We start from the raw sequence: 55,046 nt of genomic DNA, 5'->3' as shown, positions 1-55,046 counted from the left end.
GACCTGTCAGATCAAGACACTGCTCGAGTACGGAACCCTGAGCGCGGGCGAGTCCGCGATGTGGAACATCCCGGAGTGCTCACCCTTCTGGCAGGGATAAGGCACGCACAGAGAAAGGGCCCGGTCGGTGACCGGGCCCTTCTTGTGTGGAGCTAAGGGGAATCGAACCCCTGACCTTCTCGGAGCGCGCGGCACAGACAACCGTGGCCCACTCCGGACAACTATCGACTACCAAATCAGCACGCCTACCTGGGGAAATGCGCTCCGATACGACAACTATCGACAACGCCGGACAACGCTCGACAACGGCGCGTTCAGCCGAATTAGTGGTGACATAGTGGGATCCCCGCCCCCTGCCACCGCGCTGGAGAGCCACTCGCCCTGCGCCGAGATCGACGATCGCGCACCCCAGATCGAGGCCGCCTGAGAGTGTGCCAAGCCATACGAGCGATCGGCACGGCCCCACCCGACCCGATCCACACGTGATGATCACACACCGCCTTCTGGCCGAGCCGTGCATCTCGCCGCATCGCCGCATCGCCGCATCGCCGCATCGCCGACAGATACAAGCACCCAGCGATCGCGCGTCACACCCACGAGCACCGCACTCACGACCTTCTAGAAAGACGCCGTCCGGACAAGCCAGAGAAGTCGAGCCGAGGTGGCATGATCATCGAGCAGATTCCCGAATGGCTCACATGCAGGAGCCATCAATAACGGCATGAACGGCTCTCGACGATCGTCCTCTGCACGGGAGCAGATCGAGAGACGAAAGCTCTTACTCCGGCGAGCGGGGCCAAGATCACGTGAGCCACGATCGCAGACCGATCGACGCTAACGCCGTGGCGCCGACCCCCACGATCCCGCCAGGCCACGCCTGCGCGGCAGGCGCCTTCAGAGCACGCAACGCGAGGTGGCCGACGCCCGCCCGACTCGCGCGCGACGACATCGAGAGCTGGGACAACAGCCATCTCTCGCGCGATCGGATTCACCCGCCCCACCACAGCTGATCCTGCGCTCCCCCGACCAGGGTGCATGTGCAGACTAACCCCCAAGATCGACACTGTGCGCACGCTCGTTCAGCCGTGCGCACAGTGCAACCGACCGTGCGCACAGTGCAACCGACCGTGCGCACCCGCACTCGACCCGTGCGCACGCCGAGAAGTCCGAGAAATCTGCCGTGCGCACACCCTGCAGCGCAATGTTCTCAGGCGCTCTACCCAGCAGATACACAATCTCACACGACAGTGAGGCGCGGGCGAGGCGATCCATCCGCGACCGTCCGCGACCCGTTTCCCTCGTGCTGGGTCATCGTCAGTCCGAACAGGTACTCGGTCACCCCTTGGGGAGTGAGACCGAACTCCTTGGCAATGTCGCGCACCGTCATCCCTTGCCCACGCAGCCCGGCGAGCACTTTACCCAGCACCTGTGACGATTCATGGACAAGCGCCGAGCCTGGCTCCGCAGAGCGGAATCCACGCTTGCTCAACTCCACCAACGCTGCGCGATATGTCCAGTCAGTCATCAAACCCAGCGCATGCAGCCGGTTCGCCAGCGCTGTCGCGGACACGTTCCATCGAGCCTTCGCACGGATGATCTGCGCCACGCTCGGGTTTCGCAGACCCACCGCCAGAACATCATTGCGAGGCATGAGCAGCGCGCTAGCGAACTGATTCGCCGCAGCTTCTGCCTCGCGCCCGTGCGGCACAGCATGAGCGCAGTGAATACACAGGTGCCCGAGCTCGTGAGCCGCGTCGAACCGTAGCCGCTCGGCGGTCTTACTGGTGTCGAGGAAAACGAACGGAGTACTACGGCGGTAGAAGCTGAAGGCATCGACGTCACGGAAGTCACTGGCAATGCTCATGATCCGAACGCCATGCAGCTCCATCGTCGCGAGGAGATGCCTGATCGGGCCTGGGCCCAGACCCCATGCCGCGCGGAGCATCTCGGCAGCGACTTCGGGATCGCGGTCGGTGAGCGGTTGAATATCATTGGCAGGCAGCGTGAATCGCTGCTCGATCCAATCCATGATCGCCACACCCTGCCTCCCGGCGGCACGAGCACGATCACGTTCCCGGGCCGTCATCTTGGTCAGGGCACGGAAACTGACCGCTTCGATCTCGAGCAGGTCCATCTCGGCCATACCGAAGAACTCCGGTAGCACCCTCAACACCCGGGCCAGCTCAGCCCGCCGCTCTCGCGAAGGTTCCTCCGAGCCGTTCTCCCACCTCTGAACGGTCTTGTCGGACACCTCGATCGCTGCGGCCAAGTGTGTGCGTGCCATCCCGACTCGCCGTCGAGCGAAGGCGAGTCGAGAGGGCACGAACTCACGTTCCGGGGTCATTTGGGAATGACCGGAACCTCAGGCCCCCCGTGATCATCACCGTCTGAGTCGATATTGATATCGACACCGCCGAGTTCGAGCGGATCCAAGATGATGCGCTCGAGCCAATCGACGGGATATTCGCGGTCGTTGAGCCGACCAGGCTTGCTGATCTCGACGAACACGCGGTCGGCAGCTCGATGATGCATCAGGTACCACACCTCCCACATCCCTTCGACCGTCGGACTGGAGGGAAAGGACTCGTCGATGCTGTCGAAGCCCTCGGCGACGAACCGCTCCCCCGTCAGCGCGCAGCTACCTTTGGGCCACTTGGTCGTGATGTATTCATCGTTCCCCGGCGTACCCGAGTATTCGTTGCCGACCGCTACGATGATCGCCAGTCCCCGCCCTGGGTGAACCGTTCGAGCCACGTTGCCGCGCTCATCCTTCTTCCAGCCACGCGGGAACAGGAGTTCGCGCAGTACAGCGACACCGGCGCCGTAGGCGTGCTGCCCCGGCATCCCGGGCGGCGCGAGCGGGTGGGTGTTGTCGGCAGCATCGACTGCTGCGCGGATCACGATGTCGAGGATCTCCTGTTCGGTCAGATCGAAACGCACGAGCGGATCGGGACCGGGTTGAGGGAGTTGCTTAGCGTAGAGCAGGGCCACTTCCCCGCCTTTCATCTGGACCACCGGGATGATGTCCAGAAAATCTACCACATATGAGGTTGCGTTTCTGGACACCGGCGCAGGCTTTCGCGGCTCCCCGACGCCGCGTTTGCGATTCAGCCCAAGACTACCCGGTACCACACGTCGGTTCGAACAAGGTTTCGACCGAAGGGAGTCGAGAAGCGCAACTGAGCCCTACGCCTTCATCTCCCGAGAGCCAGCATTGGTCGAGTCCCGCCACCGAGCCGAGAGCCTGTAGCCCTCGACAGGCACCGGTGCCTGTCACGAGTTCGCCGCGAGCTCTAAGGACCTCTGACAGAGCCCCGATGAATCATCAGCTGCTGGGCGTGCTCGACTGCGAACAGCGGGGGGCTCGCGCAAGACCGCACATGCGGTCAGGGTGTACTGCGGATGTTCGGAGTGCTCAGGCGGCCCGAACCCGTGTTCCACCTCCAAGATCGTCAGTGTCAGCCCATCGCCAGGACCGTCGATCTCGATGACGTCGCCCTGCGCGCGGCATTCCTGGTGTGTGGCAGTAGAACTGGATAGCGAGGACATCAGGCCGGTCGTAGTCCGCCGGATCAGGCACGTCGAGATCGACCAGGAACCGCACCCAGCCTGTCGGGACAGTCACGCTCGGCCCCCTGACTGTTCGGTCTCCCCGGTCATGTCGCCCAGGCTATCCCGTCACACTCACTGCGACGCGGGGATCGGATCGGCTACTCGTCGGCCAGGGGTAAGCCGCGGCGTTCGGCCTCTGCCCGGTATTCCTCTGCCATGGCACGAATCTCGGCAGCGGCCTCGTGCTCACCCTGCTGGTCGTACACCCGCGCCTTGGCCTTGTAGTAGTTGATGTGGCTTAGAACGTCGTCGTCCGCTTTGGTCTCCGGCTTCCCGAAAGACGGTGTCCACGATGGCATGCCCGAAATTCTGCGCCGCGCTCAGCTGCCGCCGCTGTTCGCCACGCGGTAGGCGTTGATCGACGGCTACCGCTCAGGAGGGACACTAGTTCTAGGGCGCAGCACGACGACTGGAACCCCTTTCCCAGGAGCTGCTGCGCCTGGAAGGAGGAAATGGTCGTGCACACAGCTGCAATCCCGGCCCGTGTGAGCAGTTAAGCACTGGGACAAGGTTGTCTCGAAAGCCGCAATGGCGGGCGGGGCAACGGCCACCGTCTTGGCGAGCGACTCACACGAAGCGATGATCCTCGTCGGCCTGCCGGGACTCTTGGCAATCCTGGTGATGACAGGCGTCATCCTCCCCGCAGTGTGGTCGAGTAAGAGAAGCCGTCGACGCGCGGCGCTGGTAGTACTCGACACCCTGATGCGTTGGACCGGAAGCGACCACAGGAAGAGGTCGCGAGGATGATGGCCCGCAGACGCGCGAGGGGCCCGCCCCATCGCGCCGCCAGAGAGGGCGGTGTGGGAATCGATCGGTTCTCGACAGAGCGAATCCTCGGTCGCCCGAGGCTGTCAACGCCGTCGAACAAACATGTCGGAAAGCCAGGCAGCGAGTACTTCATGCCGGGCCCTGCTACCCGGTGCGGTTGGAGAAGGGCCGCTGCCTGTACATCGCGACGAAGTCGGCGATCATGGCCTTCTCCGCGGCACGCGCATCGGCGACTACCTGCCAGCCCACCAACAGCTCGGCGCTGTCGGCCAGCTGCCAGATCATCCGGCCGCCCCAGTGGCCCACAGGGTGACCGGCACCGTGTCGGCGGTACTCGTCGAGCCGCTTGCGCAGCCCACGTGTCCTGGACTGCCCGGCAGCGGCCTTGCCGATGTAGAGCACAGGCTCGCCTGGCACCCACGCCGCCTGGAGTTCTGCCAGCGGCAACGTGGGGTCCTTGCCTTTGAACCACCCCGCCGGGCTGGCCGACAGAAATACCGGAGTGGTCGTTGCGGTCCGGACGACCACATACACCCCAGGCTCGGCAGGCACGCCCGCGGCGGGCAATCCCGAGAACGACACGAATCTGCCGAACCCATCCAGCGCGAAGTTCATGCTGGCGATAATGGTCTATGAGGGCGAGGGATAGCCGATCATCCGCTTGCGACGATCGAATATCACGCAAACTGGAACCTGGTTCCGGTCTCCTGAAACTCGTTTCTGTGGTGGATCTCCGTAGCGGAGGGTCGGGTTCGGTACGGGAACACCGAACCCGACCCTTATGCCTGTGCGTGCTCGTCCGGACCAACAGACTGCGCGCAGACCTCCGGCGACAAAACCTAGTTGGGTGTCGTGGGCAAGGTCGAGTTCGTCGGCACGGCTTCTACTTTCGCCAGGGAAGACACAACACGCCGAGAACTCCAATCGAATCCAACCAGGTCGGACAGGTGATGAAACGCCGCCGGACACAAGGGGCGAAGGTTGCAACACGCAGCACGTTGCCGTGGGCGGGGTTGTGCGACAACGATGGCAGGCAGCTTCGCATGGGCCGGGTACGACGGGAATCGCGCTCGGCTGCAGCCATTCGAGGTGTTGTCAGTCTCGTCCGGACCACTGTGCAAAGGAATTTCGTCATGCGTCGTCGAAATGTGCCGCGTCTCACGTTGGGGCTGCCGCCCTCGGTACAACCTCTAAGTCCCCGTCAGCGCGTGCTGGTGTTGGTGCTGGTGTTCGTGTTCTACATCGCGCTGATGGCGTCGGGGCTGTCCCCTGAGCTGGCGATCGGAGCGGTAGCGGCCGTGGGCATGGTGAGTGCCAGGATCGTGGCGATGCTCAATCGTGGCGACAATGTCACGAGCCTGGCCACCTGATACACAGGACACCCGGCTCGCCGCGTTCATAGCGGAGTTGCAGACGCTTCGCGGCGATCTCTCGTATAGGGAGATCGCCGCAGGTGCGTACTACTCCTCCACTACGTATTGGCGCGTGACGAACACGGCTGTCCTGCCCGACTGGAAGGTCACCGAGGCCTTCATCCAGTCCAGTCTGAACGCCCGCGACAGACGCGACGGCGTGCAACGCGACGAGGTGGGTCGCAGGGCGGAACTGCAGCGGTTAAAGCGACAGTATGACGAGGTGGCCCCTCGTATTCCGGCCGAAGGTGTAGCAGCTGTATCCGGTCCCGCACCGTTGCCGGACAACGGTGAAACGCCGGACTCGGCACTGCGAGGACTACGCAGCTGGTCAGGTCTATGCATCCGGGATCTGGCCCGACAATGCCGGATTGCCCGAAGCACGCTCGCGGACAAGCTGAGTGGTAAGTCTGTGCTGACCTCACGGGAGGTGTACAGCATCGCGTTCGCGTGCGTTCAAGCCCATCAGCCCGATACGGCAGATGCAGTGGCCAATCACTACGCCGAGCACCATCGTTCCTCTGGCGCAGAAGCACCGCGAAGACACCAGCCGCCGGCACCGGAGGCTAGCGACGAGGCGCGGCAGCGGCATAGCCGAGTGTTGACAACACCACCGCCCGAGGTAGTGACGCAGCAGACCTCGGCATCAGATCAGGCACCGAGGAATCGGGCCTCGCTGTCGGCTCCAGTGCCGCCAGGTTTTGGGTCTGCTGCCGCTCGCGTGCCGCACAGGACTCTATCCGCAGTCACCAACGGGGCCAGTAGTCGCCCTGCAGGGGGATTCAATTTCACCCAGGCGACGGATCGGGCCGACAGCGTGGTCACTCCCGCAACGCTGGTCACACGTGAAAAGTTCGCGCAAGCCTTGGTCCAGCTGAAGCGCGCTGGCGGTATGTCGAACAGAGCGCTCGCTGCCCGCGCGGGTGCCGCAGCGGGAACGATCCCAGGGTGGTTTGCCGGGGCGTCTCTGCCCGGGCCGGACAGTGATGACTTCAAACGAGTTCTAGCCGTGCTCGGCGAAGCCGAGCGCTATGGCGAATGGTGTAAGGCGGCGACACGGCTCAGAAACGAGTACAGGCAAGACGGCGTGCCATCACAGTTCGGCCAGCCGTCACCGCACTCTGACAGTCTCGAGCATGACGACTGGTCGACCGATCCATCGAGCGATTTCGGCAACACCCTCGTGCCAGGTATTCACCTCGAATGCCTCGGCGCCGCAAGGCTTTTACGCAACGGTAGGCCGATACCACTGCCGCCGCGCCAACTCGAGATCCTGGTGCTGCTCGCGCTCGAGCCCGACGGCTACACCCCCGAACAGCTACACGCCGCGGTCTACGGTGAGCGGGCGGTGTCGCTGAACACGCTCAAAGCCGATGTGTCGCACCTGCGCCGCACCACCCGCGGTGAGATCGCGAACCGGCGCTACATGCTCACCGGCGAGGTGTCCTGCGACGCGGTGGACCTGCTGGCCGCCATCGAGGGCGGCGACCTCACCTCGGCGCTGTGGCTGTATCGCGGTCCGCTGCTGCCGGGTTCGGATGTGCCCGGCGTCGAACGGTGGCGCGCCCACCTCGACGTCGGTATCCGCAATGCCGTGCTGGGCAGCGACCGTCCCGAACACGCGGTCGCGTTCGGGCGGCGCTGCCCCGGCGATGCCGCTGTGCACGAACACGCCCTGCTGCTACTACCTCGCGACGATGTCCGCCGCGCCGTGGTTACGGCCCGACTTTTCACCGCACGCCAGGGCTGAACTGCACCAAACCTCGCCGGTGCATGGCCACAATTTTCTCTGCACTCCGAACGTGAACTGTCAGCCAAAAACTGACAGTTCACCCAAGCGCCTTGATATTCCAAGAGATCTGACCGAAGACCGGGTGTCGAGAACCGATCGGTTTCCGACAGCTCCGCCACCAAGGCCGAGCAGGTATATGCGCGACGTCGACGAACGTGTCGAGATCCGGCAGCCGCCGACCGGCGCTCAACGGCAGCCTTTGTTGGCACCGTGGTCCCTGCGGTTCCGCACCGCTGGGCGGTGGGTTCCGGTGTAGCGAAGTACCTTCAGCGCGTCAGAACGCCGGTCCGGGTCTGAATGCATGACCGCAACGACACCCGCAGTCAACCGCAGTAGGCCGTCGTGCCGCAGCCACCAGGCTAGCCCGCCGACACCGCCGAACACCGCTGCGCTGCCGGTGAGCACCTCAAACATGTCCACCGACGTTACGGCCGCCGTGAGCCGTGAAGTACCAAGAAATTTGGTACTTCACAGGGTCGTCGAACCGGCCCCTGGCGATCTTCCTGGATCTGTTCATGCGCGGAAGGTAGCGCCGAAAACAGCTGCCGAGGGGGTACGGGATGTACCCCTATTCAATAGGTACGGCGGCCGCAACCAGGTGTCACGTGCACGCGCCGGATACGCAGCCCGGACGCGTTGAATACCAACGACACCCGGTCCTGACCTTCGGTAAGCGGGCGAAACCGGTGGCTGAGCCTGCCGAGTTGCTGCCGCGCGTGACCGAAATCCCGGCGCTGCGGTCGCCTAAGGTGTACCGATGCAGATCACTCTTCCTCTGACCCTGACGGATTCGGTCACCCTCGGCGAGATCGAACAGTTCGTCAAGACCGCCCGTGAACTCGGCGCCACCGATGAGACTCTGATCGAGGTGAGGGGGCTGGAGCGCGACGAGGACATCCTCGACGGACTCTTCCTCGACAGCACGACGATCAAGCCGTCGTCCGAGACTGCCGCATAGTCACGCGTTCCCTGCGCGGCACTGCTTTCGGCGGCCTTCACCTCGCCGTGTACGACGGCGAGGTTGACGCCGACGCCGCGGGAGATCTCGCGTAGGGATTGACCTTCGGCGCGGCAAGCTAGGATCACGCGGCGTTTGTCGTCGTCGATGACCGTGGGCCGCCCACCTTTGCGGCCGCGCCGGGCCGCGGCATCCAGGCTGTCTCGGGTCTTGCGAACAATCCAGGTCCAGGATCAGGCTGCGTTCGGTATATTCGCTGGCCGCAATCCCATGCAGTACCTTGACCGAGATGCCCTGCTGGAACAGATCGTTGAGCACGCCAGCCCTCAAGGAGACTTCGGCCGAGCCGGTCAGTCTCCTGCACGGTCAGCAGATCGCCGGCCACAAGTAGGCCAGGGCGGTTTGGAGGCCTGGCCAGTCAGCGACCTGGAGGCGCCAACAGGGCCCCACGCGTGAGTGTTCGAAGTCGTTTCAGTAGCGCTCGAAGTGTTGTCCAGTGTCACGCCTAGGTCTGGTCAGTGCTAACTCTCCGGTGCGTCGCGACGATGTCATGGCTATGTTGACCAGCCCAGATGATCTCGACAAGGTTGTGGCCTACGTCAAGTCGCTCGGCCTCGAACCGCGCGAGGCTGAGCGCCGATGGGACCACATCGGCGGTGTGATCGTCGATGCGTCGCTGCAGCCGCGGACGAAGTACAAGACCGTGGTCCTCCCACGGGTTCGCAAGGTGATCTCGCAGTGGCCGGACGCGGCTGTGCTGTCGGGCTTTCGGCGCCGACTGGAATCCGATGACCTGTCGGAATTTCTCAGCTGGCGCCCGACCTCGCGCAAGCTCACCGTCATCACCGGCCTCACCGCGGCGATGCACGCGTTAGGGATCGAGACGGTGCGCGAGCTGGCCGCCTGCTACGACGGGGGTGACCGTGAACAGTCGACGCGGCGCGCTCTGCGCCAGGTCAACGGTGTCGGGCCTAAGACCGTCGACTACATCGCGATCTTGACCGGCTCGACCGGGTATATCGCTGTCGACACCCACATCGTCGGCTTCGTTCGCGCCGCCGGTGTCCCGGGTGGTGACTACCGTGCGATCAATGCCCTGATCACTCAAGCCGCCAGCGAATTGGGTTGCAGTGCAGGGGCCCTCGATGCGGCAATCTGGAACTACATGAGCGGCAGCGATCGACGAGGGGGCACCGATGCGTGAACTGCCCCAACTTCCACCGCGTGGCCGGCTCTATCTCGCCACCGGCACTTCGTACCGGAAGGCGTTGAAGGACTACTTCAACCAGGAGGGCAACGCGAAGGTCTGGGTCATGGACTACGGCTACCGCGCCGGCGATCTCATCCTGACCACCATCCCGACCGTCCCGCGGATGTTCATCGCGCTCGAAGTCGCGGCGGCCGACGGCACTGCGGGACCCCACATCGCGGTCGACTGGGACCGCAGCGTCGAGTTCCGCAACGGCATCCTGGCTGATGCGGTCGCTCAGCGCGCAGGGATCGAGACGTTCGACTACCAGTCCTACTACACCGGATCGGAAGCTCGACGCATCCGCAAGGCCCTCGACGAGGAATACCGGCTGGACCGGCCTTGGTTCACTCCCGAGCGCTGGACCGACCTGCACGACAAGCGGAATTAACCCGGGATGCGATCCCGGAAGTTCAGACAGCGCGGCAGGCGGTGGCGCTCGCCCAGGACTACGAGAAAGGGCAGCATAAGTGGCTCGCGCACATGCGCGGGAGCCGCCGCATCGCCCAGCTGTTCGATCGAGTCGCTCCGATGTACTGGAACGCCGACTACAGCAGGGAATACAAGGAAACGCTGGTTTTCTCGCTCAGCCCGAACGGCTCTGTCGTCATGAACAAGGCGATGATCATGATCCTGGGCAGCGAGTGCCTCAAGGTCTGGCGGCGGAGCAAGATTGTCTACCGCGTACACCCCGGCCTGGCCGCCGGTCTCGCCGACACCCCCCCGGCGAGGCAGCCGAGGCCGGGCCGCGGGCGGGGTCCGCCGCCTATCTTCGGAGGGCGCATCGGCCGGTCGGGTCTCGTGCTTCAGCCGAGACCCGACTTGGATGTCGGTTGCTAGCCGTAAGCTCGGCGGCCATGTCGAAGAGCAGAGGGCGTGTGAGCAAACCGAAGCGGAAGCCAGAGCAGCCCCGGCGATATCGGCCGCCGCTGGGCATCGAGTACGACGAGTTTGTCGGCGAGCTGGGCCCCGCTCTGGGAGACACCGTCACAGAGTTGTATGTGAGGTATGGCGTTCGCGATGATCTGTACGTCGATTGGTCGATCGAGCTGAACACCAGGCGGGGCAGCCTCATCGACTACATGGCAGAAGGCAAACCGCTCGCCCGGCAGTCGAGGGCGAAGGTATGGGTTGCGAACTCCCAGATACGCCACGTCACTTTCGGCCAGCGGGGCCAAGCAGTCACCGAGAATGTGATTCCACTCGAGGCGGGAGATGAATCTGTCGTTGACGAGCAATACGACCGCCACCTGGCTTCTCTCGAGCGCGCGTGGCTGGCCGATCATGGCCCGGATCTACACACCACAGCGATGTTCGGCTACGCCAACTTGAACCGGAACCCGCACTTCCGCAACAGCGAGTACCCCTGGTTGCACAACACGCTCGTTGCGATCGACTCCGATGTCGTCGAGGAGATCGTGGTCGAACGGGGAGGAGCGTACTTCGGTGAGAAGGATCGAACCGCCGAAGTGTGGATGCCTGCGATCGAGCGGATGAAGTTCTTCAAGGCCGATCCAGGAGAAGTGTCCGAAGGCAATGTGCAGGATACGGACCCGGCAGATCGACATGCAGCCCTGCAGACAACCATGGGAATGGTCGCGGCAATGGTCAACCGCAGCGAGGACTGGCCCGATGACTTCCTCCGAGGTCAGGAGGACAGCTGACGTATTGCCCGATAACTATCTTGGGCTCAAGGGGTGACTGCATCACCACGTGGATGATCATGTCGGCGTGGAGGTTTGGGTGCGGGAACTACGGAATGTCCGCGGCTCGTCAGGACGAGGTGTGGCGTCGATGGCGAGCGGGGGAATCGTTCAGTGCGATAGCGCGATCCCTCGGGATGCCGCTGCAGCATGTCAGGCGATTCTTGGCCCAAACCGGAGGAATCCAGCGCCGACCGACGCGGCGGCGCATCCAACACTTGACGATGGCCGAGCGAGAGGAGATATCGCGCGGCCTGGCCGCGGGCAGCTCGGCCCGCACGATCGCCACCGGGCTGAACCGTTCGCCTTCGACGATCGCGCGCGAGATCGCGCGCAACGGCGGGGCCGGGGCCTGACGACGAGACCGGCCGATAGACGACGCCAGAATTCACCGATAGAACCAACGGATACTACGGCGACCCTGACATCTGCACGCGCCAGCGGCGATGAACGTCGCTTCAGGTGCTCTTGGATGCACCGGCAAGGGCCCGAGCAACGGCTGGCGTCTGCATCATCTCGCGGATTGCGGCGGCGAAATTGGGGGCCTTCGCGGCCTCAAGACGGGAGGCGAGGTTGAACGGTTTGCCTAGTCGGTGGTGGTACTCGATCTGGGCGAGTAGCGCTTCGCGGACCGTGGCGATCGAGTCCCGGTGGACAAGCATCAGAAAGTCGTCCGAGGTGTACACCTCGTAGCCGAGGTGATCGTCGTTGGCGGCGGCGAAGTCGTGATATTTGCGGTCATCGGTGATGACGTACTCGACGCCGGCGTGTTCGGCGGCGGCATGCAGGTGCGCGTCGTACTTGTCGGTATACGCGAGGTCGGGGTCGATCTCATATCCACGAATCCGGCCGTGCTCGGCGACGGAGACGACGCGATCCCGCACTCCTCCGATCTGATGATCGGAGAAGAGCGGGCGGTTCTTGCGCAGGTGATAGACCAGCTCCGCCAGTATGTCCTCGGTCCAGCGCAGGTGGAACAGCGGTGGGCCGGACCTGTTGGCCATCAGGCAGATCCAGTCTCGCAGCGTTCGCGAATACAGCACGTTCGCGTCCGGCAGCACGTGGGGAACTCGTGAACTCACCTGAGTGACAATAGATGTCGGCGCCGACCGACCTTGCGCCACGGCCGGTCTCAGACTGTCAGTAGTCCAGCCCCTCCGCCTCTTCGAAGTCGCGAAGCTCCTGCAATGCCGCGCGTTGCCGCTGGCGCAGCCGGTCCTGGTAGGCAAGAACGTCGGTCGTGTTGAGTCGGGTGTGGGTTCCGACCTTATGCGCGGCGATCTGACCTTCCCGGACTAGTTTCATCAGCGTCGGTCGGGAGATGCCGAGCAGATCCGCCGCCGAGGACGTGGTCAGCTCGTCGGGCATCGACCCGATCGTCACCGTGCCGCCGGCGGCGACGGTTCGCACCACCTTGGCGAGAATCTCGGCCAGTTCCGCTGGTGCCACCGACCGCAGTGCCGTCGGGTCGAATGCCTCGGCCTGCGACATCTGATCGGATGTCACCGTTAGCGTCGTCTTCCCGACGCTGCTATCAACCAACGCGTTCATCGTCTCGGACCTCCTGCTTGTATTACACCAACCGTAACTCGGTTTCACTTATAAGTGCAACCCCATTGAAGGGCGGGTTGGTCACGCAGGACTCAGGCCAAGTCATCCGCTGACCACCGAATACCTGCCCCCTGTACGGCGCGGACCTGACCGACGCGGACCTGACCTGATCGAACTTTTCTGGTGACCATGGGCGCCCCATGACACCGCTACCCCTGAACAGCCGGGCACCGTCACGTGCCGCTGGCAACTCGGCTCCGCAGTGCCACATGCGACGGGCTGCCGGTTGTTCCAGGCAGCCCGTCGCATGTTCGGTGCTACCGGCTACCCGCGCGGGCGGAGCGGCGAGAGCTCGACGACACGGTCAGCGAGAGCGACACTGGGCGCGAGGTCCCGCAGCATCTCGAATACAGGTTCCAGAATGCGGGCCGCCTTCGCCTGAATGGCGGGACTGTTCGCACACTTGGTCGCTTCCTTGGCGACCTGCTGCTGCACTTCGGCAGAGAGCTCGATCTTGAACATGTCGTTCCTTTCGTGGATCCACCGGTGCTGACTGCACGCTCCAGGCGTTTCGGGGCGGAGGATCACAGGTCATGGCCTAGTTCCAGCGTGCAGCCCGGAAGCTATCGGGAGGGGGTGCAGCGCTCTGGTGGCGTAGTCAGTCCACCTGTGAACCCGGCAATATCTCGTCGACGTACTTCCACTAAATTCGTTGCGGCACTGAATATCTCGGCTCTAGCGCTGAAAATTCAGCGGTGTTACGCCGGGTGAGCAGGCAGCCGAAACCGCCTCTGACCTGGGAGGGGAAACACCATGAACACCACGCTGGCCGCCGCGGTGAGCGCGGCTCTCGCTGCCGCTCAGACCGCCACCGACGCCGCGTAGTGGGCCGAGGCCGCCGCGCACGCTCAGCGCGCGGCGGCGCTGGCTACCGACCTCGCCGGCGTGGCGGCCACTCCCGCCCCGGTCCCCGTCCCGGCGCGTACGCCGGTGGCGGCCACCCCCCGCCGCCTCCGTGCCCGCCCCGGCTGCCGGTGCCAGCGCAGCCGACGTGGCCGCGTACCTGCGCACCTGCACCGCCGACACCGGTATGGCCTACCTCGCCGGACTGGGCAAGCCGACCCTGCGCCAGATCGCGACCGCGGTCGGCATCACGCGCGTACCCACCAGCATGAGCGCACCCGCGCTGCGGGACCGGATCGTGCACCACACCATCACCGCCAGCCAAGTTCGCTGGACTGCGTCACTGGTGACGGCCACCTGGCAGCGCGCTCGGAGGGTGAAAGGATGGTCGACGGGACCGAGATGGTTGGAACAACCCGGTCCCGCCTTGTCTCAGACTATGGCTTCTGCGGTGTGCAGCACCTCAGGCAGCCGCTGCCCGATCCAGGCGCCGACCGCTGGAGAGACGGCGTTGCCGCACCCATCGACCTGGTCGCGTGCGGACCCCCAGACCACGAACTCGCCGGGGCGACCGGGGAAGTCGGTGTCGAATCCGCAGCCACGGCCGACTTCATGGGCGGCCTGTATCCACTGATACGTCGCCCGCATCCGCGACGGGAAGGTCAAACGCCAGGTGCGCGACTGAGTCACCCACGGCCTAGATCCCACTAGCCATTTCGAGCTCGGCGATCGCAAGTACCTGAACATGACCACGAAGCGCGACGTGCCATGACGATACCGTTCGATCCGGCCGTGCTCGATGCGTATCAGCGCGCGACCGCACTGATACCAGCGGGATCCAGGGAACAGCAGTGACTGCTCCGCATAGCGTCGGCGCGCCCTCGCCACCGAGGGAGGCGAGGGCACGCTTCGACGTCTCGGTACCGACTATTGCCTGGTGGAGGTGCGGTAGGCGACGAAGAAGCCGAGTACCGCGACCAAGACGGTGACGGCCGCTTCCCACCCGACCAGCACACCAGCAGCCGTCCCGAGTGCGACTGCCAGCCCAAGGGCCAGCAGGGGATGGTTACCGGGCGACTCAGGCGGTCGAGGGTAGGCGTTCTCGCTGGTCGGCGTTAAGCTCATCAGTGCTCCATAGTTCAGAGTTGGACGCTCGGACGGATGGACGAAATAGCTGCCCTCACCTGCTCGAACAGGTGAGGGCAGCACCATGCGTGGGGTAATGCATCGACCCTTGCGCGGCCCGACAGCTACAACATTAAACCCAGGTTCCACAAGAGGCTATGTGCCACGTCAAAATTCATGCGGTTTAGCAACCAACTAGCATCAGCAAAAGTTACCACGTGACGCGGCGAAGGTAGCCTGCGACGGCAGCACACCGCGCCACCGGATTATTCAGAAATCTTGATCAGGCGCACTTCAAGCAACCCCGTCGTGGGCCACTCGGAATAATTTATCGCTCGGCGTCAAACGGTTCAGCATCGAACGGAGGAGCTTCCCGTCGCTCACGGTGCGATGCGTTCACAACCCACGTGATGTCCGGTAATCGCCAGTTCAAAGGCACCTATGGCGCATGCCGTGGTCACCAGCGATCATAAGGATCGTCCTCTACTCAACGATTTCACGGCCCGCAGCGTGCAGGCCAGATGGCGTCAGACGGAATATTTCGAAGTACTGATCGGGATTACGCACGAATGCTTTCTGCGAGTTTATTCACTCCGACGACACCACCGGAAAGGCGCGTAATAGAGCTTCATATCTGCGCCACAATAAACCCTGGTTGAAATTTCCTGAACGACTCATTTCCGAGCAAATAAGGAAATCACTTCGCGGGGCCGAGCTCGCGTCAGATAGTAAAATTTAGGCATGAAACGTGGCCACTGCGGAGTTGGCCGGTTGGTGGCAACCCTGCGGCAACTGACGGGCGTTTGGCGCACGCCGCCGCGATCACGGGGAGAGCGCCTGCCCTGCGTGTAGTCACCGGTATCGAAGATCGACACATCCCTTTCCGCCAATCTGTGACATGTCGTCCGTCGAACAGAGTTAGCGGCCGCCCCGGAACCTCCTGGGTGGCCGCTATTCGTTGTGGGCCACAGATGTCGGGGGCTGCTGCGATCATCCACGCATCAAGTGCGGCACGGGACGGCGGTGGGTGACGGTGAGCGAGAGCGAGTTCGCGGTACCGGTGAGTGAGCAACTGCCGGTGCTTTTGGCTGGTTTCGCCGCCGAACCACTCGTTCTTCGTTGCCCACCACATCGAACTCACTGCGCCATCGTCGTGAACCAGGTCGATCCGGTTGTCGCCCACCGAATAATCGGCATCTTCCGCGACGGCATGCAGTCTCATGACCTGCCTTCAATGGGGCCGGTGGTGGCTTCATTCCGCTCCCCCGGAGAGCACGCATACGCAACGGTGCCGCAGCCCGATCGGGAGTCTTCATCCTCGCTCGCGAGGGGACGGCCGTCGACGCGCACACCGAACAGTTCGCCGACGCGGTGACAGGTCTCGCAGTCGTCGTCGCTCTCGCCGAGATGGACTTACTCCACGAAACCGAATCAGTGCCCGGTGCGCCAGTGAGGGCCAGGTAGACGGTCACGGCGCCTCTCGCGCGACATAGCAATCCTCCACACAGTCGACCGCCGCCGCCACCGTGATGGTCGGAGCAGCCACTAGACCTGCGCATTCAGAGAAGTCTCCTCCCCAGACATAAGTCAAGAGGACCGACGCCGCGTGGTCGACGCGCACCGCGCGAGGTCGAACCCCGAACTCCACCCGCAGACGACGCCGGCTCCCCCACTCACCGAGCGGAAAGGGATTTCGTTGCCACACCACACTAAGACAGCCGCCACCCACAACAACCGACTCCATCGGTGCACCCATGACCCGCGGTAGACCACCCCGACCCCTCGGGGTCCCCGGCAAACCGATGCTCACCGAACTCGCTCCCGGGCACTGGAAAGCCCGTGTACGGGTCCGCGACTCCTCCGGAAAACGACGAGACCTGATCCGTGTCTCCCCGACCAAGCTCGACTCCCGCCACCGCCCGATCCCCGACCGTACCGGCCAACGAGCCCTCGACGCCGTCATGGCCGCCGCTGCCGTCATCTCCGTCGGCCTCGGCGGCGAACTGTCCACATCGATGACCGTGCGCGACCTCTGGGTCCGCTACCGCGCGGGCCTCATCGCACAAGACCGCACCACCAACACCATCGCCCGCTACGACGAAGTCGCCAAAATGTTCACCACCGCCTTCGGTGACCGGCGCCTGTTCGAAGTCACCACCTCAGCCATCGAAACCTTCCTCACCGAGGTCGGAAAAGCCAGGGGCCCTTCGAACATGCGCACCGGGCGCATCGTGCTCTCCGGGATGTTCCGCTACGCCGTCCGCACCAGCCCCCTCGAAGTCAACCCGGTCCGCGAGGTCCAGATGCCGAAAAACATCGAAGCCAAAGGCCGCACCGGCGGGGCCGGCGACCTCACCGCCGACGAACTGCGGTTCATCCTCTCCGCAGTTCGGACCTCCCAGATCCCGTGCCCGCGGCAACTCGCCAAAGCCGAACGAGAACGCGGCACACCGGTCAAGGCCTACACCCCACCTACCGTCGCGGCCTACTGCGAGAGCGCCGACCTCACTGACGTCATCACCCTCTATGCCGCCACCGGCCTGCGCCGCTCGCAGATGCTCGCACTGTTGTGGACCGACATCGATCTCGACGCCTCGACTCTGCGCCCCACCGGAAAACTCGTCCGCGTCGCAGGCAAAGGACTGGTCCGTGTGACCAGGAAAGATGACCCGAAGAACCGGACCGGCACGATCGCAGTGCCCGAGTTCGCGTTGGCAATGCTCAAACGCCGCAGAGCCGCGGTGGCGAACCGGCGACCGCCTTCTCCGCCGGACCCCGGAATCGAGGTCCTGGATCTGGTGTTCCCCTCAGCCGTGGGGACATTGCGTGACCCGCAAAACGTCGGACACGGCTGGCAGCGTGTCCGTGAAGCCCTGGGATTCGCTGAGGACATCACTCCACACAGCTTCCGCCACGCCGTGGCCACCATCCTCGACGACGCCGGCCTGTCGGCCCGGGTCACTGCCGATGTCCTCGGCCACGTCGACCCTGCCATGACTCAACGCCACTACATGGCACGTGGACGCCCGCACAAGGCCGCCGCCGATGTCCTCAACCGAGCGGTGACCGGCCTCTCGAAGGCCGATCCGGATAGCGAGTAGCGGATTCAGACGTTCGTGGAACCGTTCGAAGTACGAACGCCCAACTCGAACCCCGCCGGGTAGTTGCCATTTGAATTAGTGGTGACTTTGTGGTGACAAAATAGTGCGCAGGTCAGACCAAAAACATAGCCTGACCTGCGCATATGTGGAGCTAAGGGGAATCGAACCCCTGACCTTCTCGATGCGAACGAGACGCGCTACCAACTGCGCTATAGCCCCGTGCGGCTCTGGCGAACCGCGCTGTGACACTGTATCAGGGGTTGCGCCCCGATACCGAATCGGTACTCTGACCTGCTGATTTGCGTGGTTGCACCAGTTACTCGCCGACAGCTTGACCGAGGTCTTCGACCCGGTTGCGGAGCGCGCGAGAAGTGGCCGGATCGAAGATCTCGAGGAACTCGAACCTCGGATCCTCGTCGTCGGTGTCGAGCAGGGTGGAGCGGCGGCGCAGGGCGCGTGCGGTGTCGCGGTCCATGGTGCGACGGGTGTTGGCCGCTTCCGGAGTGGCTTCGGCGGCTTCCTGGCGCTTGCCGCGGGTGAGGCGGGCCGCGCGCCTGCGGCGGATCTCCTCCTCCACGTGGACCTGCTTGCGCAGGTAGGCGAGGTAGCCCGTGAGCACCGCCGCCGACAACCCGCACGCCCACCAGAACATCGAGTTGAGCAGCAGCCCGAACGCGGCGAACAGGATCATGCCGATGATCAGGCCCATGACCGCGCGCTGACGGAAGCTGTAGCGGGCGGCACGGGCGATGGCGTCGGCTTCGGGGTCGTAGCCGCCGCGACCGCGACGCGACGGGGTGAAGTCGTCGTCATCGTCGAATTCGGCGTCTGGGGCCACGAGGTCGTCGAGCCGGGCCGGTGGCGCGGGTGGGATGCGCGCGGCGACGGGCGGCTCGTCCTCGACCACCGCCGAGAGTGGTTCGGCCGCAGTGTCTTCTGCGTCGTCGTCGAGATCGGCTGTCGCGGTGGGCTCTCCGACCGCGCCGGCGTCCACCTCTGCTTCGGCTGCTTCGAGTTCGACTGTGGGGGTCAGCTTTTCGTCGTCATCTTCGGTGACGGGCTCTTCGGTCGTCATCCGATCCTCCGAATCAGTTCGGTGGGAGCGCTTGCGTAGCACACGGGGTCGGTAGTCGGGGTCACTCTCGTGACCGCCTGCCGCGCCGATGCGGATCCGTCGTTCGGCCCCGCCACGGTGCAGCACGCGTGTGGCGAGCGCGGCATCGGTGGTGCGGCGGATCCGGGGATGCCGGTCCGCCAGGATCGGGAACAGGACGAAGACCCACAGCACCACCAGTCCGATCCACAGGATCGAATTCGGCATCGCGGTCATCACCTCCCGTCCCCACCTACGTGTTGTCCATCTGTGGACGCACCACTGACGTCCGTAGGTTAATTCGGGCAGACGCGTCAGTGTGGCAGGCGCGCCGTGCACACCTGCCACATGAGTAACAGAAATTTCACGGCTGCGCCGCTCGACCCTCCCTGACCAGGCGATCCACCACAGTGCCCATAACCTCTTCGACGGTCAGCCCGACCAGCAGGTGATCGCGCCACGCACCGTCGACATCGAGGTAGCGGCGCAGCATGCCCTCTTCCCGGAAGCCGACATTGCGCAGAACCGCCTGGCTGGCAAGGTTTTCCGGCCGCACCGTCGCCTCGACGCGGTGCAGGCCGATCGGGCCGAAGCAGTGGTCGAGACCGAGCGCGAGCGCGGCGGTCGCCACCCCCTGACCGCCGAGATCCTTGGCCACCCAGTACCCGATCCAGCCCGACCGCAGCGCGCCGCGCACGATATTGCCGATGGTCAGCTGACCGCTGAACTGCCCGTCGACCTCGATGACCAGCGGGATCATCGCTCCGCGCCGGGCCTCGGCCTTCAAGCTCGTCCACAGCGACGGCCAGTTCGACGCGTGGTTGCGCGCCTCCCAGCTGCCGCGCCCGGTCGGTTCCCAGCGCTCGAGGTGGTCGCGGTCGCGCAGCCGGATCCGGCTCCACGCGGCGGCATCACGGAAACGCACCGGTCGCAGGGTCACCGTGCCGCCCGCGACGCGTACCGGGCCGAGCCGAGCGGGCCATCCGGGGTGCTGGCCTGCCCGGAATACGTTCATGGACTCCACTTTTCAGCCGCGCTGCGCCAGGAACGCGACCTGAACCTCGTCACCGGTGCGGAAATCGGTGTCGTCGGGTTCCACCACGATCAAGCTGTTCGCCTCGGCGAGGGTCACCAGCAGATGCGAGGAGCCCGCGTTGCCGTTGCCGAGCGGCTGCACGAGATAGTCGCCGGTCGCCTCGTCGCGCAGCAATTGCGCGCGCAGGTAACCCTTGCGGCCCGGCATCGAGGTGATGGGAGTGATGGTGCGGGCGCTGACAATTCGGCGCATCGGCTGACGACGGCCAAGCGCGATCCGGATGAGCGGACGCACCATCACCTCGAACACCACCAGCGCGCTCACCGGATTGGCCGGTAGCAGGAAGGTCGGCACCTCGTCGCGGCCGAGCCGACCGAAACCCTGCACCGATCCCGGATGCATCGCCACGCGGTCCACTTCCAGCTCGCCGAGCCCGTCGAGGGCCTCGCGCACCTGATCCGACGCCCAGCCGCCGACCGCACCGGCGATCACCACGACCTCCGAGCGCACCAGCTGTCCTTCGACCACGTCACGCAGCCTGCGCGGATCGGCGCTGACGATGCCGACCCGGTTCACATCGGCGCCCGCGTCGCGCGCGGCCGCCGCCAGGGCGTAGGAGTTCACGTCGTAGACCTGGCCGGGACCGGGCGTGCGGTCGATATCGATCAGCTCGCCACCGATGGAGATCACCGAAAGGCGGGGACGCGGATGCACGAGCACCTTGTCCTGGCCGACCGCCGCGAGCAGGCCCACCTGGGCCGCGCCGATGATCGTGCCCGCCCGCACGGCCACGTCACCGGGCTGCACGTCGTCACCGATGCGGCGGACATAGTCGCCCGAGCGAACCGGCTCGAAAACCTTGATCCTGGCCCGCCCACCGTCGGTGAACTCCACCGGCAGCACCGCATCGGCCAGGGTCGGCATCGGCGCGCCGGTATCGACCCGCACGGTCTGGCGCGGCTGCAAGCGGATGGGCTGGCGCGAACCGGCCACCACCTCGCCGACCACCGGCAGGGTGAGGTCGATCAGCTCGCCCTCCTCGTCGCGCACATCGGTGCCCGCGGCGGTGACGTCGACGCTGCGCACCGCGTACCCGTCGATGGCGGCCTGATCGAAGCCGGGCAGCGGCCGCTCGGTGACGACGTCCTCCGCGCACAGCAAACCCTGGGCTTCGGATATCGCCACCCGGACCGGCCGGGGTGCGACCGCAGCCGCGGTGACCTTGATCAGCTGATCCTCAACCGAGCGCATCGAGCTCCTGAATCTATGGCGGCGGTGAACCTGGCCGCGGTTACGCGACGGGCGACTGTGGATCCCACTCCGGACTGAGCCGGAACTTCAGCCACTCGCGCAGTTGCGGGCCGTATTCCTCCCGCTCGAGGGCGAAATCCACAGCAGCTCGAAGATAACCGCCCGGGTTGCCCAAGTCGTGGCGCGACCCACGGTGGACCACCACGTGCACCGGATGCCCCTCGGCGATCAGCAGGGCGATGGCATCGGTGAGCTGCAGCTCCCCACCCGCGCCCGGCTCGATCCGGCGCAGTGCGTCGAAGATCACCCGGTCGAGCAGGTAGCGACCGGCGGCGGCCAGGGTCGACGGCGCGTCGGCGAGGTCGGGCTTCTCGACCATGCCCTTGACGCGCAGCACGTCGGTCTCGGCGCCGTCGGCGCATTCCTCGACGTCGAAGACGCCGTAGGCACTGACCTGGGATTTCGGTACATCAATGGCGCACAGCACGGAGCCGCCACGCTCGCGCCGGACCCGGCTCATCGTCTCGAGCACGCCACAGGGCAGCACCAGATCGTCGGGCAGCAGCACGGCGATGGCCAGTTCGTCGTCGTCGAGGACGGATTCGGCCTGGGCGACGGCGTGGCCGAGGCCGAGGGGCTCCTCCTGCACGACCGAGGTCACATCGAGCAGCGCCGGGGCCTTGCGAACCTTCTCCAGCAGCGCGAACTTCCCGCGCTCGGCCAGGGTGCTCTCCAGCACGAGGTCCTCGACGAAGTGGGCGACCACGCCGTCCTTGCCGGGCGAGGTGACGATCACCAGCCGGTCGGCACCGGAATCGGCGGCCTCGGCCGCGACCAGCTCGATGCCGGGGGTGTCGACCACCGGCAGCAACTCCTTGGGCACCGTCTTGGTGGCAGGCAGAAACCGCGTCCCGAGTCCGGCCGCGGGTACCACCGCAGTGCGGAAACCGGAAGTCTTGTCTGTCATGCGCATACCCTATCCATTCAGTGCCGTCCGATCGCCTCCGCGCGACGATCCGGCGTCGGCAAGAGCTTATGCGTACCTCCGCCTTCGCTCCGGCCGTGCGCAAAGGACATCGGATCGCCGCGCGCCTGTGCAGACTATGGTGGTCGCTGTGGAGATGCCCGGTGAGCGCACCAAATATGCGTGGCGCGGCGAGATCCTGGCCACTCGCGCGCAGGTGGACTCCGCTGAACACGCCGTCGACGCGGCCGCGCTCGCGGCCTCCGCGGCCCGCCTGGCCGGGGCCGATGACATCGTGTGCGCCTACGTTCCGGTCCGTGGCGAACCCGGCGATCTACGCATGGTCGACGTGCTGCGCGAACGCGGCGCCACCGTGTTGCTGCCGGTGACCGGCGAGCCGGGTCCGCTGAGCTGGGCGCGGTACGAGGGCGCGGATTCGCTGCGCAAGGCCCGCTACGGCCTGCTGGAGCCTGCCACCGAGACGCTGCCACCCGCCGTGGTGGCCGAAGCCACGACGATCCTCGTTCCGGCCCTCGCGGTGGATCGGCGCGGGGTGCGGCTCGGGCGCGGCGCCGGGTATTACGACCGGACGCTCGGCGCGGCACGGGCGGACGTTCGCCTCATCGCCGTGGTACGGGATAATGAACTGGTCGACCGGCTTCCCGAGGAACCGCACGATCGGCGAATGGGTTGGGCACTCACCCCGGGTGGCGGGCTGGAACGGCTGGGCCGCGACCTCCCCGTTTCGCCGGAATGAAACGGCGATTCGCGACGTTGGCAGTGTCGGCGGTAGAGTGCTAGATCGACGAGAGACTTGCGGAGGATCCTGTGCCAACTTATTCGTATGCGTGCACCCAGTGTGACAACCGCTTCGACATCGTTCAGTCCTTCTCCGACGACACGCTGACGGAATGCCCGCAGTGCGCCGGGAAGCTGCGCAAGCTGTTCAACTCGGTCGGCATCGTGTTCAAGGGCAGCGGTTTCTACCGCACCGACAGCCGTGGTGGCGCGTCCACCGCGAGCGAACCGGCGAAGACCTCGTCCGAGAGCGGCAGCACCAGCAGCAGCAACGGATCCAGCGACAGCGGAAATTCGTCGTCGACTGCGAGCACCAGCTCCACTCCGGCCGCCGCCAGCTGACTTTTCGACAGTTATCCACAGCCCCGCGGTTATCCACAGGCGGGGTTTTCGACGGCTTTTCCGCACTGCCACGGTTCTACGCTTTCGCCCATGACTCGCAGTCTCGCCGATCTGGGACGTGGCAGTTCCTGGCGTTTCGCCCTCGGTAACCGTCCTGCCTGGGCCGATGCTCTCCTGGCCCGGCGTATCGCCGCCGCGGCACTGGCCGTGGCCGCCGTCGTGTTGTTCGTGCGTGGTGATCCCGGCGGTGCCAGGGTCGCGGTGGTGGTCGCCGCCCGCGATCTCGCGCCGGGCCGACTGCTCACCGCCGACGACCTGCGCGTCGACCAACACGAATCCCGTTCGCTGCCAACAGGTTCCGTCGGCCAGACCGCTCCCCTGCTCGGCGCGACATTGACCGGCGCCATGTACGCCGGGGAAGCCTTCACCGATCTGCGTGTCGTCGGCCCACGGCTGGCCGCGGCCGCCGCGGGCAGTGCCGACGCGCGGATCGTGCCGATCCGGTTGGCCGATGCCGCGGTGGCCGATGTGTTGCGGGCGGGCGATCGTGTCGATGTCGTGGGTGTCGAGGATGCGGGCGCTCCCGGGGCGACCACGCCCGCGCGCACGTTGGCCACCGATGCCGCGGTTGTTCTCGTCACCGCGACCGGCGATCGACGCGGTGCGGAACGGGTGGTCCTGGTCGCGCTGGACACCGAATACGCCACCGCTGTCGCCGGGGCGTCGCTGCGGACAGCACTGACCGTCGTTCTTCATTGACCGGGTTCATCGCCCGCCCACGTCGAAGTTCGCGAGAAATTTGCCGAAACCCTGATTAGCATCAGTCAGGAACCAAGCACCACCGTTTCGCACATTCGATATGGAGCCCAGCGCCCCGGCCGGCTCCTGTACGAAGGAGGCATCGGCATGCTCAAAGGTTTCAGGGACTTTCTGCTCCGCGGCAACGTCGTCGATCTGGCGGTCGCCGTCGTCATCGGCACGGCATTCGTCGCGATCGTCACCGCGTTCAGCGAGGGGATCATCAATCCGTTGCTCGCGCTGTTCGGCGGATCGAACGAGATGGGGCTCGGCTTCCAGCTCGTCGCGGATAAGCCGGCCACCTTCATCGAGGTCGGGCCGATCATCACCGCGGCGATCAACTTCCTGCTGGTCGCGGCGATCCTCTACTTCATCCTGGTGGTGCCCGCGACCAGGGCGAAGAAGCGGTTCTCCAACGCCGACGAAAGCCTCACCGAAAACGAACTGCTCATTCAGATTCGCGACCTGCTGTCCGAGCAGCGCGGCCGCTCGGACGGTAAGCACAGCTCGTTGTCCCAACCGCAGCCGGACGCCGACGGCGAACGGACACACTGAATCCACGCCCGTGACACGGAGATCGGGGCCTGCTCCCCGGAGCAGGCCCCGATCTTGTTGTCCGGCAGTCTTATTCGATCAGCCGAGGCTGAAGGGCGCGCCCCAGAGGGTCACCCAGCTCATGACGTTGTCGGTTTCCACCTCGACGCTCACGAAGGAACGGGCCTGGGCGTAGCCGCCGCAGCCGGACAGGCCGATGGTTTCGTCGGCCCAGGTCACCGAGCCCGACCCGTTCTTGAAGGCATTGCGGGTCTTGTGGGATTCATTGCCGTAGTCGTCGGGCATTTCGAGATCGAGGACGTAGAAGGACTTCGATTGACCGGGGCCGACGGTGAGCTCGCCGCCGGTGCCGACCCCGACCTTCTGCTCGGTGCCTGCCCAATCGCTCTCCGCACTCGAGTCACCGAGCGCATCGCCACCGGAGATATTGACCTGACAACCCACGGTGTAGCCCGGGAAGATCTTGCCACTGCCACCGCCGGAGACCGACACCTGCGCACTGCCGGAAACCCACGCGTTGCGATGCGCCGGCGTGGACCCCATGGACGGATTGATATTGGCGGACTCGCCGACCAGCGCGATGTCGACGACAGTGCCGTCGGACAGCGTCTTGGTGATGTGGCCGCCCGGCAGCGGAACGAAGGTATCGGCATTAGCCGCACCCGTGGACAACAGACCCAATGCCACGGTCGCCGCCGTCGTGAAACCGGCTACGCGCGCCATGCTCTTACGGTTGATCATCACAGTGACCCCTCGAGGGTGAATTCGTGTGAACGAGAACGAGTTTCGTTTCGGCCGCGCGATCAGCCGATGCTGAACGGCGCTCCGTAGAGCGAGGTCTTGGAGTAGTGGTCACCGATGATCTCGACCACCGAGTAGGACCGGGCCTGGGCGTAGCCCGCGCAACCCTGGATCTCGATCTCCGCGTCCTGGTACTCCACCGAATAGACACCGGGCTTCAGAATGTCCTTGGCATCGATCTGCACGAAAGAGACCTGACCGGGGCCGAGATGGAGACCGATCGCACCACCGGCCGACGCGCCGAGGGTCGACACTCCACCGGAGAACCCAGCGGCGATCGCCTCGTCACCGATGCTCACCTGGCATCCGACGATATAACCCGTATTCAGCTGCGACGCACCATGCGTCGAAGAATTGTTGGAGCCGGGACGGTTCCGCGGTCCGTTGTACGGCCCGACCTCGCCCTCCGGCGTGACCTGCACATCGGCAATGGCATTGCCCGATACCCACACCACCCGACCAGCACCGTTGGCGGACAGCGACGGGGAGATGACGGCATGCTCGCCGGTACGACTCAAAGTGACACCGGGGCCGAGCTTCTGGCCGTCCGGCAACGGTACGAAGGTGTCCGCGTTGGCAGCACCGGCCGACAACAGGCCGATCGTCACGGCCACTGCGGCGCCAGCGCTCCATGCGCCGCGACGCCCTCGGTTGGTGCGGTTCTCGCTCATTCTTCCCCTCGAGGTGTACGCAAATCCGACCTCGACCATCGAGGTCGATATCTGTGTTGCGCCCGGACCCAGCTGGGGTGTGTCACAAGGGACAGGCACCGCTGGCAACAGGACAAATACGCCCTGCCGGGAGGTGGATCGAGAAGCTGGTCGTCACCGGATCGGCGCGAATCTCAGCCGATCGGCGAACGAAAAACGCAAGATGACTTCGACTGCCGGGGCGGTCGATTCGGGTTCAACATAATGAGACGGGCTCGCAATGTCCAGTGCTACAACATGGATCGCACGACAAAACGGGCCGGTCGCAGTAGCGACCGGCCCGTTTCAGTTCGGGATGCGAACAGATCAGCCGAGGCTGAACGGAGCGCCCCACAGGGTCACCCAGGAGATGACGTTGTCGGTCTCGACCTCGACGGAGACGAAGGCACGCGCCTGCGCGTAGCCGCCGCAACCGGTCAGGCCGATGGTCTCGTCGGACCAGGTCACCGAGCCCGAGCCGTTCTTGAACTTGTTCGACTTGCCGTGCGACTCCGAACCGAAGTCGTCGGCCTTCTCGATGTCGAGGACGTAGAACGACTTCGACTGGCCGGGGCCGAGCGAGAGCTCGCCGCCGGTGCCCACCGCGACATCGCCCGTATCGCCGGAGACCGAGCCTTCGACGTCACCGCTCACGCCGCCACCGGCGATGTTGACCTGGCAACCCACGGTGTAGCCCGGGAAGATCTTGCCGGAGCCGCCGTCGGAGACGGTGACCTGGGCGCTGCCCGAGACCCACGCGTTGCGGTGGACCGGGGTGGAACCCATCGACGGGTTGATGTTGGCCGACTCGCCGACCAGCGCGATGTCGACCACGGTGCCGTCGGACAGCGTCTTGGTGATGTGGCCGCCCGGCAGGGGAATGAAGGTGTCGGCATTGGCCGCGCCCGTGGAGAACAGGCCGACGGCCACGGTGGCCGCAGCGCTGACGCCCGCCACCTTCGCCATGAACTTACGGTTGATCATAGGATTTGTCCCTCGAGGAGTGAGTTCGCCGTAGCGAGAAGAAGATTCGTACCGATTCGAAAGACGTCAGCCGATGCTGAACGGCATGCCGTACAGGGTGGTCTTCGAGTAGTGGTCGCCGATGATCTCGACCACGGTGTAAGCCCGGGCCTGCGCGTAGCCGGCGCAGCCCTGGATCTCGATTTCCGCGTCCTGGTAATCGATCGCGTACGTACCGGCCTTCAGGATGTCCTTCGAGCTGATCTGCACGAACTTGACCTCGCCGGGGCCCAGGTTGACGCCGATCGAACCGCCGAGGCTGCCGCCGGTGGTGTTCACGCCGGCTTTGATACCGGCACCGATCGCGTCGTCGGCGATGCTCACCTGGCAACCGACGATGTAGCCGGTGTTCAGCTGAGAGGTGCCATGGGTGGAGGAGTTGTTGGAACCCGGGCGGCCGGTCGGGCCATTCCACGGGCCTGCCTCGCCCTCGGGGGTTTCGGTGACATCGGCGATCGCGGTGCCGGAGACCCAGACGACGCGACCCGCGCCGTTGGCGGCCAGCGACGGCGAGATCAGGGCCGACTCGTGGGTGCGGGTGATGGTCACGCCAGCAGGACTGACCTTCTGACCGTCCGGCAACGGCACGAAGGTATCGGCGTTGGCGGCACCGGTCGACAGCAGGCCCAAGGCCACGGCGGCCGCGGCAGCGCCGACGCCCGCGGCACGGACGCCACGGCGCACACCGGTGGTGCGGTTCTCGCTCATACTTCCCCTCATCAGGTGTCTAACAGCCGACCTCGACTTTCGAAGCCGGACAAATGGACCTCACAGGGCCCAGATCAGTGTGTCGCCCCTTTGTTGCCGTTACGTAACCAACTGTTATTTTGGCGATACGGCCGGGGCCGGTGTGGTGAACCCGAGCCAGGGCTCCACCGGGTGGTTCAACGCACAGAAGTGGGAGTACTGCGGGGACCGATAGTTGGTGGCTCAATGGCGAACATTAAACGCCGTTCCGGGGATACGGCAACGAAAGAGTTCGTAAATTTCACTGTGAAGCACGGCACACATTCGTACATCGCCACATGCCTTGACGTGCATTGATGCAGTCGCGAAGGCACCTGTCACGAGGTCTTGACAGAATCGGACAACAGGTAACGATCTGGGTCACCGAACGACAGAAGACCACGCTTTCGCGTGGTCTCGAGTATTTGTCCGCAGTTCGCGTTCGCGCTGAAAACTGCTTTTCGAAGGTCGCCTATTACGTAGCGGCTACGTAGATAACGGGGCGATCACCCGTGGTGCGGCGGAACCTGGGATCGTAACCATTCGTCCGTGCCGGAGCCGCGCGAGCCCTCGCCGCGCTCGTCACCGGTGGTCTCCGGCAGCACATCGCCGAAGATCCTCGCCAGCCGCGCAGCCTCGGCCGCCTTGCGCCGGAGCTCGTCCGCCGACGTAGGTTCCCGGCCCTGATCATCGGGGCCGGGAACCGCATCGTGGGGATCAGATGTCATTCGTCCAGACCGGACAGTTCGCCGATCACCTTGCTGGCCAGCGGGCCGAGGGTGGCCATGCCGTCGCGGATCGACGCGCGGGTACCCGGCAGGTTCACCACCAGGGTGCTGCCGGAGATGCCTGCCACGCCGCGCGACAGACCGGCGTCGAGCGAGCCCGCAACCCGGCCCGACGCGCGCAGCGCCTCGGTGATGCCGGGCAGTTCACGGTCGAGCACCTGGGTGGTGGCCTCGGGGGTGATATCGCGCGGCGACATGCCGGTGCCGCCGACCGAGATCACCAGGTCGACACCGCCGATCACCGCGGTGTTGAGAGCGTTGCGGATCTCGACCTCCTCGGCCTGCACCGTCACCGAGGCGTCGACGAGGAACCCGGCCTCGTTGAGCAGTTCGGTGACGAGCGGGCCGAAAGAATCCACGCCGCCATGAGCCGTCCGATCGTCGACGACAACAACCAGTGCGCGCCCTGCCACGGGAGCATCGATGTCCATGGTCATCACCGTAGCGCCTACGCACGACAGGTTTGCGTTCGAACGCATCATCGGCCGCCTTCCGCCGCCGCCGCGGTGAGCGTGACCTCGACGGTCTTGGAATTGCCGCCCTGTTCGTCGGTGTAAGTCACCTTCACCTTGTCTCCTGGCTGGTGTGAGCGGACGGCGGCGATCAGCGCGTCGCCCGAGTCGATGGGACGGTCGTCGAGGCGGGTGATGACGGCGCCCGCGGGGATGCCCGCCTTGGCGGCAGGGCCGTCGGGGGTGGCCTCGAGTACGCGCGCGGCGGTGTCCTGCGGGCGCAGTTTGATGCCGATCTGGGCGTAGGTGGCCTGGCCGGTCTTGATCAGCTGGTCGGCGACCCGGCGCGCCTGATCCACCGGGATCGCGAAGCCGAGGCCGATCGAACCGCTCTGGGTGCCGCCCGCCGCCTCGCCGCCGAGGCTGGCGATGGCGGTGTTGATGCCGATCAGCTTGCCCTGCGCGTCGACCAGTGCGCCGCCGGAGTTGCCCGGGTTGATCGCCGCGTCGGTCTGGATCGCGTCGATCACCGGGTTCACCTGGCTCGGCGTTCCCTCACCGCTGGTCGAGACCGGGCGATTGAGGGCGGAGACGATGCCGGTGGTGACCGTCCCTGCCAGGCCCAGCGGCGAACCGATCGCGATCACCGGCTGGCCCACCGCCAGCCCGTCGGAGGTGCCGAGCTCGATCGGCGTGAGCCCGGTCTTGCCGCTGACCTTGATGACGGCCAGGTCGGAGACCGGATCCGCGCCGATCATCGTGGCGGGCGCGGTGCTGCCGTCGCTGAACACCACTTCCATCTTCGCCGAGGCACCCGCGCCGGCGGCGACGTGATTGTTGGTGAGGATCAGCCCGTCGGTGGACAGCACCACCCCGGAGCCCTCACCGGAAGCCCGGCTACCGGCGACCTTGATCATCACGACACTGGGCAACACCCGCTGCGCCACCGCCTGAGTAGACCCGGCGGGCGCGTTGGCGACATTGTTCACCGCGGGCTTGGGAGCCTCGAGCGCGTTGGTCACCGGCCCGGAATCCGAGTCGGTGGCGAGTACTCCGACAACGCCACCGACACCACCGCTGACCAGTGCCAATGCCGCCGCACCTGCGATCAGGCCGAGCCGCAGCGGCTTTCGCTGCGGCGCCGGCGCCGGACCGAAGGCCTGCGGCGCGACCCCGTGCACCTGACCGCCCTGCGGATGCTGACCACCGAACGACGTCGGGCCCCCGAAAGGCCCAGAACCACCGAAGGGAGCCTGGTCGCCGTGGTGCCCACCGAACGGAGGCTGACCGCCGTACCCAGCCGCCGGCCCCTGCGAAGAGCCCGACACAGGCACACCGGGCACCGGCGCCATCCCGGTCTCGGTAGGCCACTCCGGTTGCCCGCCTGAATCTGTAGGCCACTCCGGTTGCCCGCCGGACTCGGCCGGCCGGTCAGCAGGGTGCTGCTGGGGATCGTCGGTCATGGTGTCTGTCTCCTCACGCTTGCAGACCAGCTTCCTGACGGCTACTGAGAGGCGCCTGAGATCGGACTATCAGTTCGCCGAGACTCCGGCGGTCACTCGGCCGCTGACTCGTCGAGAACGGTCGGCGCCTCCCCCGGCAACACGATGCGCACCAGCGCGCCGCCCCGATCGGAGGTGTCCACCGCGATGGTGCCGCCGTGTTTGGTCACCACCTGCTTGACGATGGCAAGCCCGAGCCCGGAACCGGGCATCGACCGCGAGGCGGTCGTGCGGTAGAAGCGTTCGAAGACAAGTTCGCGTTCGCCGGTGGGGATACCGGGGCCCGCGTCGCCGACGGCCAGTTCGAGCAGTCCCGGACCGGCCGGGCGCATGGTGATCCGCACGACCGCGTCGGGCGGACTCCACTTGGCCGCGTTGTCGAGGACGTTGAGGACGGCCCGTTCCAGGCCCGCCTCGTGCCCGTAGACAAACCACGGCCGCAGATCGGCCACAAAGGTGATCCCCACTCGCCTGCGCCTGGCACGCTCGAGCGCACGCTCGGCCACCTCGCCGAGATCCACCCGCTCGTAGACGGTTTCGGGGGCGTCCTCACGGGCCAGATCCACCAGGTCGCCGACCAGGGTCGACAGCTCGCCGATCTGGGCGACCACATCGGCGCGCAATTCGGCCATGTCCTCGTCCGGTAGCCGGGGCGCGCCCGGTCTGCCAGAGGCGATGAGCAGCTCCATATTGGTGCGCAGCGAGGTGAGCGGGGTCCGCAGCTCGTGGCCCGCGTCGGCGACGAGCCTGCGCTGGCGGTCGCGTGATTCGGTCAGTGCCCGCAGCATGGTGTTGAAACTCTCGGTGAGCCTGGCCAATTCGTCGTCGCCGGTCACCGGGATCGGCGTCAGGTCGTCGGTGCGGGCGACGCGCTCGGTCGCGGCGGTGAGCCGGGCGATCGGGCGCAGGCCGGTGCGGCCCACCGCGGTTCCGGCCGCGGCGGCCAGCACCACACCACACGCGCCGACCACGAACAGCAGCCACGCGAGCTGATCGAGCACCTCACGGGTGCGGTAGAGCTTCTGCGAGATGATCAGCGTGGCGCCGCTGTTGGTGCGCGCGGCGAGTACCCGCTGGTCACCGACCGTGCGCAGCGACGAGTTGATCTTGCCGTCGGCCACCGCGAGTTCCTGGGCACCGACCGGCGGAATCGTCTGCTGGGGCGGCATATACGGCTTGTGACCGGCGTAGATCAGGGCGACACCGACATCGTTGGAGAACAACCCGGCCAGCACGATCGACTGGAAACCGGCGGTCTCGAAATTGTTGTTGATCATCGTCGCCGCGCGGGCTTCCAGCTGGGCGTCGACATCGGCGTACAGGGCGCGCGCCACCATCGCGTAGGCGGCGATCGAGGTCACCGCGACCGCGATCAGCACCACCGACGCCGCCAGCAGTGTCACCCGCCAGCGCAGCGAGACCGAGCGGGTCAGCGGGGTCGGCGGACGCATCTCGCTCGCGTCGACGGGCCTGCCGAGAACGGCGACCGCGGGTTCCTTGTGTGCCATGCCGCCCGCCTACGGAGGGGTCTCGCGCAGCACGTAGCCGACGCCACGCACGGTGTGGATCAGTCGCTCCTCGCCATCGGCCTCGGTCTTGCGGCGCAAATAGCCGATATAGACCTCCAGCGCGTTGCCGGAGGTCGGAAAGTCGTAGCCCCAGACCTCTTCGAGGATTCGGCCGCGGGTGAGCACGCGGCGCGGATTTGCCATCAACATCTCGAGCAACGAGAACTCGGTTCGCGTGAGACTGATCGCGCGTTCGCCGCGCGAAACCTCGCGCGTGACCGGATCCAGCGACAAGTCAGCGAACACCATCGCCTCCGACGCTTCACCGGGATCGGGCGTTCGGCGACGCAGCAACGCGCGTAAACGCGCCAGCAATTCCTCCAACGCGAAAGGTTTCGGCAAATAATCGTCGGCACCCGCGTCGAGCCCGGCCACGCGTTCGGACACCGAATCGCGCGCGGTCAAAACGAGAATCGGCAGATCGTCGCCCGTACTGCGCAGCCTTCGGCACACTTCAAGGCCGTCGAGGCGCGGCATCATGACATCGAGGACAAGGGCATCGGGCCTGGCTGCGGTCACTTTTTCCAGTGCGTCGAGACCGTCGACAGCCAGGTCGACGGTGTAGCCGTTGAAGCTCAGTGACCGGCGCAGTGATTCCCGCACCGCGCGATCGTCGTCGACTACCAGAATGCGCATGTGCTGTAGTTTGCCGTGACCGACTGAGAACGTACTGAGAGGGCTCGGCGCGCCGAACGTCGTGTTCGCGGCGACGTGCGTTGTAGGTCTTGACAAACCCGAACGAATCGTCGTTGTGTCAGCGCATATTCGGCGAATTACAGACCGCGTGGCCCGGATTGCCGATGCCCACTCGGCACGGTATCTTTCCTGCGGTAAAAGAAGACCTCCAGTTGGTTCTGCGCTCGCATCGCTCCGCGACCTCCCCGCGCGGGCCGGGGTCACACGTGGAAGCAGAGGCAACGCACGCGGATGGAACCTGCATCGCGCTCCTGGCAATTCAGCCTGTCGAACTGGTCGGTAACGCGCAAGGTCGGTGTGGTGCTGGTGCTGCCGGTGATGCTCGCGACCACCTTCGCCGTGCTCCGGATCAACAACGAACTACAGACGATGACGCAACTCGGCGCGGCCACCGAACAGGCCACCGTCATCCGTCCCGTCGTCAAATTCGCCACCGCGACCGAACAACTCGCCGTCGCGGCGACCGCCAACTGGGGTGCGATCGCCGACCCGCAGACCGACGCCGCGCTCACCACCTACGACCAGGCGCTCGCCGAGGTGCAGAGCGCGCTGCGCACGGCCCGCATCGACCCTGCCGTCGCCAGTGAGCTCACCGCGGCCACCACCACCGGCGCCACCCTGCGCAACACCGTGCGCGGCGGCTCCCCCGCGATGGTCGGCGAGCAGACCGACGAGATCGGCGAGCGGATCGGCAACGCGCTGTCGAAGACCCCCCAGGTCGAGGACTTCGTCGTGCAGCGCTACTTCCTCCAGCTGACCGCCCTGCACCAGGCCCGCCGGGTGCTCACCCGCGAACGCACGCTGGTCGTCTCGCCCGAGTCGGGTCGCAGCCAGAGCGCGCGGTCGAGGATGCTCGTCGAGCTCGGCTCCGAAGCGAACATGATCAAGACCTACGGGATGATCCTGCCCGAGCACGCGGGCAGCCAGGCGGCGCTGCTCGACGCGGTGCAGACCCGGATCAGTGTGTTCAGCCAGAACAACGGCGATCCGGCCACCAACGCGGCGGTGCTCAACACGCTGCAGGTCAGCGCCGACACCTACGCCTCCACCATCTCCGCGCTGCTCGACAACATCGACAACACTCTCGACAGCAATACCGCGACCGCCCAGACCGGTGCCCTGCGCGAAACCACCCTGGTGCTCGGCATGCTGCTGGCGGGCCTCGCGCTCGCGCTGGCCGTGGCCCGCACCCTGGTGGTGCCGGTGCGCAGGCTGCGCCGCGACGCGCTCGAGGTCGCGCACGTGAAGCTGCCCGACGAGCTCGCGGTCGTGCGCAGCGGCGGCGCGACCCCCGAGATCGCGCCGGTCGGCGTGCATTCGACCGACGAGATCGGCCAGCTCGCCCGTGCCGTCGACGAGATCCACGAGCAGGCGCTGAATCTGGCCGCCGACCAAGCGCGTCTGCGCCTGCAGATCGGCAACATGTTCGAGACGCTGTCGCGGCGCAGCCAGTCGCTGGTGGAGCAGCAGCTCACGCTCATCGAGGAACTCGAGCACGACGAGGACAACCCCTCGCGCCTGCAGACCCTGTTCCGCCTCGACCACCTCGCCACCCGCATGCGCCGCAACGGCGACAACCTGCTCGTGCTGGCAGGAACCGTGCTGCGCCGCGGTCATCTGCCGCCGGTGCCGCTGTCGGACATGCTGTGGAGCGCGGTCTCGCAGGTGGAGGACTACCAGCGGGTCGAGATCGGCAATGTGCCCGACGGTGTCGTCGCCGGTGAGTCCGCGGTCGATATCGAGCACCTGCTCGCCGAGCTCATCGACAACGCGCTGCGCTACTCCCCGCCGAGCACGTCGGTGGCGGTCATCGTCGGCCGGGCGGTCGACAGCGGCTATCTGATCGAGATCACCGACCGCGGCCTCGGCATGTCGGCCGACGATCTGCGCACGACCAACGACCGGCTCGCCTCCGGTGGTGAGGTCACCATCGAAACCGCCCGCCGCATGGGTCTTTTCGTGGTCGGCAGGCTCGCCAAGCGGCACACCATCACCGTCAGCCTGCGCCGTACCAACGGTGCGGCGCCGCAGCCCGGCATCACCGCCAGCGTGCATCTGCCCAGCGCGCTCGTCGCACCGTCGCCGCCCGTGCCCTCCGGCCCGTCCACCGGCCCGAATCCGCTGGTGCCCGCCGGTATCGGCCCGTACGCGCTGACTCCGGCCGACATCACCGGCCCGAATCCGATCATGCCGACCGGACCGCGGCCCCTGGTTTCGCTGGACGCCGTCACCGATCTCGGCCTCCCGGCTTCACCGCTACCGGTGCCCGCGATCTTCGCGTCGACGGGCCCGATCCCGCCCGTCCCGGCCAACGGCGCGAACCCGACCAACTCGCTCACCGATGTCGGCCTCCCCCAACGTGTTCCGGCTGCGGTACCGCCGCCCCCACCGGAACCGGTCGCCGTCGAACCCGACGACGAGACACCGGCGGGCATGTGGGCCGAGCACGACCACGACACCGACGATCTCCCGATGGCCGCCGATCCGCCGGCGCCCGCCCCCGACTCACCCTTCGGCCTGCCACAGCGCATCCCCGCGAGCGCGCTGGCCGAGCTCGCCGCTCCCTCCGCACCATCGGAGCCCGAGCCGGCGCCGCGGCCCATCGACGCCGACCCGATGCCGACGACGAGCACCCGCTTGCAGCCGGTCTCCGGCCCGGCACCGACCCCGATCTACCAGCGGATGGTCTCGGAGTGGCTCGTCGAACCCGCCTCCGCCCCTGCCGAATCCGGTAGCGGCAACGGCGCGTCGTGGAGCGCCCCGGGCGACGCGGGCTGGTCGGCCGCCGCCGAGGCGGACCACCCACCCACGTCCTCGCGAACGAGCGGCGGGCTGCCGATTCGCAAGCCGGGCGCTCAGCTCGTCCCCGGTGGGCTCACCCCCGCGGAGGAAGAGGGCGCTCGCGACCCCGAGGAGATCCGCAACAACCTGACCCGACATCTCAGCGGCGTCCGCAGCGGCCGTGCCGAGATCCAGTACAACGACGGAGGCCTCGAATGAGCAACGCGCACCCCACAGACGAGAATCTGAACTGGTTGGTCGCCCGCTTCACCCGTGACGTACCCGGCGTTTCGCACGCGGTGCTCGTCTCGGCCGACGGACTGCTCCAGGCGACCAGTCCCCATCTACCGTCGGACCGCGCCGAGCAATTGGCCGCGGTCACCGCCGGTCTGGCCAGCCTGTCGATGGGTGCGGCGCACCTGTTCGACGGCGGCAAGGTGATGCAGTCGATCGTGGAGATGCAGCGGGGCTATCTGCTGGTGATGAGCGTCGGAAACGGTTCGCACCTGGCGGTTCTGGCCAACAAGAGCCACGACATCGGCCGCATCGGCTACGAGATGGCGTTGCTCGTCGACCGGGTGGGCTCGGCGGTCACCGCCACCGCCCGCTCCGCCGGCTGAGGTGAGATGTCGAGCCCTTACGGATCCGATAACCGGCCGACTACGCGAGTCAGGCCCTATGCCCTGACCTCCGGCCGCACCGAGCCCGCGATCGCCCTGCCCTTGGAGGCGGTAGTCGAAACGGTATCTTATACAGCGCACAACGACTGGTCCGCAGGCGATTTGCGGATCGAAATCGTGCGTCTTGCCACACATCGGCTTTCTGTCGTCGAGATTGCCGCATACCTTGGTCGCCCACTGGGTATGGTCCGGGTGATGATCGGCGATCTCGTAGTGGGCGGGATTCTTCGAGTGCATTCGACGCTGACCGAGCAGGCGAGCTACGACGAACGCCGATCACTGATGGAGAGGACTTTGCGTGGACTCCGTGGCCTCTGATGGCATGCGCCCGCCGGCCCAGGAACAACGGGTCGCATCGACCAAGATCGTCGTAGCCGGCGGATTCGGTGCCGGTAAAACGACTTTCGTCGGTGCGGTGTCGGAGATCGTGCCGCTGCGCACCGAGGCGATGGTGACCCATTTCTCCGACGGCATCGACGACCTCGCCGAAACGCCGGAAAAGGAAACCACCACCGTAGCCATGGACTTCGGGCGCATCGTGCTGCCCGGCAACCTGGTGCTCTACCTGTTCGGTACCCCGGGCCAGAAGCGTTTCTGGTTCATGTGGGACGACCTGATCCGCGGCGCCATCGGCGCGGTGGTGCTGATCGATACCCGCAGGCTGGAAGACAGTTTCGCCGCCGTCGACTTCTTCGAGGCGCGCGGGCTGCCGTTCCTGATCGCGGTGAACCGCTTCCCCAACGCTCCCCGCTTCCCCATCGCCGAACTGCGCGAGGCACTCTCGGTGCGCGAGGGAATCCCGATCGTCGACATCGACGCGCGCAACGCCGTCGAGGTCCGTCAGGCACTGGCGGCGGTGACCGAATACGCCATCGCCCAGCTCGAGCCGCAGCAGTTCGAAGGAGCGGGCAGGCGTGCTTGACGTGCTCGCCGCGACCGGTGCCGAAACGTTCGCGCACGGCACCGGTATCGCATGGCTCGCGTTGGATCTGTCGGCGCTCGGGGCGCTGGTGGCGTTCGCCTGCGTCCGGCACGCGAAGTACTCGATCCGGTTCCGGCTGATCTGGCTGACGATGGCCGCGGTCTCGCTCGGCGGTGTCGGGCTATGGCTGGCGAATTCGGTCGCGCTGCTCGCGATGCGGGTGAACGACAGCGTCATGCGGTACAACGTCGCGCTCGGTGCGGCGGCACTGGCCATCGCGGTGGTCGGCGTCCTGGCCGGATTGCTGATCAGTGGCCGGACCACGCACGTGCCGCGGCTGATCATCGGCGGGCTGACGATGGGTCTGAGCGTCGGGCTGTCGACCTATCTGACCCTGGACGCGCTCGCCGTGCAGGGCACCGTCGACGAGTCGCTCAGCCTTATCGGGGTGTCGGTGCTGGTGTCGATGGCGCTGTGCACCGCGACCCTGTGGGTATCGCAGGTGGTCCGGCGGGTGCCGGTGCGGGTGCTGGTGTCGGTGCTGTTCGCGCTCGGCGTCGCCGCGGTGTACTACACGGCCGTCGCCGCGCTGAAGTTCTCGATCGATCCGGGTATCCGGTCACCGTCCGGGCTGCCGCTGTTCGATCTGGTGTTCCCGATGTTCGTGATCGGTGCGCTCGGTCTGACGGTGCCGATCACCGCGGTGCTGGTGGCGCCGGATCGGCGAGACGTCGCGGCCCCGGTGCGTCAGCCCGTTCCGGCCCGCTGAAGGCAACCAGCTAACGTCCGGTTTGTCGGAATCTTTCCGGTCTTCCGCCCCGCTGATCGGAGCTCTCGAGACCTGCGGCGAACTACCGCGAAAACCGCCCCTGAAGTGGCGATGAGCGGGTTCCCCTAACTCGGGGAACCCGCCCTCCCGCACGAGAGTACATACCTGTGAGGGAGTCCGCATCAGTGGCCGGGGAATTTTCTTGTGGCGAAAAACAAACCAATAGTTGGTAATTCGACCACCAGCAAACACTCCGCAAGCCCTTCGATGCGTCCGCACCAAGTGGCACGCATCACACCGTTAACGGGGCGGTTGCCCCACACCCTCCCCCAAAGCCCTGAACAGGCATGACAGTGTCGAAGTAAGGCCCCTGGACATATGGCCGCGCAGAACGAACCGCCGACGCCGTGGAAGCCCACCACACTGTGCGCTAACCGAGTTATGGTCGCTGCGGGGCGCATTCGTCTCGCCCAGCACATCCAAGGTTCGTTCGAAGGAGTTCGCATGGCCGTAAACGTGGTGCTCGACAAAGTCCTCGACAAGGAATTCGAGAACAAGACGCTCGCGGAAATTCTCGCCGCTCCCCCGTCGGCGCTCGCCGGTCTCACCGAGGCGCACGACAAGCAGCTGCTCGAGGCGCTGAAGATCAAGACCATCGCCGACCTGGGCAACAACAAGTTCTTCCAGCTCGCCGCGGCCTTGGTCGCACTGGCCGAGCGCGAAGGCTGAATCTTTCTCAGATAGCAATGGCCTGCCAGGCACTCCTGGCAGGCCATTGTCGTGTCAGAGCCGGGCCGGGTCGATCATGCCCTTGCGTACGGCGTTGATGATTCGGCGTGGCACCCGGTACTCGACGCCTGCCACCGTCACCGGGACCAGCTGTGGCACTTCCGCTTTCCACTGCGCGCGCCTGCTTCGGGTGTTGGAGCGCGACATTCTGCGCTTGGGAACCGCCATGATTCAGCCCTCCTTGCCCGCGCGCGAGCGCTTTCCGTACTTGCGCTCGAACTTCTCGACCCGGCCCTGGGTGTCGAGGTTGCGGGCGGTGCCCGTCCAGAACGGGTGCGAATCGGAGGTCACGTCGACCACCATGAGCGGGTAGGTATTCCCGTCGGCCCATTCGATCGTGCGGTCGCTGTTCGCGGTCGACCTGGTCAGGAACTGTTTCCCGGTGCTCGCGTCCTCGAACACGACGGGGTGGTAGTCGGGATGGATGCCCGCTTTCATGCTGTTTCTCCTCTCGGATTGGTGCGCTCGCTCGCCGAGGCCGTTGCCTCGGTGGGATCGGCGCAGGGATCTTCGTGCCAGTCGCCGAAGGGGTCCTCCCACAACGCGACTCGTTCCGGTGCCCGCTCGACTAGCAGCAGTTCGTCGTCCTCGACCAGCGCCCAGTGCAGGGCGTGACGGATCTCGGCGGGGTCCGCGTCGTGGGCCAGGATCACCAGCGACACCTCGCGATCGCCGAACCGCTCGTCCCAGCCCAGCGCGGCCATCACCCGCCGATCGGGATCGACGGCGGCCTGCTCCTGCGCGCTCATCGCGTCCAACCAGCGCCCTGCCCCACCGACGCGCAGCCCGCCGCCCGCCGACTCGAGCCACACCACGTGATCGGGCTGGGTCGCCAGCCAGATCCGGCCGCGGGCGGTGACCACGCCGTCGAGCAGGACATCGAGCGCCTCGTGCAACCGCTGGGGATGAAACGGCCTGCGCGCGGCGAATTCGACGATCGAGACACCGCAGTCGGTGCTCAGCGGCGGCTGCCCGCGCAGCAATGGCGCGTGCGCGCCGAAGATCCGGCCCCGGCGCGAATCGGCGGGCACCCGAGTCAGCAAGGCGCCGACCTCGATCGCGTCGAAGCCCCCCAATTCGTCGAGCCAGGCGATCGGTGCCGCGGGTGCCAGCCGGTCCAGGACCGCACCGAGGCGTTCGCGATCGAGCGCGTCGGCCCCAGCGGCGAGGACGACCAGCGCGTCGGCGAAGTCGACCTGACCGACCGCCACCTGCGCGACCGTGCGCTCGTCGTCGGCCGAGGCCAGTCCCCGATCGGCCAGCACTTCGTCGCCGGTGGCGTCGGCCAGCCACTGCTGCCCGTCGAGGCAGGTCAGCACGGCCTCGATCCGCACGGAACGCCCCGCGGGCCCATCGACGCGATCGGCGACCCCGGTCACCATGACATTCTCGATCGCGTGGCACAGCGCCTCGGCCTCGATGCCGGGATCCAGCGCGAGCACGATCCGGTCGATATGTGCCCGGGTGGCGAGCGTGCACAGCATCGGCAGCAGGTCGGCGCGCAGCGTGCACGACACACAGCCGTGCGCGAGCTCGAGCACGGTAGTGCTCACCTTGCCCGCGGTACGCACCGTGCGGCGCACCACGCCTTCACGTAGTTCGGCGAGGTCGTGATGCAGCACCACGGTGCCCGCGTCCGCGCTCAACGTCTCCGCGATGTGTTCGACGCCGCCCATGGCGGGTCCCGAGAAGCCGGCCAGCAGCACCACGGGCGTTCTCCGGTCTGACTGGTCAAGCACCCGATACCCCTTTCGACAATGATTTTCATTTGCTTCAGCGCGACTGTACAGTGCGGAATAATCGTTGTCGAAAATGGTTGTCATAACCATGGAAGGAGGTCGCATGTCGGCCCACTGCCAGGTCACCGGTCGCAAGCCCGGCTTCGGAAAAGCCGTCTCGCATTCGCACCGGCGCACCAACCGACGCTGGAACCCCAACATCCAGCACAAGACCTACTACCTGCCCAGCGAGGGCCGCCGCATCACGCTGACGGTCTCCACCAAGGGCATCAAGACCATCGACCGCGACGGGATCGAGGCTGTGGTGGCCCGCATCCGCGCTCGCGGGGACAAGATCTAGGAGCTGAACATGGCCTCGAAATCGACCGATATCCGGCCGATCGTCAAGCTGAAGTCCACCGCCGACACCGGCTTCACCTACGTCACCCGCAAGAACCGCCGCAACGACCCCGACCGGCTGATCCTGCGCAAATACGACCCCGTCGTGCGCCGCCACGTCGACTTCCGCGAGGAGCGCTGATGGCGAAGAAATCCAAGATCGCCCGCAACGAGCAGCGCCGCGAGATCGTCGAACGGTTCGCGGCCCGGCGTGCCGAGCTCAAGGAGATCATCCGCAAGCCGAGCACCGGCGAGACCGAGCGCTCCGCCGCACAGGCCGAACTGCGCAACCAGCCGCGCAATGCCAGTCCGGTACGATTGCGCAATCGGGACGCTGCTGACGGCCGCCCACGCGGCTATCTCCGCAAGTTCGGCCTCTCCCGTGTTCGTGTGCGCGAGATGGCCCACCGGGGCGAGCTGCCCGGGGTCCACAAATCGAGCTGGTAGAGACTCCCCAAACTGATTCGTGAGAAGGAATATCCCATGGCAGTGAAGCGAGCACCGTCCAAGAAGGCACGTGCCGACCAGGGCCGTAAGCCGAAGAAGAATCCGCTGATCACCGCGGGCATCGAGTACGTCGACTACAAAGACGTCAATCTGCTGCGCACCTTCATCTCCGATCGCGGCAAGATCCGCAGCCGCCGCGTCACCGGCCTGACCCCGCAGCAGCAGCGTCAGGTCGCCGTCGCGGTGAAGAACGCGCGCGAGATGGCGCTGCTGCCGTTCACCACCACCAAGTAGCCCCGTGAACGCGAGAATGGCCCCGAAGCTGTTGCCTCGGGGCCACTTTCGTCCGCGTTCTACGGGATGGTCAGTACCTGACCGGCGTTGATGAGATCCGGGTTGTCGATACCGGAGGCCGCGGCGATCTCGGTGTAGCGGTTGCCGTCACCGTAGAAGCGCTCCGAGATGGCCCACAGGGTGTCGCCCGACTCGACCGTGTAGGTCTGCGCGGCAGGCGGCGGCGCGACCTCTTCGGCGATCGGGGCGGCGGCGACCGGCTCGGGAGCAGGCAGCGGGTTGTCGGTGTTGGTGGCGGTGGCCCACGCGACCGAGCCGTCGGTGCCGTAGAGCACGACGTTGCGGTCGGGCTGCACGACCAGCTTCTCGACGTTGCGGCCACTGGTGTCGGTCGCCCAGATGCGCGCCCCGCCACCGCTGTAGACGACGAAATCGCCGTCGTGCTGCAGGGCCGCGCGCTGCGCGTCCTGCCCGTGTGTCATGGCGGCCCAGACGACGGTGCCGTCGGGCTCACTCAGCACCAGGTTGCCATCCGGCTGCAGAGCCAGGGTGTACGCACCGCCGGTCAGGGACTGACCCAGCCCCAGTTCTTCGCCTACGCGCAGCGTGTCGGCCACGTTGTTCCTTTCGAAGATCGCCAATTGCTTCCGCCCAACAGAAGATGCCGGCCGATTGCCGCAGAGCCGCATCGCAGCCGAATCTAGTCCCCGTGGCGGGGAAATGGAGGGGTTATGCGCAGGGTTCGCGGAAAGTTCACGGTGGGGCCGTGCGGTCTAGGGTTGATGCCATGAGAACGATGTCGCGCTACACCGCCGCCGCGGCGGCCGTGGCCGTGCTGATCGCACCCCTCACCGCCTGCGGATCCTCGGATGATCCTGCGCCCCAACAAGTTACGTCGAAAGACAACAGCCGTCCCGAGGACCCGAAACCCGGTATCGGCCAGCCCTTCATCGCCGATCCCACCCTCGTCAACCCGAACCCGATCCCTTTCACGTCGTGGAATCGGCTGAGCGAGAACAAGATCAGCGTCAACTTCCAGACCGGCAATCCCGAGTGCTACGCCGTGGATGCCACCGTCACCGAAACCGCCGAGGCGGTCTCCGTCGCCCTGCGCTCCGGAACCCGCGCGGACAGCGTGAACAAGATGTGCACCATGAACGCCGTCTTCGGCACCTTGGAAATTCCCTTGAGCTCCCCGCTGGGTACCCGCGAGGTACTCGACGCCGGATAACCGAAAACGGGTGCCGCACCGAGGATTCGGCGCAGCACCCGTTCGGGTTTCGGCTCAGTGAGCGAAGTGGCGGGCACCTGTCAGGTACAGGGTGACGCCCGCTTGCTTGCAGAGTTCGATGGTGTCCTTGTCGCGGATCGAACCGCCCGGCTGCACGATCGCGCGCACGCCCGCGGCCACCAAGATCTCCGGGCCGTCCGAGAACGGGAAGAAGGCGTCGGAGGCGGCGACAGAGCCTTTCGCACGCTCACCCGCGCGCTCGACGGCGAGCTTGCAGGAGTCAACGCGGTTGACCTGGCCCATGCCGACGCCGACCGCGGCGCCGTCCTCGGCGAGCAGGATCGCGTTCGACTTCACCGAACGGCATGCGCGCCAAGCGAATTCGAGGTCGGCGAGGGTGGTGACGTCGGCCGGATCGCCCGCCGCGAGGGTCCAGTTCACCGGATCGTCGCCCGCGGCGTCGAGGACATCGCGGTCCTGCAGCAGCGCACCGCCGCTGATCGGACGCAGCTCAACGCCCTTGCGCTGCGGTGCTTCGGCCACCAGCACGCGCACATTCTTCTTGCGCTGCAACACTTCCACGGCACCGGGCGCGTACCCGGGAGCGATGATCACCTCGGTGAAGATCTCGGCGACCTGCTCGGCCATCTCGACGCTCACCTCACGGTTGGCCGCGATCACACCACCGTAGGCACTGACCGGGTCGGTGGCGTGTGCCTTGCGATGCGCCTCGGCGATATCGGCCGCGACGGCGATGCCACACGGGTTGGCGTGCTTGATCACCGCGACCGCGGGCTCGTCGAAGTCGAACGCGGCGCGCCACGCGGCGTCACCGTCGGTGTAGTTGTTGTACGACATCTCCTTGCCGTGCAGCTGCTCGGCCTGCGCGATCCCGACCGTGCCGTCGTTGCTGGTGTACAGCGCGGCAGCCTGGTGCGGGTTCTCGCCGTAGCGCAGCACCGCGGCGCGCTCCCACGAACCGGCGACCCAGCCGGGGAACTGCTCGGTCTCCTCGGCGACGGCTGGCACGGCGACCGAGCCCATCCAGCTCGCGACGGCCACGTCGTAGCTCGCGGTGTGCTGGAAGGCCTTGGCGGCCAGGGCGGTCCGCTCGGCGAGGGTGAACCCGCCGGACTTCACCGCGGCGAGCACGTCGTCGTAGTCGGTCACGTCGACGACCACACCCACCGAGGGGTGGTTCTTCGCCGCGGCGCGCACCATCGACGGCCCACCGATATCGATCTGCTCGACACACTCGTCGACGCTCGCGCCACTGGCCACGGTCTGGGTGAACGGGTACAGGTTCACCACCACCAGCTGGAACGCCTCGACACCGAGTTCGACGAGCTGATCGACATGCTCGGCGCGACGGGTGTCGGCCAGGATGCCCGCGTGCACACGGGGATGCAGCGTCTTGACCCGGCCGTCGAGGGTCTCCGGGAATCCGGTCAGATCCTCGACCTTGGTGACCGGAATCCCGGCCTCGGCGATCTTGCCCGCGGTCGACCCGGTCGACACCAGCTCCACACCGGCCGCGTGCAGCCCGGTGGCGAGCTCGATGAGCCCGGACTTGTCGTAGACGCTCACCAGCGCCCTCTGGATCGCCTTACGTTCACTCACCGGCGTGCTCGCTCACTGGTATTTCTGCCTTTCGTCCGTCGGAGACAATGCCTCGCGTCGCGACGGCGGCGATGACCTCCGCCAGTAACCGTCGCTCGACAACCTTGATGCGCTCCTGCAGCGTGTCCTCGTCGTCGCCGGGCACCACCGCGACCGTCTCCTGCGCGAGGATCGGGCCGGTGTCGACGCCCGCGTCGACCAGGTGCACGGTGCAGCCGGTGACCTTGACGCCGTAGGCGAGCGCGTCACGCACCCCGTGCGCGCCGGGGAACGACGGCAGCAGCGCGGGATGGGTGTTGATGAGCCGGCCGCCGAAGCGTTCCATGAACGCGGGGCCGAGGATTTTCATGAAGCCGGCCAGGACCACCAGATCGGGCTTGTGCGCGTCGACGGCCTCGGTGAGGGCGACGTTCCAGGCTTCCCGATCGGCGAAATCTTTGAGCCCCACCTTGAAGTGCGGTACTCCGGCGGCGTCGGCGTGCGCGGTGGCCGGGCAGTCCCGGTCGACGCCGACGGCGACGATCTGGGCCGGGTAGCCGGGCTCGCGGGCGGCGGCCAGCAGTGCGTTGAGCAGCGAGCCGGTGCCCGAGGCCAGAACGACGACGGTGGCCGGTGTTCTGGCGGGCTTCCACGGGGCAAACGAGGACGTCAGCGCTCTACTCCTGCGTGTGATCGGGCGGCGGCGATGGCGATAGGCGCCGGGTCGAGCTTAGCGACCGGGGGTCTTGTCCTCGTCCGGCAGGTCCGACTCGACCACTTCGACGTCGACGATGTCGTCGGCGGGCTCGTCGGTCGAGCCGGGTGCGGCGATGCTCACTTCGACGTCGTCATCGAAGTCCTCGACCAGTTCACCGTCGACTTCGACTGCGGGATCGTCGTATTCGACGGCATCCTCGTAGTCCTCGGGATCATCGTCGTCGTACTCGTCGTCTTCGTAGTAGTCGTCGTCGTCGTAATCATCGTCCTCGTAGTCGTCGTACTCGTCGTAGTCCTCGGCCGGCACGGTCGGCGCCAGGAAGCGGCGGGCGAACACCATGCCGACGAAGCCGCCGAACCCGAACCAGGTGACCATCAGCACGACCAGCATCAGCAGATCGACGCCCACCCACCCGACGGCACCGAGCTGACCGCTACCGAGGATCGCGAGCACCAGGAATGTCAGCGTGGACAGCGCGGCGCAGGTGAGGGTCGCCCACGGCGCGCCGGGCCGATCGTCGCTGGTGCGGCCGAGTTCGATCCCGCCGAGCACGCCCACGGCGAGCGGGACCAGCAGTAGCACCGCCCACCACGCCGCCGCCGGCCCTTCCGGCACGGGAATCAGCGCCGGCAGCACCGGCATGTGCCCGCCGGTGACCCCGAACAGGCCCACCGACCCCGCACCGAACAGCACCGCGGCACCGCTGAGGATCCCCGCCGCGCCGATCACCACGTTCGGCAGGTAGAGCAGCGACAACAACGTCATGCCGAGCACATCGGTGAAGTTGTGGGCCTGCTGGTAGGCACCGTCGAGCCGGGAAAAATGGACGAAGAAGGAGATCGCGGTGGCCAGTGCGGCGCAGCCGAGCATGCGGAGCACGGTGCGCCGCGCGGCACGGGCGCCCAGGACCGCCCATTCCGGGATCTCGATCGGTAGCAGCGCGCACAGCGAACCCCACGCCCGAGTGCCGATCCCGGCGGCGGCCGCGACCAGATACAGCACGAGCACCCAGCCGAACGCCGCGATCGGACCGGACGATTCGAGCGGGGTGACGCCCGCGGCATCGCCGGTGACGGCGAGGCAGACGGCCGTCATCAGCAGCGGTCCGGCCAGCACCGCGCCGGTCAACCAGCCCAGCTCGACGGGAGTCGGACGATTCGGGACCGCACGCGCGCATTCGCGGGCGGCCAGCCAGACCAGCACGGCCGTTGGTACCAGCGGCAGCAGGCCGAGCGTCGTCCTGCCCACCGTGAGCGGAACCTGGTGAGCGGCAAGCCAAGTCGCGGCGACCGCGGCGGGCGCACTGGTGAGATCGGTCCCGGTGGTGAGCATGACCACGAGCACGAGCAGCACCGTCGCCGCCAGGGCGGTGATCGTCGGCCTCGCCGCGACCAGCAACAGGGTTCGCGCCCGCTCGGGCGAGAGTGTCCACCAACCGGGCTCGGGCCCGGGCGGTGGTGCGGTGACTGTCTCCCCGGTGCCGCGTGACCCGGAGGTCCGGCGCACGAGGGCGTTACGGGAGCTCATGACAATTCAGCGTGGCAGCTTCCCCGGCAGCCACGGGTCAGGCGCGCCGCGAGCCCACAGGCGTACCTGTGGGCTCGCGATCGAACCTGGACCACCGTGCGGCAGCCGTGTTCATTCGACATGTCCGGACATCGACCGACCATGCCTGCGGTTTTACTTGTTGTCGTCGTTCGGACGGAACGCGGTGGTCGCGTCGGCCGCCGGGTCGGCGGTCTGCTCGCCACCGAACGGCTGCGGCTGGCCCGGCGAGGACTGCTGTGCGCCACCGTAGGTCGGCGCACCGAACGGCTGGCCCTGCGGCTGTCCACCGAAAGTCTGCGTCGCGCTCTCGTCAGGACGCGGCTGTGCCTGCGGCGCCGAACCATACGGCGAGGGCTGCTGCTGCGGGGCACCGTACTGCTGGCCGTACGGCGACTGCTGCGGCTGACCGTAGGACTGCTGACCCGGCTGACCGTAGGACGGCTGCGCCTGCGGCACCGCAGGCTGGCTCTGCTGGCCGTACGGCGACGGCGACTGCGTCGGGTACTGCCCACCGGTCTGAGCCTGGCCGTAACCGGTCTGACCGTAGGACTGCTGGCCGGTGGCCTGGCCGTAGCCCTGCGGCTGGCCGTAACCCTGCTGGCCGTACTGGCCGTACTGGCCCGGCTGCTGTTGCGGCTGAGCCGGTTTCGGCGCGGGCACCTTGATGAGCCCCAGCCCGAACAGGAATGCCAGCACCAACAGCACGGCGACGACGAACGACAACGCGGCGACGACGAACGCGCCCCACTGCAGTTCCATGCCTTCACCCACGCTGATCAACGACACGACGACGCCGAGGAACGAGGCAACCGCGAGTGCGGCGGCGACACCGAGGACATTCTGCTTGGGCAGCAGCGACAGCCCGGCCAGCAGGGCAGCGGCCAGGATGAGCGTCGCGATCGCGCCGCTGCTCGACTCGAACATGCTGCCGGTCGAGGTCTCGCGCAGCGCGGTGAAGCCGACATACGGCGCGAAGCCGAGGAGGAAGGTGACGACGCCGAGTCCGGCCGCGGCCGCGGTCAGAATGAACGGCAGCCCTTTGCCTTCCGAACCGGTCGCGGTCGATGGCGAAGCCGCGGCGGCTCCGGTACTCGGGCCCTGAGGCGCGGCGGGTGTCGCGGGTGCGTTGTACCCGGAGCCCCCGGTCGGGTATGACATGTCTCGTCGTCTCCTTGTCGAGTCGTGCGCATCGGTCGCGTCGAACTGACTGGTGCCTGATCCGATACCTGACGCTACTGCACGCCACGGCCATGGGCATCACCTACCGATGCAGGCTGTGGATAAACCACCGCCTGTGGATGAATCGACGAAGGCCGCCCAGGTTAAACCTGAAGGCGGCCTTCGACAGTGTGAGATTTCAGATCACGCAGAAGCGATGGACGCCTTCTCCAGGATCTCGCGAGCGAGCGCGGCGGTCGCGGACGGCGTCTTGCCGACCTTCACGCCTGCGGCCTCGAGCGCGTCCTGCTTGGCCTGCGCGGTACCGCCGCCACTGGAGACGATGGCGCCGGCGTGGCCCATGGTCTTGCCCTCGGGCGCGGTGAAACCGGCGACGTAGCCGACGACCGGCTTGGTCACGTTGGCCTTGATGTAGGCAGCGGCGCGCTCTTCGGCGTCGCCACCGATCTCGCCGATCATGACGATGATCTTGGTCTCGGGGTCCTTCTCGAACGCCTCGATGGCGTCGATGTGGGTGGTGCCGATAACCGGGTCGCCGCCGATGCCGATCGCGGTCGAGAAACCGAAATCACGCAGCTCGTACATCATCTGGTAGGTCAGGGTGCCCGACTTCGACACCAGGCCGATCGGGCCCTTGCCGGTGATGTTGTTCGGGGTGATGCCGACCAGCGCCTCGCCGGGGGTGATGATGCCGGGGCAGTTCGGGCCGATGATGCGGGTCTTCTCGCCCTTTTCGACGTTGTAGGCCCACGCGTAGGCGGAGTCCTGCACCGGGATGCCCTCGGTGATGACCACGAGCAGCGGGATCTCCGCGTCGATGGCCTCGATGATGGCGTCCTTGGAGAAGGCGGGCGGCACGAACGCGATGGAGGTGTCGGCGCCGGTCTTCTCGATCGCCTCGGCGACGGAGGCGAACACGGGCAGCTCGATCTCGTTGCCGTCTTTGTCGGTGTGCTTGACCGTGGTCCCGGCCTTGCGCGCGTTCACGCCGCCGACGACGTTGGTGCCCGCCTTCAGCATCAGCGCGGTGTGCTTGGTGCCCTCGCCGCCGGTGATGCCCTGGACGATGACCTTGTTGTCCTTGTTCAGGAAGATGGACATGTTCGCTGTTCCTTACTTGGCGCTGAAGGCGAGTTCGGCGGCCTTGTCGGCGCCCTCGTCCATGGTCTGGGCCAGCGTCACCAGCGGGTGGTTGGCCTCGGCGAGGATGCGACGACCCTCTTCGACGTTGTTGCCGTCCAGACGAACGACCAGCGGCTTGGTGGCCGCGGCACCGAGCACCTCGAGGGCGCCCACGATGCCGTTGGCGACCGCGTCACAGGCGGTGATGCCACCGAACACGTTGACGAACACGCTCTTGACCTGCGCGTCGCCCAGGATGACGTCCAGACCGGCGGCCATCACCGAAGCCGAAGCGCCACCACCGATGTCGAGGAAGTTGGCAGGCTTCACGCCGCCGTGGTTCTCACCGGCGTAGGCGACGACGTCCAGGGTCGACATGACCAGACCGGCGCCGTTGCCGATGATGCCGACCTCACCGTCGAGCTTGACGTAGTTGAGGTCGTTTTCCTTGGCCTTGAGCTCGAGCGGGTCGGTCGCGTCGACGTCGGCGAACTCGAGGTGGTCGGGATGCCGGTACTCGGCGTTCTCGTCCAGGGTGACCTTGCCGTCGAGGGCGAGGATCTCGTCGGTGGGGGTGCGCACCAGCGGGTTGACCTCGACCAGGGTGGTGTCTTCGCCGATGAAGACCTCCCACAGCTTCTGGATGGTCACGGCCGCGGCGTCGAGCACGTCGGCGGGCAGGTGGCCCTTCTCCGCGATCTCACGGGCGAAGGCCAGGTCGACACCCTTGACGGCGTCGACGGCGATCTTGGCGAGGCGCTCGGGAGTCTTCTCCGCGACCTCTTCGATCTCCATGCCGCCCTCGACCGAACACATGGCCAGGTAGGTGCGGTTGGACCGGTCGAGCAGGAAGGAGATGTAGTACTCCTCCGCGATGTCCTTGGCCTCGGCGACCAGGAGCTTCTTGACGATGTGGCCCTTGATGTCGAGGCCGAGAATGTTCTGCGCGTGCGTGAACGCGTCTTCCGGGGTGGCCGCGTACTTGACGCCGCCAGCCTTGCCGCGGCCGCCCACCTTGACCTGCGCCTTGACCATCACGGGCTTGCCGATTTCCTCGGCAATGGCGCGTGCTTCTTCGGCCGTGTCGCAAACACGACCCTCGGACGAAGGCACTCCGTGCTTAACGAAGAGCTCCTTCGCCTGATATTCGAAGAGATCCATGTACTCACCGTCTCGTCTGCGTTGCTATGACAACGTCTTTGTTGGCGGCCCGACGTCGGTAGCGGGTCGGATCGGACTGTAGCTAGTCACGGGGAGGGCTAAACGACCACGTTCATAGTAAGTGGCGCAGGTCACGACCCTTAACGGGAGCCCCGAAAAACCGCTGGCCAAGGCTACTGGCGAGTAGTTTTTGGGCGTTTTCCGGCGCCTTGCCAGGTCGGGCCGCCTAAAGCCGGGACACCCCGGCATCTACTACGTTATGTCGTCGACAGACCTCACCCGGGATGCCGGAAAACGGTGAGATATTCCATCGCGTTACGGTGACGAATGTCACACACGCGTGTAGGTTTTCGACCAGCGCTTGCCACTCTGCAATCGCTTCGTTACCGTCAATGCGGTCGAAGTCACAACCAGGTCACGACAACCAGGTCACGACTGGCAAGTCAGGACTGAGGAGGACGACAAGCTTGAGGTACTTCAGTACTCGCTTGGAAATGCTGGCGATTCGGCACAGCCGATGAACCACCGCTCCACCCTTCCAGTCGAAGATCGCACCACCTCCGGCCACCGTTACCGGTATGCCGACGAATACACATCGCACCCACAGGCTCGTCGCGCTCCCGCTGCCGCATGGCCGCAGACCGACGATGCGTGGCGCGACCAGAACACCTGGTCCGACGACGCGGCATGGACGCCCGCCGAGGACGAATGGACCGCGGACGAGTCCTATGACACCGGCGCCTACAGCACCGACTGGGCGCCCGTGGCCGAAGAGACCACCGCGGAAGAACCGCCCGCGCCGCGCCGCGCCGAACGTCGTGGTGGCGCACACCGCGTCCCCGCACCGCCCGCCGCGCTGAAGGGCCGCGCCGCGGTCATCGCCGTTGCCGCAGGCGCGGTTGTCGCCGCGGGTCAGGCGGCTATGGCCGATCCGGGCCAGCCCGCACACGGCATCGATTACGAGGCCGCGGGCCAGGTCCACGAGATCGCCGCGCAGTCGATGAGCACCGCCGATATCGGCGACCCTGGCACCGGCGCCTCGCCGCAGGTACTCGACGCCACCACCGTCGCCGACAAGAACCACTTCGACGACATCCTCGCCAAGGGTGCCAAGTTCGCCGAAGACCTCGCCGCCCAGGAATCCGCCAAGCTGCGGCCCCTGTTCGCCAAGTTCACCTCGGGCAACTACACCTCCGGTTACGGTGCTCGCTGGGGCGTCCAGCACCTCGGCATCGACGTCGCGGGCCCGATCGGCACCCCGATCTACGCGGTCGCCGACGGCACCGTCATCGAAGCGGGCCCGGCCTCGGGTTTCGGCATGTGGGTCCGTGTCCTGCACGACGACGGCACCGTCACCATCTACGGCCACATCGACACCGCCACCGTCTCGCAGGGCGAGCGCGTGATGGCGGGCGACCAGATCGCCACCATGGGCAACCGCGGCTTCTCCACCGGCCCGCACTGCCACTTCGAGGTCTGGCTCAACGGCACCGACAAGATCGACCCGGTCCCGTGGCTGGCCACCCGCGGCATCAGCCTCGGCTCCCAGCGCGACTGAGGGCTCGCGCCTGTCTACGTGACCAGTAGCACGCTTCCTCTCTGTCATGGGCGGGGTTAGCGTTGCGGTATGGCTGGTACGACGAAGTACACGCAGTTCATCGGGCTCGCACCGGAATTGGTGTGGGGGGTGCTCGGGGATCTCGAGCAGTGGCCGGAGTGGAATCCCGGGGTGCGGTCGGTGCGGTTGCACTCGCCCGTTGCCGTCGGGGCCACCGGGGATTATGTGCCGAATGGGAATTTCTCGGCGCGGATCCACGGGCGGTTCGGGAAAGCGTTCACCGTCACTACCTTCGAGCCCAATCGTGAGCTCGGCATCGAGCAGCCCGAACCCGCGGGCACCATGTACCTCACCTGGCGGCTGACCCCCTGCGACGGTGGCACCGAGATCACCCAGGAACTCCGCTTCACCGGCCCGTCGGCCGCCGCGGCCCGCACCCTCGTCCGGCCGTTCATCGAAACCGATGCGCGCGTGAACTTCTCGCGCCTGGCCAGGCTGGCCGGACTCGCTCCCACCGACGACGCGCTCAATGTCGTCGTCGCGGGCGGCACCGGCGCACTCGGGCTCCAGATCGCCGCCGACCTGACCTGCCGCGGACAGCGCGTCACCCTGCTGACCCGACGCCGCAACCCGGCTCTTCCGTTCCGCCAGACCGAATGGGACGGCCGCTCGGTCGGCTCCTGGTCCGCCGAACTGCGCGAACCCGGTCGGCTCGCGGTGATCAACCTCGCCGGAAAGCTGGTCGACTGCAGGCCGACCGAACGCAATGTCGCCGAACTGCGCTCCAGCCGAGTCGATTCCACCACCGCCCTCGTCGCCGCGGCGGGTCTGCGCGACACCCCCGTCGACTACTGGGTGCAAGCAAGCACCACGGCCATCTGGTCGGACGCGGGCGAAACCCGGTGCACCGAAACAACTCCCCTCCCGGTCGGCCTCCCGCAGATGACCGGCGTCGCCCAGCCATGGGAGGAAGCGTTCGACCCCGCCCGCGCCGACCACTGGACGATCCTGCGCACCTCCATCGTCCTCGACCCCGACGCCCCCGCCCTCAAACGCCTCGGCCAGCTCACCAAGGCCGGTCTCGGCGGCCGCGTAGGCCCCGGCGATCAGTGGTTCAGCTGGATCCACATCGAGGACTGGCTGGCCATCGTCCGCGCTTCACTCGGCCTCGACCCCACCGTCACCCTCCCCGACGGCATCCTCGTAGCCGCCACCGAATTCCCGGTCCGCAACACCGAACTCATGTCCACCCTCCGCCGAATCCTGCACCGCCCCCCATCACCGCCAACCCCCTCGGCGATCCTGAAAGTAGGCGCGGTGGTCCTGCGCACCGACCCCGCCCTAGGCCTGACCGGCCGCCACGCCACCTCCGAAGTCCTCCACAAAGCAGGCTTCGACTTCAAATACCCCACCCTCGACGAGGCCCTAACCGACCTACTCGGTTCCGCCTCTCCGCGTATTCAGCGCGCCGTCCGGGAGCGCGACCATTAGGTCTCGGCCATACGACCTGCGCGCAGCGGCTGGGAGGTGGTTGGGGAGTTACCCATGTTCTTGCGAGATCAGCGGGTTGCCCAACCAACTCACAACTTCACAATCGTCCGGCTGAACTGCGGAATCAACCGAATCTTCCCCGCCGACCCGAAGTCGATGGTCACCGTAGCCAACGGCCCCACCCCATCAGCGGCCACAACCCGCCCCAACCCGTACTTGTCATCGGTAACCCGATCCCCCACCGCGAGAACGAGTTCGGTGTTGTTCCGCTTCACCGCCCCACCCGGCGCCGGCCTGCGCTCACCGGATCCCCCACGCACACCGGGCCGCTGATCCCACCCACTCCCACTGGTCCAATCCCGATCGAACCCGCTGTCCTCACCCCGGCGCCGCCCCCGCTGCACCGGCGAGACCACCGGCTCCAACCTGCGCCAATCCAGCAGATGCTGCGGAATCTCCTGCAGGAACCGCGATTCCGGGTTCGACACCGGCTGCCCCCACCCCGACCGCACCACCGCGCGCGAAAGATAGAGCCGCTGACGCGCCCGCGTAATCCCCACATAGGCCAGCCGACGTTCCTCGGCCAGCTCGTTCGGATCACCCAGCGCCCGCATGTGCGGGAACTGCCCGTCCTCCCAGCCGGTCACGAAGACCACCGGGAACTCCAGCCCCTTGGCCGTGTGCAGCGTCATCATGGTGACCACACCCGTGCCTTCGTCCGGGATCTGATCGGTATCGGCGACCAGCGACACCCGCTCGAGGAACGCGGCCAGCGACCCCGGCTCCGGTTCACCATCGCCGGCCTCCGGCACCAGCCCTTCCTCACGCGCCGCCTCGGCATTGTTGAACGCCTCGGAACTGAATTCGCGTGCGACGCTGACCAATTCGTTGAGGTTGTCGAGTCGCGCGCCGTCCTGTGGATCGTCGGAGGCTTCCAGTTCGCCGCGATATCCGGTGCGGTCGAGCACCGCCTCGACCACATTCCCCACATCGGGATAGTCGCTGTCGGCCCGCTTACCGGCCACCCGGATCTCGTCGAGCAGATCGAGGAATCCCGCGATGGCCCGCTGCGCGCGGGTATTCAGCAACGCGACCTTGCCATCGGCCGCATCGCGCAGTGCCGCGGCGAAACCGATGCCGCGCTGTTCGGCGTGCACCGCCACGCAGGCCTCCGCACGATCGCCGATCCCGCGACGCGGAGTGTTGAGAACGCGGCGCACACTCACCGCGTCTTCGGGATTTTCCAGCACCCGCAGGTACGCCACCACGTCGCGCACTTCTTTGCGCTCGTAGAACCGCACACCACCGACCACCTTGTACGGCAGGCCCATTCGGATGAAGATCTCTTCCAGCGCACGCGAATTGTTGTTGGTGCGATAGAACA

Annotated in this window: 61 protein-coding genes, 1 tRNA gene and 1 pseudogene (2 of these 63 running past the window's edge); 28 read left to right on the top strand and 35 right to left on the bottom strand. The window is 66.4% G+C overall.

Going from position 1 to position 55,046, the window contains the following annotated elements; translation table 11 throughout:
* Positions 1-100, top strand: the 3' portion of a protein-coding gene (locus ACFWPK_RS05950) for a hypothetical protein (RefSeq protein WP_378913427.1). Its footprint begins 131 nt before the window's first position; 100 of the gene's 231 nt are visible here — the last part of the coding sequence; its start codon lies beyond the left edge, outside the window; the stop codon is at positions 98-100.
* A 1,137-nt stretch (positions 101-1,237) separates the two neighbouring features.
* Here the strand turns inward: ACFWPK_RS05950 and ACFWPK_RS05945 are convergent.
* The 5 genes and pseudogenes from ACFWPK_RS05945 to ACFWPK_RS05925 all read right to left on the bottom strand — a co-directional run bounded on the left by ACFWPK_RS05945 (position 1,238) and on the right by ACFWPK_RS05925 (position 4,995).
* Positions 1,238-2,143 carry an ImmA/IrrE family metallo-endopeptidase gene (locus tag ACFWPK_RS05945; protein WP_378913478.1) on the bottom strand — a complete coding sequence of 302 codons (906 nt, stop codon included), beginning with the start codon at positions 2,141-2,143 and terminating at the stop codon, positions 1,238-1,240.
* Positions 2,144-2,164: 21 nt separating this feature from the next.
* Positions 2,165-2,344, bottom strand: a pseudogene (locus tag ACFWPK_RS05940) (helix-turn-helix domain-containing protein); the annotation flags it as partial.
* A complete protein-coding gene (locus tag ACFWPK_RS05935; protein WP_378913426.1) occupies positions 2,341-3,066 on the bottom strand; it encodes a hypothetical protein in 726 nt (241 codons plus the stop codon). The pseudogene ACFWPK_RS05940 and the gene ACFWPK_RS05935, both read right to left, overlap by 4 nt.
* A gap of 644 nt (positions 3,067-3,710) precedes the next feature.
* Positions 3,711-3,911, bottom strand: a complete 201-nt coding sequence (locus ACFWPK_RS05930; RefSeq protein WP_378913425.1) for a hypothetical protein — start codon at positions 3,909-3,911, stop codon at positions 3,711-3,713.
* Positions 3,912-4,524: 613 nt separating this feature from the next.
* Positions 4,525-4,995: a hypothetical protein gene (locus ACFWPK_RS05925; protein WP_378913424.1), complete on the bottom strand. Its 471-nt coding sequence runs from the start codon at positions 4,993-4,995 to the stop codon at positions 4,525-4,527.
* Positions 4,996-5,513: 518 nt separating this feature from the next.
* On the opposite strand from ACFWPK_RS05925, the gene ACFWPK_RS05920 reads away from it, so the two are divergent.
* The 8 genes from ACFWPK_RS05920 (at position 5,514) to ACFWPK_RS05885 (ending at position 11,850) form a co-directional block, all read left to right on the top strand.
* The gene (locus tag ACFWPK_RS05920) at positions 5,514-5,750 is read left to right on the top strand and encodes a hypothetical protein (RefSeq protein WP_378913423.1); all 237 of its coding nucleotides are present in this window, start codon (positions 5,514-5,516) and stop codon (positions 5,748-5,750) included.
* A 1,129-nt stretch (positions 5,751-6,879) separates the two neighbouring features.
* Positions 6,880-7,542 (top strand): transcriptional regulator, encoded by a 663-nt coding sequence (locus tag ACFWPK_RS05915; protein ID WP_378913422.1) that lies wholly within the window; start codon positions 6,880-6,882, stop codon positions 7,540-7,542.
* A gap of 799 nt (positions 7,543-8,341) precedes the next feature.
* On the top strand, positions 8,342-8,542 hold the full coding sequence (locus tag ACFWPK_RS05910) for a hypothetical protein (protein ID WP_378913421.1): 201 nt from the start codon (positions 8,342-8,344) through the stop codon (positions 8,540-8,542).
* Positions 8,543-9,098: 556 nt separating this feature from the next.
* The gene (locus tag ACFWPK_RS05905) at positions 9,099-9,746 is read left to right on the top strand and encodes a hypothetical protein (RefSeq protein ID WP_378913420.1); all 648 of its coding nucleotides are present in this window, start codon (positions 9,099-9,101) and stop codon (positions 9,744-9,746) included.
* Positions 9,739-10,182 carry a hypothetical protein gene (locus ACFWPK_RS05900; protein WP_378913419.1) on the top strand — a complete coding sequence of 148 codons (444 nt, stop codon included), beginning with the start codon at positions 9,739-9,741 and terminating at the stop codon, positions 10,180-10,182. Before ACFWPK_RS05905 ends, ACFWPK_RS05900 begins: the two co-directional genes overlap by 8 nt.
* Positions 10,183-10,223: 41 nt before the next feature.
* Positions 10,224-10,631: a hypothetical protein gene (locus tag ACFWPK_RS05895; protein WP_378913418.1), complete on the top strand. Its 408-nt coding sequence runs from the start codon at positions 10,224-10,226 to the stop codon at positions 10,629-10,631.
* Positions 10,632-10,669: 38 nt separating this feature from the next.
* On the top strand, positions 10,670-11,455 hold the full coding sequence (locus ACFWPK_RS05890) for a hypothetical protein (RefSeq protein ID WP_378913417.1): 786 nt from the start codon (positions 10,670-10,672) through the stop codon (positions 11,453-11,455).
* Between the two features lie 53 nt (positions 11,456-11,508).
* The gene (locus tag ACFWPK_RS05885) at positions 11,509-11,850 is read left to right on the top strand and encodes a helix-turn-helix domain-containing protein (RefSeq protein WP_378913416.1); all 342 of its coding nucleotides are present in this window, start codon (positions 11,509-11,511) and stop codon (positions 11,848-11,850) included.
* A 102-nt stretch (positions 11,851-11,952) separates the two neighbouring features.
* Here the strand turns inward: ACFWPK_RS05885 and ACFWPK_RS05880 are convergent, their stop codons facing one another.
* The 5 genes from ACFWPK_RS05880 to ACFWPK_RS05860 form a co-directional block, all read right to left on the bottom strand.
* Entirely contained in the window at positions 11,953-12,555 is a 603-nt protein-coding gene (locus tag ACFWPK_RS05880) for a PIN domain-containing protein (RefSeq protein WP_378913477.1), read from the bottom strand.
* A gap of 79 nt (positions 12,556-12,634) precedes the next feature.
* Positions 12,635-13,045 (bottom strand): helix-turn-helix domain-containing protein, encoded by a 411-nt coding sequence (locus ACFWPK_RS05875; protein ID WP_378913415.1) that lies wholly within the window; start codon positions 13,043-13,045, stop codon positions 12,635-12,637.
* Positions 13,046-13,369: 324 nt separating this feature from the next.
* Entirely contained in the window at positions 13,370-13,567 is a 198-nt protein-coding gene (locus ACFWPK_RS05870; protein WP_378913414.1) for a hypothetical protein, read from the bottom strand.
* A gap of 813 nt (positions 13,568-14,380) precedes the next feature.
* Positions 14,381-14,638, bottom strand: a complete 258-nt coding sequence (locus ACFWPK_RS05865; RefSeq protein WP_378913413.1) for a hypothetical protein — start codon at positions 14,636-14,638, stop codon at positions 14,381-14,383.
* Between the two features lie 237 nt (positions 14,639-14,875).
* Positions 14,876-15,073, bottom strand: coding sequence for a hypothetical protein (locus ACFWPK_RS05860; protein ID WP_378913412.1), 198 nt, complete (start codon positions 15,071-15,073; stop codon positions 14,876-14,878).
* Between the two features lie 1,033 nt (positions 15,074-16,106).
* Here ACFWPK_RS05860 and ACFWPK_RS05855 point away from each other — a divergent pair.
* Positions 16,107-16,448, top strand: coding sequence for a hypothetical protein (locus ACFWPK_RS05855; RefSeq protein WP_378913411.1), 342 nt, complete (start codon positions 16,107-16,109; stop codon positions 16,446-16,448).
* Between the two features lie 379 nt (positions 16,449-16,827).
* Complete coding sequence (locus ACFWPK_RS05850) at positions 16,828-18,174, top strand: tyrosine-type recombinase/integrase (RefSeq protein ID WP_378913410.1); 1,347 nt, start codon at positions 16,828-16,830, stop codon at positions 18,172-18,174.
* Between the two features lie 146 nt (positions 18,175-18,320).
* Here the strand turns inward: ACFWPK_RS05850 and ACFWPK_RS05845 are convergent.
* The 5 genes from ACFWPK_RS05845 to ACFWPK_RS05825 all read right to left on the bottom strand — a co-directional run bounded on the left by ACFWPK_RS05845 (position 18,321) and on the right by ACFWPK_RS05825 (position 22,521).
* Positions 18,321-18,393, bottom strand: a tRNA-Ala gene (locus ACFWPK_RS05845).
* A 97-nt stretch (positions 18,394-18,490) separates the two neighbouring features.
* Positions 18,491-19,495, bottom strand: a complete 1,005-nt coding sequence (gene glpR, locus ACFWPK_RS05840; RefSeq protein WP_378913409.1) for a gephyrin-like molybdotransferase receptor GlpR — start codon at positions 19,493-19,495, stop codon at positions 18,491-18,493.
* A gap of 136 nt (positions 19,496-19,631) precedes the next feature.
* Positions 19,632-20,282 carry a GNAT family N-acetyltransferase gene (locus ACFWPK_RS05835; protein ID WP_378913408.1) on the bottom strand — a complete coding sequence of 217 codons (651 nt, stop codon included), beginning with the start codon at positions 20,280-20,282 and terminating at the stop codon, positions 19,632-19,634.
* 12 nt (positions 20,283-20,294) lie between these two features.
* The gene (glp, locus tag ACFWPK_RS05830) at positions 20,295-21,554 is read right to left on the bottom strand and encodes a gephyrin-like molybdotransferase Glp (RefSeq protein WP_378913407.1); all 1,260 of its coding nucleotides are present in this window, start codon (positions 21,552-21,554) and stop codon (positions 20,295-20,297) included.
* A gap of 40 nt (positions 21,555-21,594) precedes the next feature.
* Complete coding sequence (locus ACFWPK_RS05825) at positions 21,595-22,521, bottom strand: UTP--glucose-1-phosphate uridylyltransferase (RefSeq protein WP_378913405.1); 927 nt, start codon at positions 22,519-22,521, stop codon at positions 21,595-21,597.
* Between the two features lie 154 nt (positions 22,522-22,675).
* On the opposite strand from ACFWPK_RS05825, the gene ACFWPK_RS05820 reads away from it, so the two are divergent.
* The 4 genes from ACFWPK_RS05820 (at position 22,676) to mscL (ending at position 25,011) form a co-directional block, all read left to right on the top strand.
* A complete protein-coding gene (locus ACFWPK_RS05820; RefSeq protein ID WP_378913476.1) occupies positions 22,676-23,275 on the top strand; it encodes a 5-formyltetrahydrofolate cyclo-ligase in 600 nt (199 codons plus the stop codon).
* Between the two features lie 71 nt (positions 23,276-23,346).
* On the top strand, positions 23,347-23,658 hold the full coding sequence (locus ACFWPK_RS05815; protein ID WP_378913404.1) for an FmdB family zinc ribbon protein: 312 nt from the start codon (positions 23,347-23,349) through the stop codon (positions 23,656-23,658).
* 90 nt (positions 23,659-23,748) lie between these two features.
* Positions 23,749-24,417 carry an SAF domain-containing protein gene (locus ACFWPK_RS05810; protein ID WP_378913403.1) on the top strand — a complete coding sequence of 223 codons (669 nt, stop codon included), beginning with the start codon at positions 23,749-23,751 and terminating at the stop codon, positions 24,415-24,417.
* Between the two features lie 147 nt (positions 24,418-24,564).
* On the top strand, positions 24,565-25,011 hold the full coding sequence (gene mscL, locus ACFWPK_RS05805) for a large conductance mechanosensitive channel protein MscL (protein ID WP_378913402.1): 447 nt from the start codon (positions 24,565-24,567) through the stop codon (positions 25,009-25,011).
* Positions 25,012-25,089: 78 nt separating this feature from the next.
* Here mscL and ACFWPK_RS05800 read toward each other — a convergent pair whose 3' ends face one another.
* The 9 genes from ACFWPK_RS05800 to ACFWPK_RS05760 form a co-directional block, all read right to left on the bottom strand.
* Positions 25,090-25,752 (bottom strand): MspA family porin, encoded by a 663-nt coding sequence (locus ACFWPK_RS05800; protein ID WP_378913401.1) that lies wholly within the window; start codon positions 25,750-25,752, stop codon positions 25,090-25,092.
* A gap of 62 nt (positions 25,753-25,814) precedes the next feature.
* Positions 25,815-26,483 carry an MspA family porin gene (locus tag ACFWPK_RS05795; protein ID WP_378913400.1) on the bottom strand — a complete coding sequence of 223 codons (669 nt, stop codon included), beginning with the start codon at positions 26,481-26,483 and terminating at the stop codon, positions 25,815-25,817.
* A gap of 345 nt (positions 26,484-26,828) precedes the next feature.
* Positions 26,829-27,485, bottom strand: coding sequence for an MspA family porin (locus tag ACFWPK_RS05790; protein ID WP_378913399.1), 657 nt, complete (start codon positions 27,483-27,485; stop codon positions 26,829-26,831).
* Positions 27,486-27,551: 66 nt separating this feature from the next.
* Positions 27,552-28,232 carry an MspA family porin gene (locus ACFWPK_RS05785; RefSeq protein ID WP_378913398.1) on the bottom strand — a complete coding sequence of 227 codons (681 nt, stop codon included), beginning with the start codon at positions 28,230-28,232 and terminating at the stop codon, positions 27,552-27,554.
* A gap of 524 nt (positions 28,233-28,756) precedes the next feature.
* Positions 28,757-28,978, bottom strand: coding sequence for a hypothetical protein (locus ACFWPK_RS05780; RefSeq protein ID WP_378913397.1), 222 nt, complete (start codon positions 28,976-28,978; stop codon positions 28,757-28,759).
* Positions 28,975-29,517 carry a molybdenum cofactor biosynthesis protein B gene (locus ACFWPK_RS05775; protein WP_378913396.1) on the bottom strand — a complete coding sequence of 181 codons (543 nt, stop codon included), beginning with the start codon at positions 29,515-29,517 and terminating at the stop codon, positions 28,975-28,977. Before ACFWPK_RS05775 ends, ACFWPK_RS05780 begins: the two co-directional genes overlap by 4 nt.
* Complete coding sequence (locus ACFWPK_RS05770) at positions 29,517-30,953, bottom strand: S1C family serine protease (protein ID WP_378913395.1); 1,437 nt, start codon at positions 30,951-30,953, stop codon at positions 29,517-29,519. The genes ACFWPK_RS05775 and ACFWPK_RS05770 overlap by 1 nt, the downstream gene beginning before the upstream one ends.
* Before the next feature lie 92 nt (positions 30,954-31,045).
* Positions 31,046-32,500 (bottom strand): ATP-binding protein, encoded by a 1,455-nt coding sequence (locus ACFWPK_RS05765; protein WP_378913394.1) that lies wholly within the window; start codon positions 32,498-32,500, stop codon positions 31,046-31,048.
* Positions 32,501-32,509: 9 nt separating this feature from the next.
* The gene (locus ACFWPK_RS05760; RefSeq protein WP_358071318.1) at positions 32,510-33,196 is read right to left on the bottom strand and encodes a response regulator transcription factor; all 687 of its coding nucleotides are present in this window, start codon (positions 33,194-33,196) and stop codon (positions 32,510-32,512) included.
* Between the two features lie 291 nt (positions 33,197-33,487).
* On the opposite strand from ACFWPK_RS05760, the gene ACFWPK_RS05755 reads away from it, so the two are divergent.
* The 6 genes from ACFWPK_RS05755 to ACFWPK_RS05730 all read left to right on the top strand — a co-directional run bounded on the left by ACFWPK_RS05755 (position 33,488) and on the right by ACFWPK_RS05730 (position 39,137).
* Positions 33,488-36,256, top strand: a complete 2,769-nt coding sequence (locus ACFWPK_RS05755) for an ATP-binding protein (RefSeq protein ID WP_378913393.1) — start codon at positions 33,488-33,490, stop codon at positions 36,254-36,256.
* Positions 36,253-36,657 (top strand): roadblock/LC7 domain-containing protein, encoded by a 405-nt coding sequence (locus ACFWPK_RS05750; protein ID WP_019049250.1) that lies wholly within the window; start codon positions 36,253-36,255, stop codon positions 36,655-36,657. The genes ACFWPK_RS05755 and ACFWPK_RS05750 overlap by 4 nt, the downstream gene beginning before the upstream one ends.
* A 6-nt stretch (positions 36,658-36,663) precedes the next feature.
* Positions 36,664-37,035 carry a DUF742 domain-containing protein gene (locus tag ACFWPK_RS05745; protein ID WP_378913392.1) on the top strand — a complete coding sequence of 124 codons (372 nt, stop codon included), beginning with the start codon at positions 36,664-36,666 and terminating at the stop codon, positions 37,033-37,035.
* 4 nt (positions 37,036-37,039) lie between these two features.
* On the top strand, positions 37,040-37,639 hold the full coding sequence (locus ACFWPK_RS05740; protein ID WP_266295760.1) for an ATP/GTP-binding protein: 600 nt from the start codon (positions 37,040-37,042) through the stop codon (positions 37,637-37,639).
* Positions 37,632-38,408, top strand: coding sequence for a hypothetical protein (locus ACFWPK_RS05735; protein WP_378913391.1), 777 nt, complete (start codon positions 37,632-37,634; stop codon positions 38,406-38,408). The genes ACFWPK_RS05740 and ACFWPK_RS05735 overlap by 8 nt, the downstream gene beginning before the upstream one ends.
* A gap of 504 nt (positions 38,409-38,912) precedes the next feature.
* Complete coding sequence (locus tag ACFWPK_RS05730; protein ID WP_062986981.1) at positions 38,913-39,137, top strand: hypothetical protein; 225 nt, start codon at positions 38,913-38,915, stop codon at positions 39,135-39,137.
* Between the two features lie 54 nt (positions 39,138-39,191).
* Here ACFWPK_RS05730 and rpmF read toward each other — a convergent pair whose 3' ends face one another.
* From rpmF to mrf, 3 genes are read right to left on the bottom strand one after another with little or no spacing between them, the layout of a single operon-like run.
* Positions 39,192-39,365, bottom strand: coding sequence for a 50S ribosomal protein L32 (gene rpmF, locus ACFWPK_RS05725; protein ID WP_378913390.1), 174 nt, complete (start codon positions 39,363-39,365; stop codon positions 39,192-39,194).
* Between the two features lie 3 nt (positions 39,366-39,368).
* Positions 39,369-39,635, bottom strand: coding sequence for a type B 50S ribosomal protein L31 (locus ACFWPK_RS05720; RefSeq protein WP_378913389.1), 267 nt, complete (start codon positions 39,633-39,635; stop codon positions 39,369-39,371).
* Positions 39,632-40,936: a ribosome hibernation factor-recruiting GTPase MRF gene (gene mrf / locus ACFWPK_RS05715; RefSeq protein ID WP_378913388.1), complete on the bottom strand. Its 1,305-nt coding sequence runs from the start codon at positions 40,934-40,936 to the stop codon at positions 39,632-39,634. Before mrf ends, ACFWPK_RS05720 begins: the two co-directional genes overlap by 4 nt.
* 103 nt (positions 40,937-41,039) lie before the next feature.
* Between mrf and rpmB the strand changes: the two genes are divergently transcribed.
* The 4 genes from rpmB to rpsR are packed head-to-tail and all read left to right on the top strand — an operon-like array spanning position 41,040 to position 42,055.
* Entirely contained in the window at positions 41,040-41,276 is a 237-nt protein-coding gene (rpmB, locus tag ACFWPK_RS05710) for a 50S ribosomal protein L28 (RefSeq protein WP_194826729.1), read from the top strand.
* 9 nt (positions 41,277-41,285) lie between these two features.
* A complete protein-coding gene (gene rpmG / locus ACFWPK_RS05705; RefSeq protein WP_378913387.1) occupies positions 41,286-41,456 on the top strand; it encodes a 50S ribosomal protein L33 in 171 nt (56 codons plus the stop codon).
* Positions 41,456-41,761 carry a 30S ribosomal protein S14 gene (gene rpsN, locus ACFWPK_RS05700; protein WP_378913385.1) on the top strand — a complete coding sequence of 102 codons (306 nt, stop codon included), beginning with the start codon at positions 41,456-41,458 and terminating at the stop codon, positions 41,759-41,761. The genes rpmG and rpsN overlap by 1 nt, the downstream gene beginning before the upstream one ends.
* 36 nt (positions 41,762-41,797) lie before the next feature.
* A complete protein-coding gene (gene rpsR, locus ACFWPK_RS05695; protein WP_378913384.1) occupies positions 41,798-42,055 on the top strand; it encodes a 30S ribosomal protein S18 in 258 nt (85 codons plus the stop codon).
* A gap of 59 nt (positions 42,056-42,114) precedes the next feature.
* Here rpsR and ACFWPK_RS05690 read toward each other — a convergent pair whose 3' ends face one another.
* Complete coding sequence (locus ACFWPK_RS05690; RefSeq protein ID WP_378913383.1) at positions 42,115-42,672, bottom strand: LysM peptidoglycan-binding domain-containing protein; 558 nt, start codon at positions 42,670-42,672, stop codon at positions 42,115-42,117.
* A 170-nt stretch (positions 42,673-42,842) separates the two neighbouring features.
* Here ACFWPK_RS05690 and ACFWPK_RS05685 point away from each other — a divergent pair, with 170 nt between their 5' ends.
* Complete coding sequence (locus tag ACFWPK_RS05685) at positions 42,843-43,286, top strand: hypothetical protein (protein WP_378913382.1); 444 nt, start codon at positions 42,843-42,845, stop codon at positions 43,284-43,286.
* A 54-nt stretch (positions 43,287-43,340) separates the two neighbouring features.
* Here the strand turns inward: ACFWPK_RS05685 and purH are convergent, their stop codons facing one another.
* From purH to sucC, 6 genes are all read right to left on the bottom strand, one after another.
* Entirely contained in the window at positions 43,341-44,906 is a 1,566-nt protein-coding gene (gene purH, locus ACFWPK_RS05680; RefSeq protein ID WP_378913381.1) for a bifunctional phosphoribosylaminoimidazolecarboxamide formyltransferase/IMP cyclohydrolase, read from the bottom strand.
* Positions 44,899-45,579, bottom strand: coding sequence for a phosphoribosylglycinamide formyltransferase (purN, locus tag ACFWPK_RS05675; RefSeq protein ID WP_378913475.1), 681 nt, complete (start codon positions 45,577-45,579; stop codon positions 44,899-44,901). Before purN ends, purH begins: the two co-directional genes overlap by 8 nt.
* A 36-nt stretch (positions 45,580-45,615) precedes the next feature.
* Positions 45,616-47,130: a DUF6350 family protein gene (locus ACFWPK_RS05670; RefSeq protein WP_378913380.1), complete on the bottom strand. Its 1,515-nt coding sequence runs from the start codon at positions 47,128-47,130 to the stop codon at positions 45,616-45,618.
* A 153-nt stretch (positions 47,131-47,283) separates the two neighbouring features.
* Positions 47,284-48,309, bottom strand: coding sequence for a DUF5336 domain-containing protein (locus ACFWPK_RS05665; protein ID WP_378913379.1), 1,026 nt, complete (start codon positions 48,307-48,309; stop codon positions 47,284-47,286).
* A 204-nt stretch (positions 48,310-48,513) separates the two neighbouring features.
* On the bottom strand, positions 48,514-49,431 hold the full coding sequence (sucD, locus tag ACFWPK_RS05660; protein WP_056814017.1) for a succinate--CoA ligase subunit alpha: 918 nt from the start codon (positions 49,429-49,431) through the stop codon (positions 48,514-48,516).
* A gap of 12 nt (positions 49,432-49,443) precedes the next feature.
* Positions 49,444-50,613, bottom strand: coding sequence for an ADP-forming succinate--CoA ligase subunit beta (sucC, locus tag ACFWPK_RS05655; RefSeq protein ID WP_378913378.1), 1,170 nt, complete (start codon positions 50,611-50,613; stop codon positions 49,444-49,446).
* 517 nt (positions 50,614-51,130) lie between these two features.
* Between sucC and ACFWPK_RS05650 the strand changes: the two genes are divergently transcribed.
* Both ACFWPK_RS05650 and ACFWPK_RS05645 read left to right on the top strand, forming a co-directional pair.
* Entirely contained in the window at positions 51,131-52,171 is a 1,041-nt protein-coding gene (locus ACFWPK_RS05650) for a M23 family metallopeptidase (protein ID WP_378913377.1), read from the top strand.
* Positions 52,172-52,240: 69 nt separating this feature from the next.
* Positions 52,241-53,662 (top strand): DUF1731 domain-containing protein, encoded by a 1,422-nt coding sequence (locus ACFWPK_RS05645; RefSeq protein ID WP_378913376.1) that lies wholly within the window; start codon positions 52,241-52,243, stop codon positions 53,660-53,662.
* A gap of 89 nt (positions 53,663-53,751) precedes the next feature.
* Here ACFWPK_RS05645 and ACFWPK_RS05640 read toward each other — a convergent pair whose 3' ends face one another.
* A protein-coding gene (locus tag ACFWPK_RS05640) for a UvrD-helicase domain-containing protein (RefSeq protein ID WP_378913375.1) crosses the window boundary here: on the bottom strand, positions 53,752-55,046 show its 3' portion. It continues 1,288 nt past the right edge of the window; 1,295 of the gene's 2,583 nt are visible here — the last part of the coding sequence; its start codon lies beyond the right edge, outside the window; the stop codon is at positions 53,752-53,754.

The organism is Nocardia sp. NPDC058519 (assembly GCF_042719755.1).
Lineage (GTDB): Bacteria > Actinomycetota > Actinomycetes > Mycobacteriales > Mycobacteriaceae > Nocardia.
This window is presented reverse-complemented; position numbering and strand designations above follow the sequence as displayed.

Excerpts from the sequence above, each read along its gene's own strand:
- rpmB (WP_194826729.1), top strand. The coding sequence starts at position 41,040 with ATGTCGGCCCACTGCCAGGTCACCGGTCGCAAGCCCGGCTTCGGAAAA.
- ACFWPK_RS05755 (WP_378913393.1), top strand. The coding sequence starts at position 33,488 with ATGGAACCTGCATCGCGCTCCTGGCAATTCAGCCTGTCGAACTGGTCG.
- ACFWPK_RS05925 (WP_378913424.1), bottom strand. The coding sequence starts at position 4,995 with ATGAACTTCGCGCTGGATGGGTTCGGCAGATTCGTGTCGTTCTCGGGA.
- sucC (WP_378913378.1), bottom strand. The coding sequence starts at position 50,613 with ATGGATCTCTTCGAATATCAGGCGAAGGAGCTCTTCGTTAAGCACGGA.
- ACFWPK_RS05860 (WP_378913412.1), bottom strand. The coding sequence starts at position 15,073 with ATGAGCTTAACGCCGACCAGCGAGAACGCCTACCCTCGACCGCCTGAG.
- ACFWPK_RS05770 (WP_378913395.1), bottom strand. The coding sequence starts at position 30,953 with ATGACCGACGATCCCCAGCAGCACCCTGCTGACCGGCCGGCCGAGTCC.
- mscL (WP_378913402.1), top strand. The coding sequence starts at position 24,565 with ATGCTCAAAGGTTTCAGGGACTTTCTGCTCCGCGGCAACGTCGTCGAT.
- glpR (WP_378913409.1), bottom strand. The coding sequence starts at position 19,495 with ATGCCGAATTCGATCCTGTGGATCGGACTGGTGGTGCTGTGGGTCTTC.
- ACFWPK_RS05740 (WP_266295760.1), top strand. The coding sequence starts at position 37,040 with ATGCGCCCGCCGGCCCAGGAACAACGGGTCGCATCGACCAAGATCGTC.
- sucD (WP_056814017.1), bottom strand. The coding sequence starts at position 49,431 with ATGTCCATCTTCCTGAACAAGGACAACAAGGTCATCGTCCAGGGCATC.
- ACFWPK_RS05875 (WP_378913415.1), bottom strand. The coding sequence starts at position 13,045 with ATGAACGCGTTGGTTGATAGCAGCGTCGGGAAGACGACGCTAACGGTG.
- ACFWPK_RS05905 (WP_378913420.1), top strand. The coding sequence starts at position 9,099 with ATGTTGACCAGCCCAGATGATCTCGACAAGGTTGTGGCCTACGTCAAG.
- ACFWPK_RS05870 (WP_378913414.1), bottom strand. The coding sequence starts at position 13,567 with ATGTTCAAGATCGAGCTCTCTGCCGAAGTGCAGCAGCAGGTCGCCAAG.
- ACFWPK_RS05785 (WP_378913398.1), bottom strand. The coding sequence starts at position 28,232 with ATGAGCGAGAACCGCACCACCGGTGTGCGCCGTGGCGTCCGTGCCGCG.
- ACFWPK_RS05670 (WP_378913380.1), bottom strand. The coding sequence starts at position 47,130 with ATGAGCTCCCGTAACGCCCTCGTGCGCCGGACCTCCGGGTCACGCGGC.
- ACFWPK_RS05795 (WP_378913400.1), bottom strand. The coding sequence starts at position 26,483 with ATGAGCGAGAACCGCACCAACCGAGGGCGTCGCGGCGCATGGAGCGCT.
- ACFWPK_RS05730 (WP_062986981.1), top strand. The coding sequence starts at position 38,913 with ATGGCCGTAAACGTGGTGCTCGACAAAGTCCTCGACAAGGAATTCGAG.
- ACFWPK_RS05720 (WP_378913389.1), bottom strand. The coding sequence starts at position 39,635 with ATGAAAGCGGGCATCCATCCCGACTACCACCCCGTCGTGTTCGAGGAC.
- rpmG (WP_378913387.1), top strand. The coding sequence starts at position 41,286 with ATGGCCTCGAAATCGACCGATATCCGGCCGATCGTCAAGCTGAAGTCC.
- ACFWPK_RS05765 (WP_378913394.1), bottom strand. The coding sequence starts at position 32,500 with ATGGCACACAAGGAACCCGCGGTCGCCGTTCTCGGCAGGCCCGTCGAC.
- ACFWPK_RS05850 (WP_378913410.1), top strand. The coding sequence starts at position 16,828 with ATGACCCGCGGTAGACCACCCCGACCCCTCGGGGTCCCCGGCAAACCG.
- ACFWPK_RS05685 (WP_378913382.1), top strand. The coding sequence starts at position 42,843 with ATGAGAACGATGTCGCGCTACACCGCCGCCGCGGCGGCCGTGGCCGTG.
- ACFWPK_RS05645 (WP_378913376.1), top strand. The coding sequence starts at position 52,241 with ATGGCTGGTACGACGAAGTACACGCAGTTCATCGGGCTCGCACCGGAA.
- ACFWPK_RS05885 (WP_378913416.1), top strand. The coding sequence starts at position 11,509 with ATGATCATGTCGGCGTGGAGGTTTGGGTGCGGGAACTACGGAATGTCC.
- rpsR (WP_378913384.1), top strand. The coding sequence starts at position 41,798 with ATGGCAGTGAAGCGAGCACCGTCCAAGAAGGCACGTGCCGACCAGGGC.
- ACFWPK_RS05900 (WP_378913419.1), top strand. The coding sequence starts at position 9,739 with ATGCGTGAACTGCCCCAACTTCCACCGCGTGGCCGGCTCTATCTCGCC.
- glp (WP_378913407.1), bottom strand. The coding sequence starts at position 21,554 with ATGCGCTCGGTTGAGGATCAGCTGATCAAGGTCACCGCGGCTGCGGTC.
- ACFWPK_RS05780 (WP_378913397.1), bottom strand. The coding sequence starts at position 28,978 with ATGACATCTGATCCCCACGATGCGGTTCCCGGCCCCGATGATCAGGGC.
- ACFWPK_RS05745 (WP_378913392.1), top strand. The coding sequence starts at position 36,664 with ATGTCGAGCCCTTACGGATCCGATAACCGGCCGACTACGCGAGTCAGG.
- ACFWPK_RS05825 (WP_378913405.1), bottom strand. The coding sequence starts at position 22,521 with ATGACAGACAAGACTTCCGGTTTCCGCACTGCGGTGGTACCCGCGGCC.
- ACFWPK_RS05835 (WP_378913408.1), bottom strand. The coding sequence starts at position 20,282 with ATGAACGTATTCCGGGCAGGCCAGCACCCCGGATGGCCCGCTCGGCTC.
- ACFWPK_RS05930 (WP_378913425.1), bottom strand. The coding sequence starts at position 3,911 with ATGCCATCGTGGACACCGTCTTTCGGGAAGCCGGAGACCAAAGCGGAC.
- ACFWPK_RS05775 (WP_378913396.1), bottom strand. The coding sequence starts at position 29,517 with ATGCGTTCGAACGCAAACCTGTCGTGCGTAGGCGCTACGGTGATGACC.
- ACFWPK_RS05800 (WP_378913401.1), bottom strand. The coding sequence starts at position 25,752 with ATGATCAACCGTAAGAGCATGGCGCGCGTAGCCGGTTTCACGACGGCG.
- ACFWPK_RS05750 (WP_019049250.1), top strand. The coding sequence starts at position 36,253 with ATGAGCAACGCGCACCCCACAGACGAGAATCTGAACTGGTTGGTCGCC.
- ACFWPK_RS05665 (WP_378913379.1), bottom strand. The coding sequence starts at position 48,309 with ATGTCATACCCGACCGGGGGCTCCGGGTACAACGCACCCGCGACACCC.
- ACFWPK_RS05790 (WP_378913399.1), bottom strand. The coding sequence starts at position 27,485 with ATGATCAACCGTAAGTTCATGGCGAAGGTGGCGGGCGTCAGCGCTGCG.
- ACFWPK_RS05650 (WP_378913377.1), top strand. The coding sequence starts at position 51,131 with ATGAACCACCGCTCCACCCTTCCAGTCGAAGATCGCACCACCTCCGGC.
- ACFWPK_RS05910 (WP_378913421.1), top strand. The coding sequence starts at position 8,342 with ATGCAGATCACTCTTCCTCTGACCCTGACGGATTCGGTCACCCTCGGC.
- ACFWPK_RS05760 (WP_358071318.1), bottom strand. The coding sequence starts at position 33,196 with ATGCGCATTCTGGTAGTCGACGACGATCGCGCGGTGCGGGAATCACTG.
- ACFWPK_RS05810 (WP_378913403.1), top strand. The coding sequence starts at position 23,749 with ATGACTCGCAGTCTCGCCGATCTGGGACGTGGCAGTTCCTGGCGTTTC.
- ACFWPK_RS05945 (WP_378913478.1), bottom strand. The coding sequence starts at position 2,143 with ATGGCCGAGATGGACCTGCTCGAGATCGAAGCGGTCAGTTTCCGTGCC.
- rpmF (WP_378913390.1), bottom strand. The coding sequence starts at position 39,365 with ATGGCGGTTCCCAAGCGCAGAATGTCGCGCTCCAACACCCGAAGCAGG.
- rpsN (WP_378913385.1), top strand. The coding sequence starts at position 41,456 with ATGGCGAAGAAATCCAAGATCGCCCGCAACGAGCAGCGCCGCGAGATC.
- ACFWPK_RS05920 (WP_378913423.1), top strand. The coding sequence starts at position 5,514 with ATGCGTCGTCGAAATGTGCCGCGTCTCACGTTGGGGCTGCCGCCCTCG.
- ACFWPK_RS05820 (WP_378913476.1), top strand. The coding sequence starts at position 22,676 with ATGCCCGGTGAGCGCACCAAATATGCGTGGCGCGGCGAGATCCTGGCC.